58 protein-coding genes (1 of these 58 cut by a window edge) are annotated in these 55,282 nt (G+C 72.7%); 33 read left to right on the top strand and 25 right to left on the bottom strand.

What is annotated here, in order from left to right:
- Positions 1-24: the beginning of a pyridoxamine 5'-phosphate oxidase family protein gene (locus DKT68_RS08955; protein ID WP_109816949.1), read on the bottom strand. 594 nt of this gene lie to the left of the window's left edge; the window shows 24 of its 618 coding nt (coding positions 1-24); the start codon lies at positions 22-24; its stop codon lies beyond the left edge, outside the window.
- Between the two features lie 178 nt (positions 25-202).
- On the opposite strand from DKT68_RS08955, the gene DKT68_RS08950 reads away from it, so the two are divergent.
- From DKT68_RS08950 to DKT68_RS08940, 3 genes are read left to right on the top strand one after another with little or no spacing between them, the layout of a single operon-like run.
- The gene (locus DKT68_RS08950; protein WP_109816948.1) at positions 203-709 is read left to right on the top strand and encodes a DUF2231 domain-containing protein; all 507 of its coding nucleotides are present in this window, start codon (positions 203-205) and stop codon (positions 707-709) included.
- The gene (locus DKT68_RS08945) at positions 706-1,254 is read left to right on the top strand and encodes an Hsp20/alpha crystallin family protein (protein ID WP_109816947.1); all 549 of its coding nucleotides are present in this window, start codon (positions 706-708) and stop codon (positions 1,252-1,254) included. The genes DKT68_RS08950 and DKT68_RS08945 overlap by 4 nt, the downstream gene beginning before the upstream one ends.
- 8 nt (positions 1,255-1,262) lie before the next feature.
- Positions 1,263-2,384 (top strand): glycosyltransferase family 9 protein, encoded by a 1,122-nt coding sequence (locus tag DKT68_RS08940; protein ID WP_109816946.1) that lies wholly within the window; start codon positions 1,263-1,265, stop codon positions 2,382-2,384.
- 22 nt (positions 2,385-2,406) lie between these two features.
- Here the strand turns inward: DKT68_RS08940 and DKT68_RS08935 are convergent, their stop codons facing one another.
- Together DKT68_RS08935 and rfaE2 are read right to left on the bottom strand one after the other, a co-directional pair.
- Positions 2,407-3,285: a glycosyltransferase family 2 protein gene (locus DKT68_RS08935; RefSeq protein WP_109816945.1), complete on the bottom strand. Its 879-nt coding sequence runs from the start codon at positions 3,283-3,285 to the stop codon at positions 2,407-2,409.
- The gene (gene rfaE2, locus DKT68_RS08930) at positions 3,282-5,129 is read right to left on the bottom strand and encodes a D-glycero-beta-D-manno-heptose 1-phosphate adenylyltransferase (protein ID WP_109816944.1); all 1,848 of its coding nucleotides are present in this window, start codon (positions 5,127-5,129) and stop codon (positions 3,282-3,284) included. The genes DKT68_RS08935 and rfaE2 overlap by 4 nt, the downstream gene beginning before the upstream one ends.
- A gap of 147 nt (positions 5,130-5,276) precedes the next feature.
- On the opposite strand from rfaE2, the gene DKT68_RS08925 reads away from it, so the two are divergent.
- Together DKT68_RS08925 and DKT68_RS08920 are read left to right on the top strand one after the other, a co-directional pair.
- Positions 5,277-5,819 (top strand): type 1 glutamine amidotransferase domain-containing protein, encoded by a 543-nt coding sequence (locus tag DKT68_RS08925; protein ID WP_109816943.1) that lies wholly within the window; start codon positions 5,277-5,279, stop codon positions 5,817-5,819.
- A 130-nt stretch (positions 5,820-5,949) separates the two neighbouring features.
- The gene (locus DKT68_RS08920) at positions 5,950-7,626 is read left to right on the top strand and encodes an MDR family MFS transporter (RefSeq protein WP_109816942.1); all 1,677 of its coding nucleotides are present in this window, start codon (positions 5,950-5,952) and stop codon (positions 7,624-7,626) included.
- Between the two features lie 46 nt (positions 7,627-7,672).
- Here DKT68_RS08920 and DKT68_RS08915 read toward each other — a convergent pair whose 3' ends face one another.
- A complete protein-coding gene (locus DKT68_RS08915; RefSeq protein ID WP_109816941.1) occupies positions 7,673-8,305 on the bottom strand; it encodes a TetR/AcrR family transcriptional regulator in 633 nt (210 codons plus the stop codon).
- A 121-nt stretch (positions 8,306-8,426) separates the two neighbouring features.
- On the opposite strand from DKT68_RS08915, the gene DKT68_RS08910 reads away from it, so the two are divergent.
- Positions 8,427-9,458: an aldo/keto reductase gene (locus DKT68_RS08910; RefSeq protein ID WP_109816940.1), complete on the top strand. Its 1,032-nt coding sequence runs from the start codon at positions 8,427-8,429 to the stop codon at positions 9,456-9,458.
- 45 nt (positions 9,459-9,503) lie between these two features.
- Here the strand turns inward: DKT68_RS08910 and DKT68_RS08905 are convergent, their stop codons facing one another.
- Positions 9,504-9,995: an NUDIX domain-containing protein gene (locus DKT68_RS08905; protein WP_109816939.1), complete on the bottom strand. Its 492-nt coding sequence runs from the start codon at positions 9,993-9,995 to the stop codon at positions 9,504-9,506.
- Between the two features lie 56 nt (positions 9,996-10,051).
- Here DKT68_RS08905 and DKT68_RS08900 point away from each other — a divergent pair, with 56 nt between their 5' ends.
- Positions 10,052-11,701 carry a fatty acid--CoA ligase gene (locus DKT68_RS08900; protein WP_109816938.1) on the top strand — a complete coding sequence of 550 codons (1,650 nt, stop codon included), beginning with the start codon at positions 10,052-10,054 and terminating at the stop codon, positions 11,699-11,701.
- 186 nt (positions 11,702-11,887) lie between these two features.
- Here DKT68_RS08900 and DKT68_RS08895 read toward each other — a convergent pair whose 3' ends face one another.
- The 6 genes from DKT68_RS08895 to ku form a co-directional block, all read right to left on the bottom strand.
- Positions 11,888-12,901 carry an NADPH:quinone reductase gene (locus tag DKT68_RS08895; RefSeq protein ID WP_109816957.1) on the bottom strand — a complete coding sequence of 338 codons (1,014 nt, stop codon included), beginning with the start codon at positions 12,899-12,901 and terminating at the stop codon, positions 11,888-11,890.
- A gap of 164 nt (positions 12,902-13,065) precedes the next feature.
- Positions 13,066-13,758, bottom strand: a complete 693-nt coding sequence (locus DKT68_RS08890; RefSeq protein WP_201748965.1) for an HAD family hydrolase — start codon at positions 13,756-13,758, stop codon at positions 13,066-13,068.
- A complete protein-coding gene (locus tag DKT68_RS08885; RefSeq protein WP_109816956.1) occupies positions 13,755-14,579 on the bottom strand; it encodes an SCO6745 family protein in 825 nt (274 codons plus the stop codon). The genes DKT68_RS08890 and DKT68_RS08885 overlap by 4 nt, the downstream gene beginning before the upstream one ends.
- A gap of 188 nt (positions 14,580-14,767) precedes the next feature.
- Positions 14,768-15,484, bottom strand: a complete 717-nt coding sequence (locus DKT68_RS08880; RefSeq protein ID WP_109816936.1) for an FKBP-type peptidyl-prolyl cis-trans isomerase — start codon at positions 15,482-15,484, stop codon at positions 14,768-14,770.
- 110 nt (positions 15,485-15,594) lie between these two features.
- Complete coding sequence (locus DKT68_RS08875) at positions 15,595-16,233, bottom strand: DUF4241 domain-containing protein (protein ID WP_109816935.1); 639 nt, start codon at positions 16,231-16,233, stop codon at positions 15,595-15,597.
- 73 nt (positions 16,234-16,306) lie between these two features.
- Positions 16,307-17,341 (bottom strand): non-homologous end joining protein Ku, encoded by a 1,035-nt coding sequence (ku, locus tag DKT68_RS08870; RefSeq protein ID WP_109816934.1) that lies wholly within the window; start codon positions 17,339-17,341, stop codon positions 16,307-16,309.
- Positions 17,342-17,426: 85 nt separating this feature from the next.
- On the opposite strand from ku, the gene ligD (DKT68_RS08865) reads away from it, so the two are divergent.
- Both ligD (DKT68_RS08865) and ligD (DKT68_RS08860) read left to right on the top strand, forming a co-directional pair.
- Entirely contained in the window at positions 17,427-18,368 is a 942-nt protein-coding gene (gene ligD / locus DKT68_RS08865; protein ID WP_109816933.1) for a non-homologous end-joining DNA ligase, read from the top strand.
- On the top strand, positions 18,358-19,269 hold the full coding sequence (gene ligD / locus DKT68_RS08860; RefSeq protein WP_109816932.1) for a non-homologous end-joining DNA ligase: 912 nt from the start codon (positions 18,358-18,360) through the stop codon (positions 19,267-19,269). Before ligD (DKT68_RS08865) ends, ligD (DKT68_RS08860) begins: the two co-directional genes overlap by 11 nt.
- A gap of 35 nt (positions 19,270-19,304) precedes the next feature.
- Here the strand turns inward: ligD (DKT68_RS08860) and DKT68_RS08855 are convergent, their stop codons facing one another.
- Positions 19,305-20,339 (bottom strand): hypothetical protein, encoded by a 1,035-nt coding sequence (locus DKT68_RS08855; protein WP_109816931.1) that lies wholly within the window; start codon positions 20,337-20,339, stop codon positions 19,305-19,307.
- Between the two features lie 141 nt (positions 20,340-20,480).
- On the opposite strand from DKT68_RS08855, the gene DKT68_RS08850 reads away from it, so the two are divergent.
- The 3 genes from DKT68_RS08850 to DKT68_RS08840 all read left to right on the top strand — a co-directional run bounded on the left by DKT68_RS08850 (position 20,481) and on the right by DKT68_RS08840 (position 23,265).
- Complete coding sequence (locus DKT68_RS08850) at positions 20,481-21,233, top strand: TIGR03089 family protein (RefSeq protein WP_109816955.1); 753 nt, start codon at positions 20,481-20,483, stop codon at positions 21,231-21,233.
- 147 nt (positions 21,234-21,380) lie between these two features.
- Positions 21,381-22,103 carry a hypothetical protein gene (locus DKT68_RS08845; RefSeq protein ID WP_109816930.1) on the top strand — a complete coding sequence of 241 codons (723 nt, stop codon included), beginning with the start codon at positions 21,381-21,383 and terminating at the stop codon, positions 22,101-22,103.
- 202 nt (positions 22,104-22,305) lie between these two features.
- Entirely contained in the window at positions 22,306-23,265 is a 960-nt protein-coding gene (locus DKT68_RS08840; protein ID WP_109816929.1) for a zinc metalloprotease, read from the top strand.
- Positions 23,266-23,341: 76 nt separating this feature from the next.
- Here the strand turns inward: DKT68_RS08840 and DKT68_RS08835 are convergent, their stop codons facing one another.
- The gene (locus DKT68_RS08835; protein ID WP_109816928.1) at positions 23,342-23,827 is read right to left on the bottom strand and encodes a carboxymuconolactone decarboxylase family protein; all 486 of its coding nucleotides are present in this window, start codon (positions 23,825-23,827) and stop codon (positions 23,342-23,344) included.
- A 166-nt stretch (positions 23,828-23,993) separates the two neighbouring features.
- Between DKT68_RS08835 and DKT68_RS08830 the strand changes: the two genes are divergently transcribed.
- Positions 23,994-24,911, top strand: coding sequence for an RNA polymerase sigma-70 factor (locus DKT68_RS08830; RefSeq protein WP_109816927.1), 918 nt, complete (start codon positions 23,994-23,996; stop codon positions 24,909-24,911).
- 75 nt (positions 24,912-24,986) lie between these two features.
- Here DKT68_RS08830 and DKT68_RS08825 read toward each other — a convergent pair whose 3' ends face one another.
- Both DKT68_RS08825 and DKT68_RS08820 read right to left on the bottom strand, forming a co-directional pair.
- Positions 24,987-25,256, bottom strand: coding sequence for a hypothetical protein (locus DKT68_RS08825; RefSeq protein WP_109816926.1), 270 nt, complete (start codon positions 25,254-25,256; stop codon positions 24,987-24,989).
- On the bottom strand, positions 25,253-25,525 hold the full coding sequence (locus DKT68_RS08820) for a DivIVA domain-containing protein (RefSeq protein WP_407940710.1): 273 nt from the start codon (positions 25,523-25,525) through the stop codon (positions 25,253-25,255). The genes DKT68_RS08825 and DKT68_RS08820 overlap by 4 nt, the downstream gene beginning before the upstream one ends.
- A 382-nt stretch (positions 25,526-25,907) precedes the next feature.
- Between DKT68_RS08820 and DKT68_RS08815 the strand changes: the two genes are divergently transcribed.
- On the top strand, positions 25,908-26,135 hold the full coding sequence (locus DKT68_RS08815; protein WP_201748964.1) for a winged helix-turn-helix domain-containing protein: 228 nt from the start codon (positions 25,908-25,910) through the stop codon (positions 26,133-26,135).
- Positions 26,136-26,352: 217 nt separating this feature from the next.
- On the opposite strand, the gene DKT68_RS08810 is transcribed toward DKT68_RS08815, so the two are convergent.
- Positions 26,353-26,991 carry a class I SAM-dependent methyltransferase family protein gene (locus DKT68_RS08810; RefSeq protein ID WP_109816923.1) on the bottom strand — a complete coding sequence of 213 codons (639 nt, stop codon included), beginning with the start codon at positions 26,989-26,991 and terminating at the stop codon, positions 26,353-26,355.
- Positions 26,992-27,327: 336 nt separating this feature from the next.
- Positions 27,328-29,007 (bottom strand): DNA repair helicase XPB, encoded by a 1,680-nt coding sequence (locus DKT68_RS08805; RefSeq protein ID WP_109816922.1) that lies wholly within the window; start codon positions 29,005-29,007, stop codon positions 27,328-27,330.
- A 173-nt stretch (positions 29,008-29,180) separates the two neighbouring features.
- Here DKT68_RS08805 and DKT68_RS08800 point away from each other — a divergent pair, with 173 nt between their 5' ends.
- Positions 29,181-30,065 carry a L,D-transpeptidase family protein gene (locus DKT68_RS08800; protein ID WP_109816921.1) on the top strand — a complete coding sequence of 295 codons (885 nt, stop codon included), beginning with the start codon at positions 29,181-29,183 and terminating at the stop codon, positions 30,063-30,065.
- Positions 30,066-30,159: 94 nt separating this feature from the next.
- A complete protein-coding gene (locus DKT68_RS08795; protein ID WP_109816920.1) occupies positions 30,160-30,396 on the top strand; it encodes a hypothetical protein in 237 nt (78 codons plus the stop codon).
- Positions 30,397-30,432: 36 nt separating this feature from the next.
- Here DKT68_RS08795 and DKT68_RS08790 read toward each other — a convergent pair whose 3' ends face one another.
- On the bottom strand, positions 30,433-32,919 hold the full coding sequence (locus tag DKT68_RS08790) for a helicase-associated domain-containing protein (RefSeq protein ID WP_109816919.1): 2,487 nt from the start codon (positions 32,917-32,919) through the stop codon (positions 30,433-30,435).
- A gap of 84 nt (positions 32,920-33,003) precedes the next feature.
- Between DKT68_RS08790 and DKT68_RS08785 the strand changes: the two genes are divergently transcribed.
- Together DKT68_RS08785 and DKT68_RS08780 are read left to right on the top strand one after the other, a co-directional pair.
- Positions 33,004-33,627 carry an HAD family hydrolase gene (locus DKT68_RS08785; RefSeq protein ID WP_109816918.1) on the top strand — a complete coding sequence of 208 codons (624 nt, stop codon included), beginning with the start codon at positions 33,004-33,006 and terminating at the stop codon, positions 33,625-33,627.
- Positions 33,628-33,655: 28 nt separating this feature from the next.
- Positions 33,656-34,042, top strand: coding sequence for a cold-shock protein (locus DKT68_RS08780; RefSeq protein ID WP_074316242.1), 387 nt, complete (start codon positions 33,656-33,658; stop codon positions 34,040-34,042).
- Here DKT68_RS08780 and DKT68_RS08775 read toward each other — a convergent pair.
- Positions 34,003-34,851, bottom strand: a complete 849-nt coding sequence (locus DKT68_RS08775) for a 1,4-dihydroxy-6-naphthoate synthase (protein ID WP_109816954.1) — start codon at positions 34,849-34,851, stop codon at positions 34,003-34,005. The two genes, DKT68_RS08780 and DKT68_RS08775, sit on opposite strands and share 40 nt — an antisense overlap.
- 442 nt (positions 34,852-35,293) lie before the next feature.
- Between DKT68_RS08775 and DKT68_RS08770 the strand changes: the two genes are divergently transcribed.
- Both DKT68_RS08770 and DKT68_RS08760 read left to right on the top strand, forming a co-directional pair.
- On the top strand, positions 35,294-35,494 hold the full coding sequence (locus DKT68_RS08770; protein WP_109816917.1) for a hypothetical protein: 201 nt from the start codon (positions 35,294-35,296) through the stop codon (positions 35,492-35,494).
- Positions 35,495-35,810: 316 nt separating this feature from the next.
- A complete protein-coding gene (locus tag DKT68_RS08760; RefSeq protein WP_109816916.1) occupies positions 35,811-36,689 on the top strand; it encodes a helix-turn-helix domain-containing protein in 879 nt (292 codons plus the stop codon).
- Between the two features lie 10 nt (positions 36,690-36,699).
- Here the strand turns inward: DKT68_RS08760 and DKT68_RS08755 are convergent, their stop codons facing one another.
- Positions 36,700-37,350, bottom strand: a complete 651-nt coding sequence (locus tag DKT68_RS08755; RefSeq protein ID WP_109816915.1) for a futalosine hydrolase — start codon at positions 37,348-37,350, stop codon at positions 36,700-36,702.
- On the bottom strand, positions 37,347-38,963 hold the full coding sequence (locus DKT68_RS08750) for an MFS transporter (RefSeq protein ID WP_109816914.1): 1,617 nt from the start codon (positions 38,961-38,963) through the stop codon (positions 37,347-37,349). The genes DKT68_RS08755 and DKT68_RS08750 overlap by 4 nt, the downstream gene beginning before the upstream one ends.
- A gap of 87 nt (positions 38,964-39,050) precedes the next feature.
- Between DKT68_RS08750 and DKT68_RS08745 the strand changes: the two genes are divergently transcribed.
- Entirely contained in the window at positions 39,051-39,890 is an 840-nt protein-coding gene (locus DKT68_RS08745; protein WP_109816913.1) for a DUF3027 domain-containing protein, read from the top strand.
- Between the two features lie 36 nt (positions 39,891-39,926).
- On the opposite strand, the gene DKT68_RS08740 is transcribed toward DKT68_RS08745, so the two are convergent.
- Positions 39,927-40,172 (bottom strand): DUF2530 domain-containing protein, encoded by a 246-nt coding sequence (locus DKT68_RS08740; protein WP_089017994.1) that lies wholly within the window; start codon positions 40,170-40,172, stop codon positions 39,927-39,929.
- 88 nt (positions 40,173-40,260) lie between these two features.
- Between DKT68_RS08740 and DKT68_RS08735 the strand changes: the two genes are divergently transcribed.
- The 5 genes from DKT68_RS08735 (at position 40,261) to thpR (ending at position 44,908) form a co-directional block, all read left to right on the top strand.
- Entirely contained in the window at positions 40,261-41,739 is a 1,479-nt protein-coding gene (locus DKT68_RS08735) for an NCS2 family permease (protein WP_109816912.1), read from the top strand.
- Between the two features lie 115 nt (positions 41,740-41,854).
- A complete protein-coding gene (locus DKT68_RS08730; protein ID WP_201748962.1) occupies positions 41,855-42,304 on the top strand; it encodes a MarR family winged helix-turn-helix transcriptional regulator in 450 nt (149 codons plus the stop codon).
- Between the two features lie 70 nt (positions 42,305-42,374).
- On the top strand, positions 42,375-43,658 hold the full coding sequence (locus tag DKT68_RS08725) for an MFS transporter (RefSeq protein WP_109816911.1): 1,284 nt from the start codon (positions 42,375-42,377) through the stop codon (positions 43,656-43,658).
- A gap of 149 nt (positions 43,659-43,807) precedes the next feature.
- Positions 43,808-44,317 carry a hypothetical protein gene (locus DKT68_RS08720; RefSeq protein WP_109816910.1) on the top strand — a complete coding sequence of 170 codons (510 nt, stop codon included), beginning with the start codon at positions 43,808-43,810 and terminating at the stop codon, positions 44,315-44,317.
- A gap of 12 nt (positions 44,318-44,329) precedes the next feature.
- Positions 44,330-44,908, top strand: coding sequence for an RNA 2',3'-cyclic phosphodiesterase (gene thpR / locus DKT68_RS08715; RefSeq protein ID WP_109816909.1), 579 nt, complete (start codon positions 44,330-44,332; stop codon positions 44,906-44,908).
- 79 nt (positions 44,909-44,987) lie between these two features.
- On the opposite strand, the gene sepH is transcribed toward thpR, so the two are convergent.
- From sepH to DKT68_RS08700, 3 genes are all read right to left on the bottom strand, one after another.
- Positions 44,988-46,067 (bottom strand): septation protein SepH, encoded by a 1,080-nt coding sequence (gene sepH / locus DKT68_RS08710; RefSeq protein ID WP_109816908.1) that lies wholly within the window; start codon positions 46,065-46,067, stop codon positions 44,988-44,990.
- 185 nt (positions 46,068-46,252) lie between these two features.
- Positions 46,253-47,380 carry a phosphoserine transaminase gene (gene serC, locus DKT68_RS08705; protein WP_109816907.1) on the bottom strand — a complete coding sequence of 376 codons (1,128 nt, stop codon included), beginning with the start codon at positions 47,378-47,380 and terminating at the stop codon, positions 46,253-46,255.
- 271 nt (positions 47,381-47,651) lie between these two features.
- On the bottom strand, positions 47,652-48,758 hold the full coding sequence (locus DKT68_RS08700) for a citrate synthase 2 (RefSeq protein WP_109816906.1): 1,107 nt from the start codon (positions 48,756-48,758) through the stop codon (positions 47,652-47,654).
- A 279-nt stretch (positions 48,759-49,037) separates the two neighbouring features.
- Between DKT68_RS08700 and pdxH the strand changes: the two genes are divergently transcribed.
- From pdxH to DKT68_RS08665, 7 genes are all read left to right on the top strand, one after another.
- Positions 49,038-49,700, top strand: a complete 663-nt coding sequence (pdxH, locus tag DKT68_RS08695) for a pyridoxamine 5'-phosphate oxidase (RefSeq protein ID WP_109816905.1) — start codon at positions 49,038-49,040, stop codon at positions 49,698-49,700.
- The gene (locus tag DKT68_RS08690) at positions 49,697-50,995 is read left to right on the top strand and encodes an MFS transporter (protein ID WP_109816904.1); all 1,299 of its coding nucleotides are present in this window, start codon (positions 49,697-49,699) and stop codon (positions 50,993-50,995) included. The genes pdxH and DKT68_RS08690 overlap by 4 nt, the downstream gene beginning before the upstream one ends.
- A gap of 18 nt (positions 50,996-51,013) precedes the next feature.
- Positions 51,014-51,943 (top strand): aldose 1-epimerase family protein, encoded by a 930-nt coding sequence (locus tag DKT68_RS08685; protein ID WP_109816903.1) that lies wholly within the window; start codon positions 51,014-51,016, stop codon positions 51,941-51,943.
- Between the two features lie 21 nt (positions 51,944-51,964).
- Positions 51,965-52,567 carry a nitroreductase family protein gene (locus DKT68_RS08680; protein ID WP_109816902.1) on the top strand — a complete coding sequence of 201 codons (603 nt, stop codon included), beginning with the start codon at positions 51,965-51,967 and terminating at the stop codon, positions 52,565-52,567.
- A gap of 188 nt (positions 52,568-52,755) precedes the next feature.
- Positions 52,756-53,061: a type II toxin-antitoxin system VapB family antitoxin gene (locus tag DKT68_RS08675; protein WP_007454850.1), complete on the top strand. Its 306-nt coding sequence runs from the start codon at positions 52,756-52,758 to the stop codon at positions 53,059-53,061.
- Positions 53,062-53,105: 44 nt separating this feature from the next.
- Positions 53,106-54,269 carry an acyl-CoA dehydrogenase family protein gene (locus DKT68_RS08670; RefSeq protein WP_109816901.1) on the top strand — a complete coding sequence of 388 codons (1,164 nt, stop codon included), beginning with the start codon at positions 53,106-53,108 and terminating at the stop codon, positions 54,267-54,269.
- A 96-nt stretch (positions 54,270-54,365) separates the two neighbouring features.
- Positions 54,366-55,157, top strand: coding sequence for a DUF4230 domain-containing protein (locus DKT68_RS08665; RefSeq protein ID WP_407940709.1), 792 nt, complete (start codon positions 54,366-54,368; stop codon positions 55,155-55,157).
- The last annotated feature ends 125 nt before the right edge of the window (positions 55,158-55,282 follow it).

The following is a 55,282-nucleotide window of genomic DNA, read 5'->3' as shown; positions in this document are numbered from 1 at the left end:
GTGCGACGTGATCTCCACCGTCACGTGATCCTCCTCCAGCCGTTGACCCGGGTGGCGGCGCCACCGTCCGACGGCCTCGCCCGCCAGCCTAAGCCGGCGCGACCAGCGCGAGGTTTGCCCTGGGTCGCCCGGGGTACGGCCTCAACCGACGCGCCCGCCGCACGACCCGTCACGTAGGACACCGACCAGTGGAGGCCGGGTAATGGAGAGCCGACTCAAGGTACTGGGTCACCCAGTCCATCCGATACTGGTCATGTTCCCGGTCGCGCTGCTGGTCACGGCGGTGCTCTTCGACGTGGTGGACACCGTCGGCGGGCCCGACTTCCTCGGTGAGGTCGCGTACTGGAACATCACGGTCGGTCTGATCGTTGGCCTGCTCGCCGCGACGGCCGGCTCGTTCGACCTGCTGGCGATCCCGACCGGCACCCGCGCCAAGCGGGTGGGCCTGCTGCACGCCGGCGCCAACGTCGCGGTGATCCTGCTCTTCGCCGCCGTCTGGGCGGTCCGGCTGAACGCGGACTCCCGCGCCGCCGGGGGTGCGCTGATCGCCATCGAGGTGGTCGCGGTGGCCATCCTCAGCATCAGCGCCTGGCTCGGCGGCGAGCTGGTCGACCGGCTCGGCGTGGGCGTCGACCGCGAGGCCGGTCTGGACGCGCCCAGCTCCCTGCGGCCGCCCGCGGCCACCAATCGGATCGGAGAGGTGCGATGAGCGAGCAGCAGACCGGGGGCTTCGGCCGGGGGTGGCGGGGCCGGCAGCAGGGCTGGGACCCGATGGGCGAGCCCCAGTCGCTGCGCGCCGAGCTGAGCCGGCTGGTTGGCGGGCGGGCGGGCGGCTCCGACGTCGAGCTGACCGAGATCGCCGACGGTTGGGAGGTCGTCGTCCGGCTGCCCGGGGTGGCGCCGGAGGAGGTGGCGGTCGAGTTGGACGACCGGGAGCTGTGCGTACGGGCCCGCTCCGAGGCGGAGGTCAACGCCGACCAGGGCATCCCGGGCGGCTTCGAGACACGCGGCTTCGAGTACCGCGTCGACCTGCCGTCCCGGGTCGACCCGGACGGCATCGACGCGGTCATGGACCATGGCCTGCTCCGCGTCCGGCTGCCCCGCGCGGCCCGGCCCACGCCGCGCACCATCACCGTCGGCCGCACCGGGCCGCGCTCCGGCAGCCTGTCCGGTGGTACGCCGATGCCGGCCGATCCCGCGGCGGACCGGGAGCTGCACCGCCCGGACAGTCTCGGCGAGATCGACCGGCCGTAGCGGACCGAGTGGTCACCCCGTCCCTGCTCGGCCCGACGGCCGGGCTCGTGCCCGACGTGCAGCGGATCGCGGTGCTGCGCGCGAACGCGCTCGGCGACTTCATCTTCGCCCTGCCGGCGCTGGACGCGCTGCGCGCCGCGTACCCGGCGGCGGAGATCGTGCTGCTCGGCGCGCCGTGGCACGCGAAGCTCTGGCGCGACCGGCCCGGCCCGGTGGACCGGGTGCTGGTGGTGCCGCCGGCACCCGGTATCCGCACTCCGGAGGTGGGTGAGCCGGAGTCGTCGATGGACGACTTCGTGGCGGCGGCCACCGGCGAGGGTTTCGACCTGGCGGTGCAGATCCATGGGGGCGGCGCCAACTCCAACCCGCTGGTCAGCCGCCTCGGCGCCCGGGTCACCGTGGGGCTGCGTTCCGACGACGCACCTCCGCTGGACCGGTGGATCCGCTACGTCTACTACCAGCACGAGGTGATCCGCTTCCTGGAGGCGGTGGCCCTGGTGGGTGCGCCGGCGACGACGATCCTGCCCACGCTGACGGTGACCGACGCCGACCGGGCCGAGGCGGCCCAGGTGCTCGGCCCGCCGACACGTCCCCGGGTGGCGCTGCATCCGGGCGCCACCGACACCCGCCGCCGTTGGCCGGCCGAGCGCTTCGCCGAGGTGGCCCGTGAGCTGCACGGCGACGGCTACGAGGTGCTGGTCACCGGGACTCCGGCCGAGCGGGACGTGGTGGACCGGGTCGTCGCGGCGGCGGGGGTGCCCGTCCGGCCGCAGGTCGGCACGCTCAGCCTCGGCGGGCTGGTCGGCTGCTACGCCGACTGCGCGCTGGTCGTCTCCAACGACACCGGTCCGGTTCACCTGGCCGCCGCGGTGGGCACGTCGACGGTCGGCGTGTTCTGGGTCGGCAACCTGATCAACACGGCCAGCCCGCTGCGCGGGCGGCACCGGCCGATCATCTCCTGGATGGTGCACTGCCCGGTCTGCGGGGTGGACTGCACGCCCGGCATCTACCCGCACCGGCCGGGCGACGGTGAATGCCCGCACCGGGACTCGTTCGTCGCGGACGTGCCGGTGGTCGAGGTCGTGGAGGCCGCCCGGGAGCTGCTCGACCCGGAGCCCGGCGCGCCCTGACCGCGCCGACCCGCGAACCGGGTCAGGCCGGCTGCGGGCTGTCCTCGTCGGCGAGCACGACCTCCCACGCCTCGACGTCCCGCTCGGTGACGGTGGTGGGGGACTCCAGGTGGTAGGCGCCGCTGGGCAGGATGCCGGCTCCGCCGTGGCGGGCCAGCACCGAGAGTTGGGCGGCCACGTCCTCGCCCTGGTGCTTCTCCTGGAGGCGGCGCCAGAAGTCGAAGCCACCGGAGTCGAGGAGCTTGGCCCGGTCGTACAGCACACACCCACCGATCCAGGAGACCTTGTACGCGCGCCACGCCCCCGACGGCAGCGCCAACCTCCCGGTGACGTGCAGCAGGTTGGCCGCCGAGTGGATCTGCGCCCGGTTCCACTCCGGGGTGCCCGGCCGGATCCGCTCCGGTGTCGGCTGGCCCACCCACTCCTCGTAGTGCCCGTGCGTCTCCGGTCGCACGTCCTCGGCGTACGACAACCCGTGCACGCCGTTGCCGACGAAGCCGCAGCCCAGTTCCCCGAGCGCGGTGACCAGCCGGTGCAGCGCCCCCGGCTCCAGCCAGACGTCGTCGTCGAGGGTGAGCACGTACCGGGCCGCCGAGGCGGCCAGCAGGTACGCCCGGTGCTCGGCCAGCCCCCGCCGGGGCAGTCGACGGGTCAGCAGCACCGGGTGACCCCGGTGGCGCAGCGCCCGGACCATGGTGGCCGCGGCGGGGTGGGCGTACGCGGGGTCCCCGTCGGACTGGTCGCTGACCACCACCCCGAAGCCGGGCACGCCCTCCTGCGCGGCGAGCCCGGACAGGGTGACCGCCAGCTCGGCGGGCCGGTTACGCGTCGGGATCAGCACGTCGACGAGCCGCTCGGTGCGGAACGCCTCCGGGGTGTCGAGGTCGAGTGGGCGGTTCACGACGCTCGGGTGCGGGTGCTCAGCGGCTGATCCTCGCCGTGCGCGGACGCGTGGGGCTCCCGGCCCTGACCGTGCGACCGGATCCGCTCGATGATCGCCGACGTGGACCGGTCCGGCACGTACCCCAGGGTGCGCACCTGGCCGCCCAGGCGGCGCACCAGCGGCGCCTCGGGCACCAGCTCCGGAGGGTAGTCCCCGCCCTTGACGTAGACGTCGGGCCGGACCGCCTCGATCAACGCGGCGGGCGAGTCCTCCTCGAACACCACCACGTGGTCCACGCAGGACAGGGCGGCGAGCAGGGCCCCCCGGTCCTCGACCGGGTTGACCGGCCGGTCGGGCCCCTTCAGCCGGCGTACGCTGCCGTCCGAGTTGACGGCCACGATGAGCAGGTCGCCCAGGGCGCGGGCCTGCTCCAGGTAGCGCACGTGCCCGCGGTGCAGCACGTCGAAGCAGCCGTTGGTGAACACCACAGACCGCCCGGCGTCGCGATGCTCGGCGACGATCGCGTCCAGCTCGTCGGTGCCGACCAGGACCGGGTGCCCGGTCGAGCCCGGCGCCAGGTCGAGCGCGGTGAGCAGGTCCTCCCGACGGCACACGCAGGTGCCGGTGTCCGACACGGTGATGGTGGCCGCGAGCTGGGCGAGCTGGGCGGCGGTGGGCAGCGGCGCGTCGGCGGCCAGGGCCAGGGTCATCGCCGCCAGGTACGCGTCGCCGGCGCCCACGGCGTGGCTCGCCGGCACCGGGGTGCTGTGGCTGCGCCGCGGCTCCCCGTCGGCGCCGCCGACCACCGCGCCCTCGGTGTCCAGGGTCACCGCGACCACGTCGGCTCCGGTGTGCGCGCGCAGCTCGGGCAGGCGCGCCTCGGCCAGCACCGCCCGGTCGACGCCCTCGCCGGCCTCGGTGTTCACCGTCACGCCGGTGCCGGTGACGCTGAGCCCGTCGCCGGTGAGGGCAACCTGGCCCTCGCTCGGGGTCGGCTCACCGACCGGCCCGGGGCGGTCGGTGCGCGTCGGGTCCGGGGTGGCGGCCACACCGGCACCGTCGCTCCGGGCCCCGCCCGGCGCGGCGCCGACGGTCAGCTCGGACGGGCCGTCGGCCGGGTCGCTGCCGGGGTGTTCGAGGTGCAGGCCGGGGCCGGCCGTCGGTCGGGTCGCGCCGCCGGCCCGGGCCAGCAGTCGGGTCGCCTCGGCGAAGCTGGGGGTGACCACGGTCGGCGCGAGGCCCCGCCAGTCGGCCAGGTCGTGGGCGTCCAGCGCGACGGTGGCGTACCGCTCGCGCTGCTCGACCAGCCACGCGCGGACCGGCGCGGGCAGCGCGCCCAGGCCGTAGTCGCAGACCACCAGGGTCGGCGCCTCCCCGCCGGCGGCGGCACGCAGCTCCTCGGTGGCGCAGCCCAACGCGGTGAGCAGTCGGGTGACCCCGTCCGGGTCGAGCGCGTCGTCCGGGTCGCCGGAGTCCTCCCGGAGCAGGATCTGGTTGCCCGCCAGCATCCGCCGCTTCACCGGTGTGGGCCGGCCGGGCTGGTTGACCGTACGGTCCCAGACGCCGGCGCGGTCCAGACAGTCGTGCAGTTCGTCGCCCGCGACGTCGGCGCCGACCGGTGCCACCAGCACCGCCCGGCCGCCGAGGGCCGCGACGTTGACCGCGGTGTTCGCGGCGCCACCGGCGGCGGAGATCCGCCGGCGCAGGGTGAGGACCGGGGCGGGTGCCTCCCGGCAGAGTCGGTCGGAGTCGGCGAACCGCCATTCGTCCAGCATGGCGTCGCCGACGATCAGGACCGGGCGTCCGAGCCAGCTCTCCACGACGGTGGCGAGCCGGCGCTGTTCCGCTGCTGCTCCTGCCATGCCCTCCCGGGTCCCCAGCGGCCCACCTGCCAAACCTGCACGGCGGCCGATGCCGCAGTCGATGAGGCTTTCGCTCCTCGCTGGGGTGTTTCGGTCGGCAGGCGTCGGGAAGGGAATTGAGGTACCCCGGAGAGGAGATGTGCCGAGATGACAGCGACGACGCTTCAGGGCAAGCGGATCGCCTTTCTGGCCAGCGACGGCGTCGAGGAGGTCGAGTACGTCCAGCCGCGCGAGGCCGTGGAGAACGCGGGCGCGACGGTCGAGCTGGTCTCGCTCAAGCCCGGGTCCATCCAGTCCTTCAACCACCTGGACCAGTCCACGACGTACGACGTGGATGTGACCGCGGACAAGGCGGACGCCGGCAGCTACGACGCGCTGGTGCTGCCCGGTGGGGTGGCGAACCCGGACTTCCTGCGGACGGACCCGGACGCGGTGCGGTTCGTGCGGGCGTTCTTCGACGCGGGCAAGCCGGTCGGGGTGATCTGCCACGGCCCGTGGACGCTGATCGAGGCGGACGTGGTGCGCGGCCGGCGCATCACCTCCTGGCCCAGCCTGCGCACCGACCTGACGAACGCCGGCGCCACCTGGGTCGACGAGGAGTGCGTCACCGACGGCAACCTCACGAGCAGCCGCAACCCCGGTGACCTCCCCGCCTTCTGCCGCAGGATCACCGAGACCTTCGCCGCCTGACCCCGCTCCCATCCCGGGTCGATCAGGGAGTTCCGGGCACGACACGGCCGGCCGTGATCGACCCGGGGTGGGGTGGGAGGCTTTTTCCCGGTTCGGCGCATGTTCCGTGTCGGTCGGGAAAGAAGCCCCCATGACCACCGAAGCCTCCGCCGCGCCGGTGCTGAATCGCCAGCAGATCCGGCTGCTCATGATCGGCCTGATGACCGGCATGCTGCTGGCCGCTCTCGACCAGACCATCGTCGGTACGGCCCTGCCGACGATCGTGGGGGAGCTGGGCGGGATCAACCACTACTCGTGGGTTGTCACCGCGTACCTGCTCGCCTCGACCGCGTCGACGCCGCTGTACGGCAAGATGGCCGACCTGTACGGACGTCGCCCGGTCTTCCTCTTCTCGATCGGCACGTTCCTGGTCGGGTCGCTGCTGGCCGGGCTGTCGCAGAACATGACCCAGCTGATCATCACCCGGGGCATCCAGGGCATCGGCGCGGGTGGTCTGTTGACGCTGGCATTCACGATCATCTCGGACGTCGTCTCACCGCGGGAACGGGGCCGCTACCAGGGCCTCTTCGGCGCCGTCTTCGGGATCTCGTCGGTGGCCGGCCCGCTGGTCGGTGGTTACTTCGCGGAGACCGACTGGCGGTGGATCTTCTACATCAACGTGCCGCTGGCGATCCTGGCCATCGTCGTCTGCTACCACGTGATGCGGCTGATCCCGTTCGAGCGCCGGGACCACGCGATCGACTGGCTCGGCGCCGGCCTGCTGGTCGCCGGGGTGAGCTCCCTGCTGCTCGCGCTGAGCTGGGGCGGCAACGAGTACGCCTGGGGCTCCGGCGTGATCATCGGTCTCTTCGTCGCCGGCGCCGTGCTCGCGGTGCTCTTCGTGCTCCAGGAGGCGCGGGTCGCCGAACCCATCCTGCCGCTGCGGCTGTTCCGCAGCGCGACGTTCGCGCTGGCCAACTCGGCCGGTTTCGTGCTCGGTCTGGTGATGTTCGGGTCGATCATCTTCATCCCGCTGTACCTGCAGATCGTCAAGGGCGCCTCGCCGACCCGCAGCGGTCTGTTGATGCTGCCGATGATGACGGGCATCATCGTCACCTCGATCCTCACCGGGCGGGCGATGAGCCGGATCGGCCGCTACAAGTGGTTCCCGGTGGCCGGGTCGGTGACCCTGCTGGTCGGCATGTTCCTGTTCACCCAACTGTCGGTGGGCACCTCGCTCTGGATCGCCTTCGGCTTCATGGTGGTGATCGGCGTCGGCCTGGGCCTGTGCATGCAGTCGCTGGTCCTCGCGGTGCAGAACGCGGTCTCGGTACGCGACCTGGGCGCCGGCACCTCCTCGGCCACGTTCTTCCGGTCGCTGGGCGGTTCGTTCGGGGTCGCGATCCTCGGTGCGGTGCTCTCCTCCCGGCTCGCCGGAGGGCTGGGCGACCGGCTGCCCGGCGCGATCGCCCAGCTTCCGCCGCAGCAGCAGGCCGAGGTGGCGGCGAGCGGCGGCGCGAACATCTCGATCAACGATCCGGCCACGATCATGGCCCTGCCGGGGCCGGTGCGGGCCGCGATCCAGAACGCGTTCGTCGACGCGCTGGACATGGTCTTCCTGACCGCCGGTCTGATCGCGATCGTGGCGGTGCTGGTGACCGTGGCGCTGCCGAACGACCAGCTGCGCGGCGCCGGTCCGGAGGGCGCCACGGGCGGCGCCGACCCGCTCGGCGGCAAGGCCCCGGCGCCGGGCGGCAAGCCGCTGACCCGCGAGACCAAGGAGGAGGCGGCCGCCGACATGGAGGGCAAGTCCCAGACGATGATCTGACCGCGTCCACCTCGACCGCCCCGGTTCCCGCCGGGGCGGTCGGTGCTCAGGCGGGGCGGCGGTAGGCCCCGTACCACCAGGTCGCGGCCAGCTCCCCGGCGGCCGCCGCGTCGGCCTCGGGGTCGGCCGGGCCCAGGCCCACGTGGTGGGCGAGGAACCGGTCACCGCCGAGCACGATCAGCCGGGTGGCGGCCGGCACGTCCAGGCTCGCCGGTGTGCGCCCGGCCCGCTGCTCGGCGCGCAGCACCTCCTCGGTACGCGCCACGAACTGCGCGAACCCGGTCGCCCAGAACTCCCGGACCACGTCGTCGTAGGCGGCGACCTCGTTGATCGCCGCCAGCACCGGGGCGTACGTCCGGTAGATCCTGATCACGTCGCCGAAGACCTCGGTGAGTGATTCGAGCGGGTCGCCGGGCCCGGCCGGATCCCACTCGCGGATCCGGTCGAAGGAGGTCTCCCGCATCGTGCCGGCGAGGCGCATGAGCAGCTCGCTCTTGTCGCGGAAGTGGATGTAGAAGGTCGATCGGGCCACCCCCGCCTCGGCGGCGATGCGCTGGACGCCGAGGTCGGTGAAGCGGGCCCCCTGCTGGAGCAGCCGCTCGGTGGCGGCCAGCACCCGCGCTTCGACGGCGGCACGCCCGTCGGGGTTGCGCGGCCGGCGTCGGGTGATCGAGGGCATGGTCCGAATCCTAGGTGGCCAGGGGCGGGACCGGCGACGTACGCTCGGTGCCGGACACAGTGTCCGACATAGTGATCAGTCTGGTGGCCGACGCCGGCCTCCGACCGACGAGGAGTTACGCGTGAAGTACCGACTGCTGGGCAACACCGGGGTGTACGTCTCGGAGATCTCGCTCGGCGCGATGACCTTCGGTGGCAGCGGGCACCCGATCTACGGGACCCTCGGCGGGCTGGCGCTCCCCGACGTGCAGCGGATGGTGGACACCGCGCTGGACGCGGGGGTGAACTTCATCGACACCGCCGACGGCTACAGCGACGGCGAGAGCGAGGAACTGCTCGGCCAGGCGCTCGGCAAGAGGCGTCGCGACGTGGTGCTGGCCACCAAGGTGCACTCGCGGACGGGCCCCGGACCGAACGACGTCGGCACGTCCCGGCTGCACATCATGCAGGGGCTGGAGGACAGCCTGCGCCGGCTCGGCACCGATCACATCGACCTGTACCAGATCCACAACTTCGACCAGGTCACCCCGATGGAGGAGATGCTGCGCGCGCTCGACGACGCGGTCCGGCAGGGCAAGGTCCGCTACATCGGCGCCGCCAACTTCGCCGCCTGGCAGATGTCCAAGGCGCTGGGCATCTCCGCCCGCGAGAAGCTGGCCGGGTTCGTCTCGGTGCAGGAGTACTACTCCCTGGTGGGCCGGGACGTGGAGCGCGACGTGGTGCCGATGGCGCTCGACGAGGGCGTCGGGCTGACCGTCTGGAGCCCGCTCGCCGGTGGCTTCCTCTCCGGCAAGATCAGCCGCGACGGCGCCGTCGCCGACAGCGGTGCGCGCAGCGCCCAGCCCGGCTACTCCAGCTTCACGCCGATGGACCCGGAGAGCGCCTTCGCAGTGGTCGACGTGCTCAAGGGCGTCGCCGAGCGGCACGGGGTCAGCCCCGCCCGGGTGGCGGTCGCCTGGCTGCTGACCCGGCCGGCCGTGACCAGCGTGATCGTCGGCGCCCGCAAGCAGGAGCAGTTGGTGGACAACATCGCCGCCTCGGATCTCACGCTGACCGAGCAGGACCTCACCGAGCTGGACGAGATCAGCAAGCTGCCGGTCGCATACCCGAACTGGATCCAGGAGGCGTTCGCCGGATTCCGCCTGCCCCAGTGAGCCAGTCGCCCGGTCCGGTGCTCACCCGTCGGACCGGGCACGGCCCTACTTGAGGATCAGCCGGTTGGTCTGCTCGAAGACGTCGAGGTCGGCCAGGGTCTCGGCGACCGAGGCGGAGAGCGGGGCGGGGAACCGGTCCCGGGGGAAGAAGCCGGCGTCGGTGGTCTCGTCGGTGACCCGGGACAGCTGCCCGTCCCACTCCTCCACCCGGAACGCGGTGGTGAAGACCTGGTAGGTGTGCCCGTACATGTTGGTGCTGGTCCGGTCCGGGCCGGTGTAGAGGGCGAAGGCGCAGACCCGCAGCGCCCGCAGCCCGGTCTCCTCGCGGACCTCCCGCACCGCGCAGTCCGCGATCGACTCGCCCAGCTCCATCGCCCCGGCCGGCATGGCCCACTGGCCGTTGTCTGAGCGCTGGATCAGCAGGATGCGACCGGCGTTGTCCCGGACCACGGCGCGGGCGCCGACGAACATCAGCGTCCGGTCCCCGGCGAGCGCGCGCAACTGCCCTACGTACGAGTCGGCCCAGGAGATGCTCACCTGCGACAATTTACGGGGGTTCCCAAGGTGTGACCGGCGACACTAACTTGTTACCCATGCGTAGCACGATGATGGACGCCCCTCTGCAGGTCTCCCGGATCCTCGACCACGGCGCCACCGTGCACGGCACGGCCGAGGTGGTCAGCTGGACCGGCGGCGAACCCCGCCGGATGACGTACGCCGAGGTGGGGCGGATGGCCGCCCGGCTGGCACACGCGCTGCGCGACGAGTGCGGCGTGACCGGCGACGAGCGGGTCGCCACCTTCATGTGGAACAACAACGAGCACCTCGTGGCCTACTTCGCGGTGCCCAGCATGGGCGCGGTCCTGCACACCCTCAACATCCGGCTGTTTCCCGACCAGGTCGCCTACATCGCCAACCACGCCGAGGACCGGGTGGTGCTGGTCGACACCACGCTCATCCCGCTGCTGGCCCGGGTGATCGGCGAGCTGGCCACCGTGCGGCACGTGGTGGTGGTCGGCGGCGGCGACCCGGCGCCGCTGGTGGCGGCCGCCGGCGACCGGATCACCGTGCACCACTGGGACGCGCTGCTGGCAGACCGGCCGGAGGTGTTCGCCTGGCCCGAGGTGGACGAGCGCGACGCGGCGGCGCTCTGCTACACCTCCGGCACCACCGGCAACCCGAAGGGTGTGGCCTACTCGCACCGGTCGATCTACCTGCACTCGTTGCAGGTCTGCATGCCGGAGGGCTTCGGCCTCGGTCCGACCGACCGCGAGCTGGCCATCGTGCCGATGTTCCACGCCATGTCGTGGGGTCTGCCGTACGCCGCGTTCCTCTCCGGCGCGTCGCTGATCATGCCGGACCGGTTCCTCCAGGCCGCGCCGATCGCCGAGATGATCGCCGCCGAGCGGCCGACCCTGGCCGGCGCGGTGCCGACGATCTGGACCGACCTGCTGGCCCACCTGGACAGCCACGACGTGGACACCTCCTCGCTCAAGGAGGTGATCGTCGGGGGCTCGGCCTGCCCGCCGGCGCTGATGCACGCGTTCGACGAGCGGCACGGAATCGACGTCATCCACGCCTGGGGCATGACCGAGATGTCCCCGCTGGGTTCGGTCTCCCGTCCGCCGGCCGGCGCGACGGGTGAGCAGGCGTGGCGCTACCGCTACACCCAGGGCCGGGTGCCGGCCGGGGTGCAGGCGCGGATCGTCGGCGCGCTGGGCGAGCCGCTGCCCGCCGATGGCACGGCCGTGGGCGAGCTGGAGGTCCGCGGGCCGTGGGTGACCGCCCGGTACGTCGGCGACGACGCCCCCGACGAGGAGAAGTTCCGGGACGGCTGGCTGCGTACCGGGGACGTGGGCACCCTCTCTCCGGACGGCTACATCACGCTGACCGATCGCGCCAAGGACGTCATCAAGTCCGGCGGTGAGTGGATCTCGTCGGTCGAGCTGGAGAACGCGCTGATGGCCCACCCGGCGGTGCTGGAGGCGTGCGTGGTGGGTGTGCCGGACGAGCGGTGGGACGAGCGGCCGTTGGCGACCGTGGTGGTCCGGGAGGGCGCGTCGGTGACCGCCGAGGAGCTGCGCGACTTCCTGGCCGGCTCGGTGGCCCGCTGGCAACTGCCCGAGCGGTGGGCGTTCATCGACACGGTGCCGAAGACCAGCGTCGGCAAGTTCGACAAGAAGGTCGTCCGTTCGCGGTACGCCGAGGGCGAGCTGACTGTCCGCGAGCTGACGGCACCGTAACGTTTTGCCGGGCACCGTCGCCTGTTGGGGCAGGGGTACTCCTGAGCATTCCTCCCCAGGGGCGGCCCCGGCGTTCGCACCGCGCCGGGGCCGCCCGTTCCACACGGGGCTACCCGCACCGTCATTGTTGCGAAACTTCTTCGCTTCTGTCCTGATGACGGGGAAATCGGTCGGCGAGCGACCCGATCAGGCGTCGCTCGTCACGATCAGCACCTTGCCCACCGCCGCGTTCTCCACCGCCTGGTGCGCCGCCGCCGTCTCCGCCAGGGGGTGGCGGTGCAGCGGCAGGCCGGCGTCCTCGCCGACCCGGATGCCACCCTGGTCGGCCGCCGCGGCCACGTCCCGCACGGCGTGCGCCTTGGCCGCCTTCGGCTCCGTGTAGACCAGCACGAACTGCCACCGGGCGTTCCGCATCATCAACGGCCGGGTCGGGAGGCTCACCTCCGGCCCGTCGCCGTCGGCGTAGACGCAGACCGCGCCGCCGTGCCGGATCACCTGCACGTCCGTCGCGGCGTTACGGGACGGGGACACCTCGACGATCGTGTGCACCCCGTCGGGAGCTATCTTGCGGACCTCCTCGACCACGTCCTGCTCCCGATAGTTGATCACGTAGGAGGCGCCGGCGGCGGCCGCGAGCTGCGCCTTCTCCGCGCTGCTCACCGTGGCGATCACGGTGGCGTCGGCCCAACGGGCGAGCTGGACCGCCGCGTTGCCGACCGCGCCCGCCCCGCCCTGCACGAGCACGGTGTGGTCGGCCAGCGCGCCCGCGCGCAACGTGTCCGGCATGAACTCGCCGGCCGTCAGGCAGCGGTGCGCGGTGAGGAACGGGATGCCGAGGCTGGCGCCCAGGTCGAACGACGCGTCGCCGAGGCGGACCGCCTGCCGGACCGGCACCAGCGTGTACTCCGCCGAGGTGCCCCACGGCCGCTGCCAGGCCGCCTCCCAGATCCAGACCCGCTCGCCGATCCGGTCGGGGTCGACGCCGGCGCCGACCGCCTCCACCACGCCCGCGCCGTCCTGCCCCGGGATCTGCCAGCCGGCCGTCGGCGGGGACGACCGGCGGGACTTCCAGTCCGTCGGGTTCACCCCGGAGACCGCCATCCGGACCAGGACCTCGCCCGCCCCCGGCTCCGGCACCGGCCGGTCCACCAGGCGCAGCACCGAAGGGTCGCCGGTCTGCTCGTACACGATGGCCTTCATCGCCGTCTCCTCACCCGTCCGGCGTGCGGCACCCGGGTCGGGCACCGCCGGCTGCGGTACCCCGCCCACTCCCCGTCATGCCATCCGGCCCGGCTTCGCAAACCGTACAACCGGGCCATGCCCGGTAGGGACCGGGCAGCCGGTGACGCGGCACACCGGCCCGGTCAGGCGGCCAGCGCGTCGACCGTTTCCGGGGTCAGCTCACCGATCGCGCCCAGCGTCACCGCGGCCAGCCGGGCGGCGTCCGGATCCAGCGGGTACGCGCCATGCGGCACCGCCACCACCCGCATCCCCGCCGCGGCGGCCGACCGCACCCCGTTGGACGAGTCCTCCAACGCCGCGCAGCGGGCCGGGTCGACACCCAGTTGCCGCGCGACGCTCAGGTACACGTCCGGCGCCGGCTTCCCCCGCTCGGTCTCCTCGGTGGACAGGGTCGCGGCGAACGCGTCGGTCAGGCCGGTGGCGGCCAACGCCGCCGCGATCAGCCGGGTCGGCGACGAACTGGCCAACCCCAGCGGCCACCGCCCGGCCAGCCGGCGCACCACCTGGTCGGCGCCGTCGATCAGCGGTACGTGCTCCCGGTAGCGCCGTGTCATCTCCTCGACCACCTCGTCGGCGACCTGCTCGGCGGTGCGCGCCACGCCCAACTCGGCACTGAGGTAGTGGGCCCACTCGCCGGTGCTCATGCCCATCAGCCGGCGCTGGGTGTCCGGCTGCCAGACCCCGCCGTGCGTCGCCACGTACGCCCGCCGGACCTCCTCCCACACCGGTTCGGAATCCACGATCACGCCGTCCAGGTCGAAGACCACCGCATCCACCACGGCCCCATCCTGCCCGACCCGTGGGGCCCCGGTCAGCCGGGCAGCGCGGGCAACCCGATGGGGCTGCCCTCCGGGATCACCGTGTGGCAGGGCCGGGCCATCGGCTCCAGCAGTTCGCGCAGCCGGTCCGTGCCGTCCGGGCCGAGCGCCTGCCACGGGTGCTCGGCGGCCCGGTCGGTGGCGTCCTCGACCGCCTGGAAACGAGCCCGGCCGTGTTCGGTGGGCGCGCCGTCCGGGGTCAGCCAGCCACGCTGCGCCAGACGCTCGCGGGCGGCCCGCCACTGCTCCTCCGACCAGCCCCGGCCGAGGAGGTTCTGCGGTGACATGTCCACCGCCACCCGCCACGCCAGCGTCTCCACCGGGTCCAGGCCGGCGGCCACCAACGCCGCCACGTGCCCGTCCCCCCGGTGCTCGCGCAGCGTCGTGGCGGCCTGCCAGAGCCGGGCCAGCGGGTACTCCCCGATCGGCAGCGCCGCGTTGACCGCGCCGAGCACCCGGCCGGCGGTCTGCGTCGCCGACGCGGCCTGCTCCAGCAGGTCGGCGGCCTCCACCAGGTGCGTCTCGGGCAGCTGGTAGGTCAGCTCCGCGAGGGCCTGCACGGCGCCGGTCAGGCGGGCGCGCAACGCCTCCTGCGGGGTCGCCAGCCGCCAGACCGCCGGCAGCGCCCGGCTCACCATCGGCGGCGCGAAATTGAAGAAGGCGGCGATCACCGGGGCCGCCTCGGTGGCGCCCAGCGGCGCGGCTCGGCCGGCGAAGTAACCCCGCCAGTAGCCGCGCAGCCCGACCGCCTCGTACGCCGCCCGAGCCCGGGGGTGGAAGTAGGTGACCGCGTGCACCGGCTCGAAGTGCGTCCACATCAACCGGGCGGTCCGCCCGGGCTCGTCCAGCGCCGTCACGTGCACCTCCGCGTCCCGTCCCGGATGCTCACCCCGGGCGGCGAGCCGCCCGGGGTGACGCCGAACCTACTGCCGGTGGGTGACGGGCCGGAAGCCCCATGTGAACAACTCCATCGCGCCGGGGCGACAACCGGGGCGATCCGGACGGGTCACTGGGCGGCGAGCACGTCCACCACGAAGCGCAGCGGGCCGGTCGGCCGGCCACCCGCGGCGGCCTCGTCGTTGCCGTACGCCAGCTCGCCCGGGATGTCCAGCTGGACGCGGCTGCCCACGGTCACGCCGACCAGGCCCTGGTCCCAGCCGGGGATGACCTGCCCGACGCCGATCGGGAAGGTGGCCGGCTGGCCGGCCTTCCACGAGGAGTCGAACTCCTTGCCGTCCTTGTAGAACACGCCCACGTAGTTGGTGGTGATGGTCTGGCCCTGCTTCACCGCCGGGCCCGTGCCCTTGATCAGCGGGGTGACGGCGAGCTTCTTCAGCTCGCCCTTGCCCGCCGCCACCGTCGGCTTGCTGCCCAGCGCCGGGTCGGCGCCCGCCGGCAGCTGCGGCGCGGGAGGCGCGGCGGCGTCGCCCGGGACCGGGGCGGAGGCGGATGCGGACGGGGTCGCGTCGGCCTGGTTCGCGGACTTGTCGTCGCCCTGGCCGACCAGCACGAAAACGGTGATCAGCACCGCCACCACGGCGACGCCGGCGAGCCCGCCGGCCCACGCCTGACGGCGCCGCTTCGCCTCGGCGGCCTTCTGCGCCGCCAGCTGGGCGGCGAGCCGCCGCCCCGCCTTGGTTGCCGGGCTCTGGCCCTCCGACCGGTTCTGCTGCGTGCGCTCGCTCACGTCGTCGACTCCCTGCTGCGAAGGTGTGGCCGGCACCCGGTGCCGGGGGGAAAGCCGACGCACACGGTACCCGCCCGGCGGCCCACCGTGCCCACCCCGGACGGTCGGGATCAATCCGTGAGCGCTCGCCCGGAGCCGAGCGACGGTTATTCCGGGACCACCATGAAGTCCGTCACGAAGGAGGTCACACGGCCGTCGGCGGCGCGCCCGATCCAGGTGCCGTAACAGCCGTCGCCCCAGCCCGTGGCGACGGTGACGACGTTGGCGCCCGTTGCCTCGTCCAGCACCGCGGTGATCAACCCCGGAACCGGCGAGGCGGGCGGCTCGGCCGGGATGAACACCTCCTCCACCTGCTCGTGGTCCCAGGCTTCCAGGGCGGTGAGCGCCGTCGGGTCGGCGAGGGTGCCGGCGCCCGCGTCCACCCCGTACCCGAAGTAGTCGTCCGCGCCGAGGTCGGCGACGTCCTGGTCGCCGGCGACGGCCGGCTCCCAGCGGACCGTCGGCGCGGCCTCGATCACCAGCTCCAGGGCGGCCACCCGGCGGTCGACCTCGGCGTCCTCCCGCAGCACCCTGGCCACCCAGGCCCGAGCGGGATGCCGTCCGGGGGGCACCGTGACCGTGAACGGCTCGGCCTCCGGGCGGACCAGCGGGTCACACCCGACCACCTGGCCGGTCGGCAGCACGATGTCGCCCACCGGGTGCACCTCGATCAGGTACGCGCCGTGCTCGTCCGTGAAGCGCGCGCCGGGCGTCAACAACCGGTCCAGGTCAGGGGTGTACGGCATGGGGGCTCCTCCGGTGGCCAGCGGCCGGCGGAGCGTACCCGGTCCGGCAGACACCCCCGTCGCTGCCGTGCCGTCAGGCGCTCTTGCGGGGTGCCGTCTTCCGGGCGGCCGTCTTCTTCGCCGGCTCCGCCTTCTTCGCGGGGGTCTTCTTGGCGGCGGTCTTCTTCGCCGGCTCGGCCTTGGCCGCAGCGGTCTTCTTCTCGGCGGTCTTCTTCGCCGCAGTCTTCTTCGCGGGCGCCTTGGCCGCCTTCTTCTCGGCCGCCTTCTGCGCCGAGCGGGCCGACGAGATGGGCGTCGGCTCACCGCCGCCGCCGCGGGCCGGCTGCTCGCCGCGGGCCGCGCGGGCCCGGTCCACCGATGCCTTCAGCGCGGCCATCAGGTCCACCGCGGCGGCCGGCGCCGCCTCGACCTCCTCCGGCTGGACGACCTCCCGGCCCTCCACCTTGGCGTCGATGACCTCCTGCAACGCCGCACGGTAGTCGTCGGTGAAGACGTCCGGCTCGAACTCGCCGGTCATCGAGTCGATCAGGGAACTGGCCATCGCCAGCTCCGGCGGGCGCACCTTGAGGTCCTCGTCGAGGAAGCCGAAGTCCGGGTTACGGATCTCGTCCGGCCAGAGCATCGTGTTGAGCAGCAGCACGCCCTCGCGGACCCGCAGTGTGGCGAGCTGCTCCCGCTGGCGCAGCGCCACCTTGACGATGGCCACCCGCTCTGAGTCGATCAACGCGTCACGCAGCAGCACGTACGGCTTGGTCGCCGCGCCGTCCGGCTCCAGAAAATACGCCTTGTTGTAGAGGATCGGGTCGACCTGCTCGGCCGGAACGAACTCCAGCACGTCGATCGCGCGCGAGCTGGTCAGCGGCAGGTCGGCGAAGTCCTCGTCGGTGAGGATCACCATCTCGCCGCCGCCGATGTCGTAGCCCTTGGCGATGTCGTCGTAGGTGACCTCCTCGCCGCAGACCGAACAGGTGCGCTTGTAGCGGATCCGGCCACCGTCCTCGCGGTGCACCTGGTGGAACCGGATGTCCTTCTCCTCGGTCGCGGAGTAGAGCTTCACCCCGATCGAGACGAGCCCGAACGACACGGCTCCCTTCCAGATCGCCCGCATCCTGTGCTCCCTTCCCCGGTATCGACCATGCTCGCATCCCGAGGAACCGGGCGCGACATGTTCGGCCTGCTACTACAGTCGGGTCGTGCCCGGCGCGCCGCTCAAGCCGATGCTCGCGATGACCGGGCCGCTCCCGGCGGGTGACGGCTGGGCGTACGAGTTCAAGTGGGACGGGGTCCGCGCGCTGGCCGACATCTCCACCGGCGGCCAGCACCTGTACGCCCGCTCCGGCGTGGAGATCACCGCCGCGTACCCCGAACTGGCCACCCTGCCCGAGCAGGTCGACGACGCGCTGCTCGACGGCGAGGTGGTGCTGCTCGGCGAGAGCGGGCAGCCCTCGTTCACGGCGCTGGCGGAAAGGATGCACGTCCGGGACCGGAACAAGGCGGCCCGGCTGGCGGCGGTCATGCCGGTGACGTACATGATCTTCGACCTGCTCCGCCTCAACGGCGACGACCTGACCGGCTGGCCGTACGAGCGCCGCCGGGAGGCCCTGGACCAGCTCGCCCTCGGCGGCCCCCGATGGGCGGTGCCGCCGGTCTTCGCCGACGGCCCGGCCACCTACGAGGCGGCCGGCGAGCACGGCCTGGAGGGGGTGATGGCCAAGCGGTCGGGCTCCGTCTACCGCCCGGGGGTCCGCTCGCCGGACTGGGTGAAGGTCAAGCTGGAGGTGACCGGCGACTTCGTCATCGGCGGCTGGCGGCCGGGCGCGCGCCGGATCGGCGGGCTGCTGGTCGGGGTGCCGGGCCCGGACGGCCGGCTGATCTACCGGGGTCGGGTCGGCGGCGGGATCGGCGCGGCCATCGAACGGCAGCTCCTCGCCGAGCTGGAGCCGCTGCGCTCCGGCGTGTCACCGTTCGCGGCGGGCGTGCCACGCGAGGATGCCCGGGGTGCCATCTGGGTAACTCCCCGGGTGGTGGTGGAGGTGAAGTACGGCCAGCGCACCCCCGACGGCCGGCTGCGCTTCCCCCGGGTGCTGCGGCTGCGCCCGGACAAGCCACCGGAGGAGGTCGACGATGCCGGCTGACCGGTTCAGGGTGGACGTCGAGGGCCGGGCGCTGGAGTTGTCCAATGTGGACAAGGTGCTCTACCCCGCGGCCGGGTTCACCAAGGGTGAGGTCATCGACTACTACACCCGCGTCTCCCCGGTGCTGCTGCCGCACCTGCGGGACCGGGCGCTCACCCGGATCCGGTTTCCCAACGGCGTCGACGACAAGTCGTTCTTCGAGAAGAACAAGCCGGCTGCGACGCCGGACTGGGTGCGGGTGGAGACCCTGCCGGCGCCCGGGTCGACCAAGGGCCGGGAGACCATCGACTACGTGGTCGCCGACGACCTGCCGACGCTCGTCTGGCTGGCCAACCTGGCCGCGCTGGAGATGCACACGCCGCAGTGGAAGATCGGCGAGCACCCGGACATGATGGTCGTCGACCTGGACCCGGGGCCGCCGGCCGGGCTCGCCGAGTGCTGCCCGGTGGCGGTGCTGATGCGCGACCGGCTCGCCGACGACGGCATCGACAGCTATCCGAAGACCTCCGGCAAGAAGGGCATGCAGCTCTGCTGCCCGATCGCCGGCACCCAGACCGCCGACGACGTCTCCGCCTATGCCCGCCGGATCGCCCAGGAGTTGGAGAAGGCGCACCCGAAGATGATCGTGTCGAAGATGGCGAAGAACCTGCGACCGGGGAAGGTCTTCATCGACTGGAGCCAGAACAACGCGGCGAAGACCACGGTGGCGCCCTACTCGCTGCGGGCCCAGCGGACGCCGTCCGCCTCCACCCCGCTGACCTGGGACGAGGTCGAGGCCGGTGGCCGCGGGAGGCGGCCGGCCGTCCGCCAGTTCACCTCCGCGGAGGCGCTGGACCGGATCGAGGAGTACGGCGACCTGCTCGCCCCGCTGCTCGAAGGCGGCCCGGAACTGCCCCTATGAGGCGATGGTGTTCTCGTACCCCCGTGCGGGGAGCATCAGTTTGCGCGGACGTGGACAGCCGGCGAAGTCCGACGCAGCCGCCACCAGGCGCCACCGACCAGGGCCAGGGTGACCACGGTGACCGCGACGTCGCCGGCGAGGGCCGCCGACGGCGTCGCGGGGGAGTAGGGCGGCACCAGGTACGCGAACGCGGCGGCGGTGAGCAGGCTCGCCGAGCCGGCGACGAGCACGTGCCGCTGCCCCCAGCCGGCACGGGAGGACCAGTACGCGATCAGCCCTCCGGTGACGGCGGCGAGTGCCAGTGCGATGCCCACTCCCGGCCAGCCGGGTGTCAGGTCGGTGCCGAAGTGGACGAGGACGATCACCAGACCCACCCAGAGCGGGTGGGGTGCCCGGCCGACGCGTCGCGGGTGGAGGTGACGCCAGCGGGGCAGCAGGGCAGCCACGACGAGTGCGAGGACCACGGTCGCGGCGAAGATCAGTTGGAGAGGGATGGCCAGGAAGCCCTTCCGGCCACTGTCGGAGAAGACCAGCAGACTGCCGAGCAGGTAGACCACGCCGACCACGACGAGCCCGGGCCGGCCGAGCCACGGCCGCAGCCTGCGGCCCGGCCCGAGGAACGACTCGACGATCACGATCGGCGCGCAGATGGTCAGCACGATGTGGTTGCCCACGTAGTCGAAGGCCTGGCGGACGCTGAACCCGAGCCCCGGCACCAGCGTGGCCTCGGCGGCGGCGCGGGTGTCGGCGTACTCCGTGTCGTCGAGGTAGCCGGGGTTGAACAGCGACTGGTCGACGAGGCCGGCCTGCGCCACGCCGAACGCTGCGGCGAGCAGCACGATCGTCGGCCATCCCGCGCCCAGGCGGCGGGCGGTCTCCCGGATCAGGATCGCGGCGCCGCCGTACATCGGGCCGAGGAAGATCAGCACCGGGAGGAAGTCGTCGAGGGTGAAGCCGCCCCAGGAGCACTCGGCGGCCCAGGGCGCGAGCAGCAGTAACGCGACCACCGGCAGGAGCCGGCGGCGTCGCGGAAGACGGTCGACGGTGGCGGGGTGGGGCTCGGCCGGCATGGGTGCTCCTCGGCGGCGCGTCGGGGTCACCCGCAGCCTGCGCCGACCAACCGCACGGCCGCTACGGCCATCGGCCGACGACGGGCGCGACCAAAGTCGTTGAGTAGGGTGGTCGCGACGTCGTCACCGGGGAGCGTGGACATGCAGCCAACCGTCGCGGCCGACCTTGCGGCCCGTCCCGCCGCCGCCGAAAGCCCGTTGCTCAGCTACCGCGACGAGGCGACCGGCGAGCGCGTCGACCTGACCGCGCAGCAGGTCGGGTCCTGGGCGGCACGCAGCGCGAGCCTGCTGCGGAACGGCTGCGGTCTCGGCCCCGGCAGCCGCGTAGCGGTGCTGCTGCCGCCGCACTGGCGTACCGCCGCGGTGTTGTTGGGGGCCTGGGCCTCCGGCCTGGCGGTGTCGTTCCGGCCCCGTGCCACCGCGGGCCTGGCGGTGCTCGAACCGGGCGGCGACCGGCCGTTCGACGCGGTGTTCGTGACTCCCGAGCGGCAGGACGACTGGCTGGAGGACGTGCCGGACGCCCCGCACCGCTACCTTGTCGGCACCGGGCCGGGGCCGCTGGCCGACGTGCCGCTGGGTTGGCTCGACTGGTCCGCCGAGGTGCTTCGGCACCTGGACGTCACGCCCGACCACACCACCATCCACCCGTCGGACCCGGCCAGCGCGGACGGCACCACCTACGGTCAGTGGGGCGCGCTCGCCCAGGAGATCGCCACGATGCTGGACCTGCGCGCCGGTGACCGCCTGCTGGTCGATGCCGCCGAGCACGAGCAGCCGCTGAAGTGGTTGCTGGCCCCGCTCTCCGCTGGCGCGTCCGTGGTGATCAGCGCCAACCTCGACCCGGCGCGGCGGGACGCGGTGGTCGCCGCCGAGCAGGTCACCCGGGTTCTCTAGCCGCCTCCACTGCGACGGCCGGTGAGCCTGCTTCACCCTTCCGGTGGAGCCGACGCGCTTCGCCGTCGGTCAGAATCGCCTGCTCATACGCTTCGCCGAAGGCACGCGCGCTGTCGGAGCGCCGGCCTCCACACTGGCGGAGGAAACATGGCGTGGATCCGTACACGTCGGACACTGGGTTCGGCGGCAGCCGGCGGCCTGTTCGCCCTCGCGGTGATCGCACCGGGACCGGCCGCCGCCCCGGCGCTACCCCGCACGGCCCACGCCGACGACTCATCCAGCAGCGCGAGAGAGCCGCGTCCCCCGCAGCTCCCGGCGGATTTCTCCGGCACCGGCCGGTACATCGTCCGTGACCTCGGCATCGACGTGCCGTTCACCTGGCAGGGCAGGGACGGCAACAGCCAGATGATCGCCGGAGGCCCGGAGTACCCGATCTGGTTCACCAACCTCATCTACGAGAACACGCTCTACACGCTCACCTACAGATGGCCGAACATCCCACTGTTCCCGCCGCGCGCGTGCAGCAAGGTCCCCGGGTTCTTCAACCGCCAGATCTTCAACGACAAGCTGAAGACCGCACGCTTCGTGGGGCCGGAGATCCTGCAAGGGGAGAACGATCGGCACGTCGACCACTGGCGGGTCGGTGTCGTCGGGGGCTTCAGCGTGCCGGGCGAGGTGTTCCGGTTCCCGATCGCGCTGGGGGACATCTACGTCGACCAGCGGGATCCGAGCCAGTGGTGGCAGGTGTTGCAGTTCGGCCTGCAGAACCTCTTCGACCCGGAGCTGGACGAGTGGTTCACGATGACGACGTTCGACCACCGGCCAGGTCAGGTCACGCTCCCCGACCGGTGCCCACCGCCGACCTCGTGACCGCGCACCTGATCAGCGGATCGGCCGGGTGCCTGTCCAACAGCGCTTTTCCGGCCTCTGCCGTTACACCCGGATAAGCCCTGCCAGCAGGGCTTTTGTCGAGGTCAGAGACGTGGTCTCATACCGGGAAGACGGCGTCATCGGCCTGGTCCTGGCGACCCGCGTCGATACCGCACCGTCTCCTCCCCCGAAAGGTGCACCGATGCACAGGAGACCGATCTTCCGACTGGCAGTCCTCACCGCCACCGCTGCGACGCTCCTGTCGTCCGGTGGCGCCTACGCCGCCGTGGGCGCGGCACCCGCGACGGTGTCGCCGGGTGGCGCGACGTGTGAGTTGAGCGCCGGCGAGCACAGCGCGGCCCGGGTCGCCGAGGGCGCCACCGCGCAGGAGCCGGAGCTGTACTCCAAGAACGAGGCGAACGCCTACGGCGTGATCAAGGATGCGCCGCGCCTGGCCAACGGCAGCGTCACCATCCCGACGGTCTTCCACATGGTCTCCGACCACCCGCTCACCGCGGCCGAGACGGCCAGGTGGAAGACCCTCATCGCGGCGCAGATGACGGTGCTGAACGACTCGTTCGCGGGCCGCACGGCGGCGAACGCCTCCAACACGCCGTTCCGGTTTTCGCTCGTCGACACCACGTGGACGGTGAACAGCGCCTGGTACACGGTCGAGCCGGGCAAGAACGAGCGGGACATGAAGCAGGCGCTGTACACCGGCGACTCCCGCACCCTCAACGTGTACGCGGCCAACATCGGCGGCGGGCTCCTCGGCTGGGCGTACTTCCCGAAGGGTTACAACAACGGCCGCGACCACATCGACGGTGTGGTGATGCTGGACGAGTCGATGCCGGGCGGCACGGCCGGCAAGTACGCCCTCGGTGACACGCTGACGCACGAGGTCGGGCACTGGCTGATGCTGGAGCACACCTTCGCGCACGGCTGCTCCGCGGCCGGCGACTTCGTCGCCGACACTCCGCGCGAGGCGGCGCCGCAGTTCGACTGCCCGGTGGGCGCGGACACCTGCACCGCACCCGGGCTGGACCCGATCCACAACTTCATGGACTACACGCAGGACTCCTGCATGGACATGTTCACCGCAGGTCAGGCGGACCGGATGAGCGACGCCTGGGTGGCGTTCCGGGCCGGCGGCGCCGGGTAACCAGGCATTGCCGGGTGGACGGGCCGCGCTTAGCGGCCCGTCCACCCCTGGATCGGGGGCCGGGCGTCGTTCCGGTTCAGTCGAGCGCGGCGGCGAACATGCCCGGCTGGTACGAGCCGCCCCGCTGGTGCACGATCACGGCGAGCCGGTTGGCCGCGTTGATCAGGGCGACCAGGGCGACCAGTGCGGCGATCTGGTCGTCGTCGTAGTGCTTGCGCACCTGAGCCCACGTCTCGTCGGACACGCCCTGGTGGGCGTCGGCGAGCCGGGTGCCCTCCTCGGCGAGCGCCAGCGCGGCCTGCTCGGCCTCGGTGAAGACGGTCGACTCACGCCAGGCGGCCACCAGGTTGAGCCGGACCGCGCTCTCACCGGCCGCCACGGCCTCCTTGGTGTGCATGTCGATGCACCAGCCGCAGCCGTTGATCTGGCTGGCCCGCAGCGACACCAGCTCCTGCGTTGACGTCGGCAGCGACGACCGCTGGATCACCTGGCCGGCGTTCGCGAACCGCTTGGCGAACTTCATGGCAGTCTCGTTCTCGAACATGTTGAATCGGGCGTCCATGGTTCCGTCCTCCACTCGTTTTGTTCGATCGGACGACCATGAGATGCCGGCCTGCCCCGGTCTGTGACGGCGCGGCCGGGTGACGACCGCCACAGGCCGCAGGTGTCACTGAACCGCCGGGTCCGGCATCTGATGGGTGACGCAGCCGAGCGAACAGGAGCCACGCATGGTGGGCACGCCGCAGACCGTCGCCGCCGACGACCGCCCGGACCGGGCCACCGAGGCGTTCCTCGCCCACCGCAACCTGCTCTTCACCGTCGCGTACGAAATGCTCGGCTCAGCCGCCGACGCGGAGGACGTACTCCAGGAAACCTGGCTGCGGTGGGCGGGCGTCGACCTGGGCGCGGTCCACGACCAGCGCGCCTACCTGGTCCGCATCACCACCCGGCAGTCCCTCACCCGGCTGCGGACGCTCGGCCGCCGCAAGGAGTCCTACGTCGGCTCCTGGCTGCCCGAGCCGCTGCTCACCGCCCCCGACGTGGCCGAGGACATCGCACTCGCCGACAGCGTCTCGATGGCCATGCTGCTGGTGCTGGAAACCCTCGCGCCCACCGAACGCGCGGTGTTCGTGCTGCGCGAGGTGTTCGCCCTCGGGTACGACGAGATCGCCGAAGCCGTCGACAAGAGCCCCGCCGCCGTCCGCCAGATCACCCACCGCGCCCGCGCACACGTCGCCGCGCGCCGGCCCCGCCAGGTCGTGTCCGCGGCCGAGACCCGGAGCGCGCTCGACGCGTTCCAGCGGGCCGTCGAGACCGGCGACCTCCAGAGCCTGCTCGACATCCTCGCGCCGGACGTCGTCCTCCTCGGCGACGGCGGCGGCGTGAAGCAGGCCGTCCCGCGGCCCATCCTCGGCGCCGACAAGGTGGCCCGCCTGCTGGCCGGCGGGTGGGGCAAGGTCGCGGGCCACTCGTCGTGGCGGCCGGCGCAGGTCAACGGCTACCCAGCGCTGATCGTCCACCTCGACGGCGAGTTGGACACCGTCGTGGCCGTCCGTATCGACGACGGGCTGATCACCGGGCTCTACGCCGTGCGCAACCCGGAGAAGCTGTCCCACATGCAGCAGGAGAACATCCTGAGCCGCTGAGCCTCGTTATTCAGCCGCTCTGCGGGGGTGGCTGTCCCCACCTGCGGCCACTATGGAGCTGATGACGTGAACGACTCAGCGCCGCCGGGGCCACGGCGGGCGTGGCGCGCACGCCGAGGTGTGGTCGGCCGGCAGGGCACACCGCCCGCGCCCGTGCGGCAGTGGCCGGTCGCAGAAGACCCAATGTCGTACGCCCTGCTGGTCCTCGGCCGAGACGGTCACCCCGCCCGGCTCGACGTGTGCGCTGAGCCGGGCCAGCACCCGGGCGGCGGTCCGGGCGAGGATCCGGGCCCGGAGCAGGTCGGGCGCGGTGACCGGTAGGTGGATCACCCAACGCTCGGTCATCGGTAGCGGTGGTTCGCCGACTGGGCGCTCTGCCAGGCCCGCAGCGCGTTCTTGATCCGTACGTTCTCCTCCTGCACGGCGACCAGGGCGGTCTGCGCGACGGCGAGTTCGTCGGCCACCCGGTGCAGGAAGGTGCGGATCTCGACGGGGTCGAGGCCCCGCCGGCGGACGTTGAAGCACCGCTCGCGGATCTGCCACGGGCGGAGGTTGCGAGGTACATCCCTCGGTGGCTGTGTTTCCTCGTGCCGGCTCGCCAGCCGGCGGAACAGCTTGCGCACGCGGTGACCGCCCTTCGTCGGGTCGCGCCTTCGTCGGGGTGGAGGGGGCGGCCTCCGCCGGTTGCGGGCGGCGGAGACCACCCCCGCCCTGCCACCGCAGCCTCGATCGGCGGTACGGCGGCAGGGCCGCGCCGGGGGAGCGCGGAGGGTGGGGTCTCGGCGGCGATGCGAGACCGGTACGAGAGGCGCCAACCGACCGCAGCAGCACCGCATCACCGAGAGCGACGCTACCGATACCTCTCACCTCTGTCAACGCTCTCTTACCTGTCGAATCTAGCTGCCGCTCGCACCTGCTGCTCCTGAGTCAGTTATTGCCGCTCTTTCACCTGTTGCTCAATACTGGGAGAGCCAACCGACTGCAAGGGGCCTCTACGTGCCGATTCCGCCGACGATGGACGAGTTGATCAAGGATCTGCTGACGCGGATCGAGGTCGGCGAGTTCCAGCCCGGGTCAAAGATCCCCTCCACCCAGCAGCTTTCTGACCACTACGACGTGTCGGTCTCGACGATCCATCGGGCGGTGGCGACGTTGCGGCAGCAGGGTGTGCTCGTCGGCCGCCCGGGTCGCGGCGTCTTCGTCGCGGAGTCCACCCGGCGCTGACTTGGGCTCGCCGACGCACTGTTCAAACTCTCTGCACAAGAATCAAGGCGGCCCGCAACGGGCCGCACGCGCCCCCGCCTGGGGCGCGCGTCCGTCGCTCCGCTGTCGCTCCACGCCGGCCACGCAGAACGCCCCGGCGGCTGGCGCGGAAGCGAGATGCCCAAGGGGTCGCCGCAGAGGTAGTTGTTGGCAGATATCGGGCAGCGACCAGCTGGCGTCAGTCCAGGAACGCGAAGATGGTTCCCGCAGGGTCCAGGGGCTGGGGAGGATTTTCGAACCGGTGAACGCCGACAGAGAATCGCACGTCGTCCGGAGCGTGGAATGCCTGCTCTACGAAGCCGGCATCCCGAAGCCACTCCCGTACTGCTGGCGTCAGGTCCGAGTCTCGCCGTGCCCTGGTCCAGATCACGGTAGCGCCCTCGGCACACAGCCGAGGCAGGGCGGCAACGGTTCGCTCTACGTCGGCGTCCGAGATGTTGCCGAAGACCCCAACCATGAGCACCAGGTCGGCTGGAACCGCCCCCGCATACGAAGAGTGTTGGCCCGCGTCCGCCTGTCTGATCAGGATATTGGAGAGCCCAGCCTGATCGGCGGCGGCCTGAGCGGCAGCCACATTGCCCGCGTCGTACTCAAGCAGGGTCCCGTGTACACGCTGAGCATCAGTCCTTGAGGCGAGGACGCCGATGAGGTCATGACCCTGCCCCGCGCATGCGCTCACCACAGTCAGCCGCTCGTCGCAACGCTGGTCAAGCCACGAGGCAATGTGCTGCTGGACCAGCCGCAGCCGACGCGACAGCGGAGAGTTTTCATCGGCGTAGGGCTCATGCCACGCCTGCCAGTGAGTCTGGGCGGTCATCTGGGCTACCTTGCCAGGGCGAAGCTCACACCTATGCCCGCCCGGGACCCGGTCCAGGCCGTCACCGGGCCGCCTGGACCTTCAAGATCCGGAGCGCGCGGAGCTTGCGGCCCGAGCCGGCCGGACTCTTCAGCGCTAAGGGAGGCGTCGGACGGCGGGCAGCAAGAAGGCAGCGCGAACTTCGACGCGGGCCGGGCCCGACGTAAATCGACGAGGCCCGCCACCTGTTCGTCGACGCGGGCCGCCACTATCTGGCAAGAACCGACAGCTTGAATCCGCGTCCTCCCGACGGGGGCGGGCCCAGCCCGAAGTGCTTGCGGGAAGGTTGCTACAGGGTCAGTCGACGGTCGGCAGTTTCGGGCCGAGGACGTCGTCGGCGTCCACGATGGTGTACGCGTACCCCTGCTCGGCCAGGAAGCGTTGCCGGTGCGCGGCGTACTCGGTGTCGATGGTGTCCCGCGAGACGACCGTGTAGAAGTGCGCCTGCCGACCGTCGGCCTTCGGCCGCAGCACCCGGCCGAGCCGCTGCGCCTCCTCCTGCCGCGATCCGAACGTCCCCGACACCTGGATCGCCACCGCCGCCTCGGGCAGGTCGATGGAGAAGTTGCCGACCTTCGAGATGACCAGGGTGCGGATCTCCCCGGACCGGAACGCGTCGAAGAGCCGTTCTCGCTCCTTGTTGGTGGTCGAGCCCTGGATGATCGGCGCGTCCAGGTATTCGCCCAGCTGGTGCAGCTGGTCGATGTAGGCGCCGATCACCAGCACCTGGTCGTCGGGGTGCCGGTCGACCAGCGCCTTCACCACCGGCAGCTTGGTGCGCGCGGTCGCCGCCATCCGGTAACGCTCCTCGGCCTCCGCGGTCGCGTACGACATGCGCTCCGCGTCGGTCAGCGTCACCCGGACCTCGGTGCACTCGGCCGGGGCGATCCAGCCCTGCGACTCGATGTCCTTCCACGGCGCGTCGTACCGCTTCGGGCCGATCAGGCTGAACACGTCGCCCTCCCGGCCGTCCTCGCGTACCAGAGTCGCCGTGAGGCCGAGCCGGCGGCGGGCCTGGAGGTCCGCGGTGAACCGGAAGATCGGCGCGGGCAGCAGGTGCACCTCGTCGTAGACGACCAGGCCCCAGTCGCGGGCCCCGAACAGGTCGAGGTGGGTGAACGCGCCGCCGCGCCGCGAGGTGAGCACCTGGTACGTGGCGATGGTGACCGGACGGATCTCCTTGCGCTCGCCGGAGTACTCGCCGATCTCCTCCTCGGTCAGCGAGGTGCGCGCGATCAGCTCCCGCTTCCACTGGCGGCCGGCGACGGTGTTGGTGACGAGGATCAGCGTGGTGGCCTTCGCCTCGGCCATCGCCGCCGCGCCGACCAGGGTCTTGCCGGCGCCGCAGGGCAGCACCACCACGCCCGAGCCGCCGGCCCAGAACGCCTCCACGGCCTCCCGCTGGTACGACCGCAGCGTCCACGGCTTGCGCCCGTCCTTGCCGGCCTCGGCCAGCTCGATCGGGTGCGCCTCACCGTCGACGTAGCCGGCCAGGTCCTCCGCCGGCCAGCCCAGCTTCAGCAGCGCCTGCTTGAGCCGCCCGCGCTCGGACGGGTGCACCTGGATGGTGTCGTCGTCGATCTTGTTGCCGAGCATGCCGGCGAGCTTCTTGCTCTTGGCCACCTCGATCAGCACCAGCCGGTCCAGCGCCCGCAGCACCAGGCCGTTCGCCGGGTCGTTGGCGAGCTGGAGCCGGCCGTAGCGGTCCATCGTCTCGGCCACGTCCACCAGCAGCGCGTGCGGCACCGGGTAGCGCGAGTATTTGAGCAGGGAGTCCACCACGCCCTCGGCGTCGTGTCCCGCGGCCCGGGCGTTCCACAACCCGAGCGGGGTCAGCCGGTAGGTGTGCACGTGCTCGGGAGAGCGCTCCAACTCGGCGAAGGGCGCGATGGCCATCCGGCAGGCCTGCGCGTCCGGGTGGTCGATCTCCAGCAGCAGGGTCTTGTCCGACTGCACGATCAGTGGTCCACCGCTCACGCCAGGGTCCTCTCGTCAGGTTGGCCGTCGGCTCAGTGGCGCCTGCTTACCCACCGCTGGCCGACCATCCAGTGTTGCACGGCGCGGGATGTCGGAAGAAAGATGCTCACCGGGCGCAACCGAGACGGCACTCACGAACGTCTAGCAAAGGGACGACTGCCCAGGGAGGGCTCATGAAACGTGTCCGGATCACTTCCCGGCTTGTCGCCCTGATGGTGGTCACGCTGGTCGGCGCCGGTGCGTGCGCGCTCGATCCGCAGGCCGGCGGGGGTGGCGGCGGGGGAGCCGCCCCGGCAGGTGCGGCGGAACAGCCAACGGGGGCGAGCGGCACGTCCGGGCCGGACCAGCGCGGCCGACCCACGACGACCGCGCCGACGCCGAAGGCGACCAGCGCCACGCCGAAGCCCAGACCGAAGCCGACCCGCACCACGCCGGCGCCGACCACCAGCACCGCCGCCCCGGCCGCGGGGTGCCCGCAGGGCGAGCACCAGCGCGGGGTGGAGACCTACCTCGCGCGGTTGGGTGGGTTCGGGCCGGTGACCGTGGACGGCCGTCAGTCCGCCGCCGACTGCGCCGCGATCAAGAAGTTCCAGCGGCGGTACGGCATCAGCCCCGTCGAGGGTCGCGCCGGGCCGACCACGCACGACGTGGCCCAGCGCCTCGCCACCACCGATCCGAAACGTTGTAAGGCCGGCACGGGCACCACCTTCTGCGTGGACCTGACCCGGCAGACCGTCTGGGCGGTCCGGGACGGCAAGGTGATCATGGCGCCGACGGTGACCAGGACGGGAATGTCCGGCTACCGCACCCCCGCCGGCACGTACAGGGTCAACTACCGCAACCCGAAGGAGTGGTCCAACCCGTACGAGGTGTGGCTGCCGTACTGGCAGCACTTCACCCAGGGAATGGGCTTCCACGAGACCACCACGTACCTGCACAACAAGTCGATCGGCTCGCACGGCTGCGTCAACCTGCTGCACGCCGACGCCGTCCGTATGTGGGAGCTGGGGAAGGTAGGCACCCGGGTGGTGCTGATCGGCCGCCGCCCCGGCACCTGAGCGACCCGGCCGGCTCGGGGTTTTATCCCCTGTCACACCCGTCCCCGGAGTGACACCCTGGGAGTCCAGGCCGGACCGGGCGGGGAGGCTGGGTATGACGGTCGACCGTGACGTCTTCGAAGCGCACGACCAGGCTCCACCCGACGAGGTGTCCCGCGCGACCGTGGTCGCGTACGCCGTCGCGGCGGCGCTCCTCGTCGGGTGGTTCCTCTTCGGCTGGCTGGTGCTGCGGCAGGGCTTCGTCAACTCGATCGGGGAGTCCGCCGGCGCCGGCTTCGCGCTGCTGCTGATCATCTCGGTCGTCGGCACGGTACGACGCAGCCGACGCTGACCGGCGCGCACGGCGACCGGTGTCGGCCGTGCCGCCTCAGTCCGCCAGCACCGCCGCGGTGATGCGGTGCAGCGCGAACGTGTGCAGCATCTCGGTCCGCTCGTCCTCGGCGCGCAGGTAGCCGGCGCCGATCGAGACCGGCTTGACCAGCCGGGACGCCGTCGCCCCGTGGGCGTCGACGTACCCCACCCAGACCAGCGCCCGGTCGCGGACCGCCTGCTGGAGCACGGCCAGCGCCTCGCTGTGGGTGTGCGCCGGCACCGGACCGCCGCCCAGCCCCGCCGCCCCTCCGCGCACCACGGCCGGCGCCCGTCGGGCCGCCCGCGCCGCCGTGTCACCCCGCCGCATGTGCTCCACGACGCCGAGCAGCCGCGGCATGGGCAGCTTCGGGGCGGCGAGCGGGTCCACCGTCCGGGTGGTCACCGGAACCCGTGCCGGGGCCCGCCGGACCCGCGGCCGGGCCAGCACGGTGCCACCGCTGCCGTCCTCCTGCGCCGGGGCGTACCCGGCGTCGCGGAGCGCGCCCAGCAGCCGGCCGACCTGGTACGGGGTGATCAGCACCGTCGGCGCGAGCCGACGCAGTGTCAGCGACTCCAGGCGCCGGTCGGCCAGCACCTCGCTCAGCAGCGTCTCGTCGTCGCTGCGCAGGTACGCCCCGGCCAGACCGACCCGCAGCCCGCCGTGCTTGCGGGCCACGTCGTCCACCAGGTAGCTGAGCCCCTGCGGCACCGGCGTACGGGACCTCCGCCGGAACACGTCGTGCAGGTCGTCGGCCGAGTAACCGGCGTCCAGCGCCCGCCGCACGCTCGCCGTGGTGACCCGGTGCACGCTGGCCCCGCCGGCCGACTCGAGTTCGGTCATCGCCTCCAGTTCGACGGCGAGCGCCGGCTCGGGCGGCCCGGGCACCACGACCGTCAGGTCGGCCTGCACCAGGAAGTGGTCGACCGGCGCGGGCAGCAGCGCGTCCAGCGCCCGTGCGGCGCCCGACGGGTCGCCGCTCTCGGCGTCCGCGTGCAGCCCCAGCGGGTCCTCGCCGCCCGGCTCGTCGGCCGACAGCAGGTCGGCGAGCAGCAGCCGGCCGTACGAGGTGAGCGCCCCCAGGCCGGTGACGCCGAGCTGCGCCGCCTCGGCCAGCACCTCCCGGTGGGCGGCTTCCCGGCCCCGGCTGCGTCGCGGCGCCCGCCAGTCCAGCAGGTCCTGCACCTCCTCCGGTGTGGGCGAGGTCGCCGGCTCCAGGTCGGCGAGCACGCTGAGCACCGCACGCCGCGTGGCCGGCGCACCGGCCCGCTCGGCCTCGGCGGAGAGCGCGGTGATCGGCCGGTCCCGGTCGTCGCGCCGCCCCACCAGACCGACCTGACGGGTCATGGTCAGCCACGCGCGAGCCAGCTGCTCCCACCGCTGCGCCAGCGAGGCGGCGCGCCACACCTCGTACCCTCCGGTCGGCATCACCTGCTGGTCCGCGCCGTACCGGGTGGTGGTCGCGCCGGGCAGCTCCAGCTCACCGGCGAGGCCCGCCGCGTACGCCACCTCCAGCAGCAGCGCGGTGGTCGACTCGTCCAGACCCGCGGTACGGGCCAGCCGGCGCAGGTCCCGGACACCGATGCCGCCGGAGCGCAGCACCGGCGCCGGTTCGGCGGCGAGCTGTTCCAGCAGGCCCTCGGTGTTCCGGACCACCTCCATGGTCTGCCCGGCCCCGGCCGAGTCGACCGCCTTCGCCTCGCGGGGCGCGGCAGCGACCGGTGGCGGGCTGGTGCGCAGCGGCCCGAGCGGGCCACTGTCGCGGCGCAGCAGCAGGCCCACCTCGCGGGGCAGCTCGACGGTGCCGGTGGTCGTCGACGAGCCTGCCGAGACGGGGACCAGCAGCCGGTTGTCGACCAGCCAGCGGACCGGGGAACCGGTCGGTGCGCCGCCGTTGGTCGGGTCCGAGAGCAGGGCGTCCTCCGCGCCGATCGGCGGCGCCTGCAACGCGCCCGGGGGCACGCTGCCCACCGGAGGGCCGGCCGCCAGCCGGTCCAGGATCGCCCGCGCCGAGGGGGGTGCGGCGAGCAGCGTCCGGCGCAGCTTCGCCGGGTCCGCGCAGAGCGCGGCCGTGCGCGGGTCCAGGTCCGCGGCTGGCCGGCCGAGCCCGGCGGGGTACGGGGAGACCTCGTCGACGGCGGGCGTCACCTGGAGCGCGTGCTCCGGGCCGTACAGCAGGAAGAGCGCGCGCAGCCGGCCGACGGCGGCCCGGACGGCCGTCGGCGCCGGCGGGTGGGGCCCCGTGGTCGCCATGGCGAGCACGGCCTCGGTGGCCGTGGTGCCCTCGGCCGGGTCGCGGGTCAGCCGGGCGGCGTCGAGGATCTGGAGGGTGAACTGGTCCAGCCCGTCCAGCGCGCGGGCCACCGAGACCCGGGACTGGGCCCGGATGGCCAGGGCGGAGATGTCGGCCGGCACGGGCACGACGAGGTCCGGCCGCAGCTGGAGGAGCGCGGCCAGCGACTCGTCGGGCAGCGACCGCAGGTGGTCGGCGAGTGAGGTGGTCATCGTCTTTCCACGCTAGCCCGGCACCGGGCCGTCGCGCCCCTCGGACGTCCGCCCGGCCAGGAGACAGCCTGTACGTTTCTCGGCATGCCCGCACTGACCGTCGGATTCGATCTCGACATGACGCTCGTGGACTCCCGCCCCGGCATCGCCGCGGCCTTCCGGGCGTTGACCGCCAGGACCGGCGTGCCGGTGGACGCCGACCTCGCGGTGTCCCGGCTCGGTCCGCCGCTGCGCACCGAGATCGGGCACTGGTTCCCGCCGGAGCAGGTCGAGTCGGCCGTGCGGATGTACCGCGAGCTGTACCCGGCGTACGCGATCACCCCGACACTCCCGATGCCGGGCGCGCGGGAGGCGGTCGAAGCGATCCACGCACGGGGTGGTCGTGTGCTGGTCGTCACTGCCAAGATGGGCCGGCTGGCCCGCCTGCACCTGGAGCACCTCGGTCTCGCGGTCGACGAGCTGGCCGGCGACCTGTTCGCCGAGGAGAAGGCCACCGCCCTGCGGGAGCACGACGCGACCCACTACGTCGGGGACCACGTGGCGGACATGGCCGCGGCGAGGGTGGCCGGGGTGCCCGGAATCGCCGTAGCGACGGGGCCGTGCTCCCCGGACGAGCTGCGCGCCGCCGGGGCGGAAGTGGTGCTGGAAGACCTCACCGGATTCCCAGCGGCGCTCGACGGGATGATCCAGCTAGCCTTGGAGCAGTAGACGGCTCAAGTGAAGCAGGGGATCTCAGGTGCCAACGGGTCGAGTGAAGTGGTACGACACGGCCAAGGGATACGGCTTCGTCACCAGTGACGAGGGCGGCGACGTGTTCCTGCCCAAGGGCGCGCTGCCCGCGGGTGTCACCGACCTCAAGGGTGGTCAGCGGGTCGACTTCAGCGTGGTGGACAGCCGGCGGGGTGCCCAGGCCATGGGGGTCAAGCTGCTGGACGCGCCGCCGTCCATGGCGGAGTTGCGCCGCCGGCCGGCCGAGGAACTGCACGGCCTCGTCGAGGACATGATCAAGGTGCTGGAGGCGAAGGTCCAGCCGGATCTGCGCCGGGGTCGATACCCGGACAAGAAGGCCGCGCAGAAGATCGCTCAGCTGGTCCACGCGGTCGCGCGCGAGCTGGAGGTCTGAGGCACCAGCCCGGCGTCGGCGGCCCGGTCGAGCAGCGCCGTGACGGCGGCGAAACCGGCCTCGCCCAGGTCGGCCGTGAACTCGTTGACGTAGAGGCCGATGTGCCGGTCCACCACGTCGAGTTCCATCTCCTGGGCGTGCGCGAGCACGTACTCCCGGCTGGCCGCCGGGTCCGCCCAGGCCTGCCGGACCGACTCGCGGACCCAGCCGGCGGCGGCCTCCGGGTCCACCGCACCGCGCCGGGCCAGGATCGCGCCGAGCGGGATGGGTAGGCCGGTGTCGGCCTCCCACCACTCGCCGAGGTCGACCAGCGCGGTCAGGCCGTGCCGGTGATAGGTGAACCGGGCCTCGTGGATGACCAGCCCGGCGTCGTAGCGGCCGGCCGCGACGCCCGGCATGATCTCGTGGAACGGGACCACCTCGATCCGGGCCGGCGGCCGCCCCGCCGACCAGAGCCGGAACAACAGGTACGCCGTGGTCCGGTCGCCCGGCACCGCCACCGTCGCGCCGGTCAGGTCGGTGCGGTCCGGCCCACCGGCGCGGTCACCCCGGGTCAGCACCAGCGGCCCGCACCCGCGACCGAGGGCGCCGCCGCACGGCAGCAGGTGGTAGTCGTCGAGCAGCCACGGCAGGGCCGCGAAGCTCACCTTCACCAGGTCGAAGGCGCCCCGCTCGGCCGCCGTGTTGGTGACGTCCACGTCGGCGTACGTCACCTCGACCGGCGGCGCGCCGGGCACCCGGCCGTGCACCAGGGCGTGAAAGACGAACGTGTCGTTGGGGCAGGGCGAGATCGCCAGGGAGAGCGCCACGTCCCCACGGTAGCCCCGCGCCCGCGCCGCCATCCGCGCCGACCCCGTGCACTGTGATCCGCGACCGGTCACGACGGGTACGCCGACCCGACACCGCCCGGGTGACTCTTCGACAGGGAGGACCACCACCTCGGACTCCCTTTGGAGCTGATGTCGCCAACGATTCAGGCGCACGGGGCCGTGGGAAAGTCAGACCGGATCCGGCCCGCAGACCGCGACCATGCCTCCGACTCCCTATGGAGCTGATGTCGCAAGCGATTCAGGCGTAGGGGGCGGCAGAAATGTCCCAGAGGCTCCGGTCAGCGGGACCATGGCCACGCCTTCAACTCCCTTTGGAGCTGATGTCGCAAGCGATTCAGGCGCGGAAAGCCGCAGGGATGTCCCACAGGAGCGCGCGAGCCGATCGTGACAATGCCGCTCAGGATTCGGCGAGGACCCGGCGGTGTCGCGGCGGTTCGTGCGGCGGGCCTTGGCGGTGTCGCGGCGGTTCGTGCGGCGGGCCTTGGCGGTGTCGCGGCGGTTCGTGCGGCGGGCCTTGGCGGTGTCGCGGCGGTTCGTGCGGCGGGCCTTGGCGGTGTCGCGACGGTTCGTGCGGCAGGCCTTGGCGGTGTCGCACGGCATTCAGGCAGCGGACGACGGTTGATGTCGTAGACGATTCAGCTCCAAAGGCACCGCGAACCCCTTCGTCCACCGGCCCCGGCGGGTTTTCCACAGCGTTATCCACAGCTTCGGCGGGGGTGTTGATGGCCAGCCGGGCCGCCCGGGAGCATCTGTCTGTGGCCGAGGCGACCGACGCGACGGAACCAAGCGGGGCCCGCGAGACGGGTGGCGCGGCGGACTGCGCCGCCAGCGGCCCTACCGACTGCGAAGCCGGCGGCCCTACCGACTGCGAAGCCGGCGGCCCTACCGACTGCGAAGCCGGCGGCCCCACGGAGGCTGGCGGGGCCGATCTCGGCACGGTGCTCCGCGCGCTCCGTCGCCGGGCTGACCTGAGTCAGCGGGAACTGGCCGCGAGATCCGGAGTGCCGCAGGCGACGCTGGCCCGGATCGAGTCGGGGCGCGCGACCGACCCCCGGTTCCGGACGGTGGAGCGGCTGGTCCGGGCGGCGGGCGGGGAGGTGGCGATGGGCCTCGCGCTGCCCGCCTCTGCTCCCGCCGCGCCGGTGCCGCAGGTCCCGGCCGCGCCGGTCCCCGCCGCGCCGGTGCCGTCGGTCCCCGCCGCGCCGGTGTCGCCGGTCCCGCATGACGACATGCGCGACCAGGCAGGGCGGCGATACCCGGCGCATCTGGACGTCTGGCCGGTCTACGAGCCGCGGGACTGGCCCGGCGCCTGGTGGGCGGAGTGGTATCGGCTGCCGCCCGAACGGTATCCGCTTCCGTTGCCACCGGCCGCGTACGAGCTGAACCGGCGTTACCGGGACAACCGGCGCTGGTGCGACGAGGTGCGCCGGACGGCGCGGGTACGGCGAGTCATGGGCGCCGACCTGCCGGCCACCTGCTGGCGGTTCGTGGCGGAGTTGCCCGACGGTGAGCTGGTCGGTGAGCTGCGGGCCCACGAGCGCAGCCCGCACCTCGACTACGGGGAGCGGTACCCGGGTCAGCCGGAGCGGGAGATGGTCCTCGACGGAGTGCTCGTCGCCGCCCGGTACCGGCGGTTGGGGCTCGGGCGCCGGCTGGTGACGGCGCTGGTCACCGAGATGCGCCAGGCGGGGATCGATGGGGCGGCCGCACTCGCCGAGAACTTCGGCATCGAGCTGCTGCTGGCCTGCGGTTTCGAGATCGAGGCCCGCCGGCCCGCCGCACTTCGGCTGAGTCCGGGCCAGCGGCCCTTTCGATGACCTCCGACGGTCAGCGCAGCGCCGGGGCTGCCGTGGCCAGGGCGCTGAGGGCCTCGCGCAGCCGCCAGGCGTCCCGGTCGCGAGGGCCGATCGGGTTGGAGATGGTGCGCAGCTCGGCGAAGGGCACCCCGGCCTGGGCTGCGGCGACCGCCACCCCGTACCCCTCCATGGCCTCGGCGACCGCCCCCGGGTGCCGCCGGCGCAGCTCCTCCGTGCTGGCGGCGGTGCCGGTGACCGTGCTGACGGTGAGCACCGGGCCGGTCGTGGCGGTCGGCAGGGCGGCCCGCAGGGCTGCCAGCAGCCGTGGGTCGGCCGGCACCACGCTGCCGCCGCCGAGCAGCGCGGGCGGCATGCCCAGCTCGTCGACGGGGATGAAGCCCTCCGGTGACTCGGCGCCCAGGTCGGCGGCGATGCTGGCGCTGGCGAGCACGATGTCGCCGACCGCGACCCGCCCGACGAAGCCGCCGGCCACGCCAGCGCTGACGACCGCGCGGAACGGGCGGCCGGCCGCCTCGGCAAGCGCCAGCAGCCGGGCGGTGGCGGCGCCTGCCACGGCCGGGCCCACCCCGACCGGGGCCACGGTGACGGTGGTGTCGGTCAGCCCCGCGCGGACCGCGTCCGCCTCGGCGGGCACGGCGGTCACCACCAGCAGGCCGGTCACGGAAGCGGCCCGGGGGACTCCCGGCGGGTCTCGTCGTCCGCGCCGCCACCCGGTCCGCCGACCGACGAGGACGGTCGGTAGATGTGGTAGCCCGGCGGGGCGAGGCCCGGCTCGTCGTAGGGCGGCGAGCCGGTCTGGGTCGGCGCCGGCGAGGTGGGCGCCGGGTCGTCGGCGTCCGCCGGGTCGTCGGCCTCCGCCGGGTCGTCGTCGGCCAGCTCGTCGTCGCCCAGCGGCCGGCCGGCCAGCTTCTCACCGCGCAACCGGGCGGCGACCAGCACACCCCGGATGGCCGCCAGGACGGCCACCCCCGCGGCGACGGCGATGCCGGTACGACCGTCGAACGGGACCAGCCCGAGCCCGCCGCCGGCGACGAAGGCGAGCATCAGAACCGTTTCCGAGTGGGCGAAGGAGCTGGCCCGCAGCCGCTCCGGGATGCGCTCCTGGATCGAGGCGTCCACGGCCAGCTTGGCGATCCCGCTGACCAGCGCGGTGACCAGGCAAAGCAGGGCGACCATGGGCAGCGAGAAGCGGATGACGGTGAGCACGGCCACCCCCGCCACGATGATCATGCCGCTGGACTGGATGGCGGCCGGACGGTGGATGCGCAACCGGGTGCCGACCGCGGTCGCCAGGAAAGTGCCGACCGCCAGCGCGCCGCCGACCAGACCCAGCGCCCACTCGGCGCCCAGGTCCCGACCGAACACCACCGTGGTCAGGTCGCCTTTCTTGATCGCGAAGGCGAGGAACAGCAGCAGGAAGCCGTAGACCGCGCGCAGGGTCGCAGACCCGATCAGGGTGGCGATCACCAGCCGGCCGGCCGGTCGGCCCCGCCCCAGCGGCCGGTCACCCCGGCGGCGGCCCAGCGCGCGCAGCGCCCGGGGGACCCGTTCCGGTGGCTCGGAATCCGCCTTCGGTGGCAGGCGCAGGGAGATCACCATGCCGATCAGGAAGATCACCGACGCGACCCGCAACGGCCACTGCGGCCCGAACCAGAACGCGGCCAGCCCGATCGGCGCCACCAGCGCGCCCGCCACCGTGCCGTAGACGCTCGCCCGGGCGCCCACCTGGGACAGACCGAGCCCCTCGGGCAACAGCCGGGGCACTGCCGCCGACCGGGCTACGCCGTACGCGCGGGACAGCGCGAGCACCCCGAACGCCGCCGGATAGAGCCCGAAACCGTGGATGTAGTCGGAGATCAACCAGGCCAGGAACGCGCGGCCGAGCATGGTGGCGGCCAGGGCGTACCGCCGGCCGTGCCGGAAGTGGTCCAGCAGCGGGCCCACCACGGGGGCGAGCATCGCGAACGGCACCATGGTCACCAGCAGGTAGAGCGCGACCTTGCTGCGGGCCTCGCCCAGCGGCACGTTGAAGAAGATCGTCCCGGCCAGGCCGATGGCGATCAGAGTGTCGCCGGCGCAGGAGACGGCGTGCAGGTCGAACAGGCGGACCATGCCGACCTCGCCGCCGGCGCCCCGGGCCCGCGCGTGGCCGGCCTGGCGGGTCACCCAGCGCCCGCTGCCCACCGAACCACGCAGGAGCAGCCGGATGGTACGGATGCCGGTGCCGACGGTCCGACCGAGAATGGAACGCTCGGAGCGGGAGTACGGCGGCATGTGCACCATCCTCGCCCATCTGATCCAGGTACGCCGCACCACTGGGCGAAAGGTTCCCCGGGAGTCCCTGTCACCCCCGCCGGACCGATGGGGAACAATGGTGAGGTGACCAGGCCCGCCTCCACCCGCGCCTCCCGTCTCGACCAGGTCTGTGCCGCCGCCGTCGAGGTGGCCCGCGCCGGCATCACCGAGGTGGACGCCGACGATGTCGGCGACCACCTGCAGGTCGTGGCCGAGGGCGACCGGCTGGTTACCCACTACTTTGAATGCCGCCTCGCGGGCTACCGCGGCTGGCGCTGGGCGGTCACCGTCACCCGGGTGCCGCGCAGCCGCACGGTGACCATCTGCGAGACGGTGCTGCTGCCCGGCCCCGACGCGCTGCTCGCCCCGGGCTGGCTGCCCTGGCAGGAGCGGCTGAAGCCCGGCGACCTTGGCCCGGGTGACCTGCTGCCGACCCCGCCGGACGACGAGCGGCTGGCTCCGGCCTACCTGCTCTCCGACGACCCGGCGGTCGAGGAGACGGCCTGGGAGCTGGGCCTCGGCCGGGCCCGGGTGCTCTCCCGGGAGGGTCGTGCCGACGCGGCGCAGCGCTGGTACGACGGCGACCACGGCCCGACCGCGGCGATCTCCGCCGCCGCGCCCGCGGCCGCTCGCTGCGGGACCTGTGGCTTCTACCTGCCGCTGGCCGGCGCGATGAGGCAGGCCTTCGGCGCGTGTGGCAACTTCTACGCCCCGGACGACGGCCGGGTGGTGAGCGCCGACCACGGCTGCGGCGCCCACTCCGAGACGCTGATCGAGGCCGCCGAGACCGCGGTGGAGGAACTGCCGACGATCTACGACGACAGCGCGGTCGAGGCCATGTCGGTCAGCCGTGCCCCGGGTTCGGTGGAAGCCGCCGAGCCGGCGGAGCCGTACGGGCACCCCTGACCGTCCGCGCCGGGCGTACCGGCGCTCTCGGCAGGGTCAGCTCGCGCGGCGGCGGCGGCGGTTGGCGTCGTGCCGCATCATGACGGCGAGGCCGGGGAAGCCCCACAGGAAACCGGCGAGGCAGGTCCAGAGCCAGTTCTCGTGATCGTGCTCGGTCAGCCAGCCGCGAAAGAAGATCAACAGGACCAGCCCGGCCACGGCCCAGCCGATCAGCCCGGCGACGGCGAACGGCACCATCGGCGGGTCCAGCGGCGCGGGCCGCGGCGGCTGCTCGTTCGGCATCCGGCAAGCGTACGCGATCCACTTTCCCTGCCGGCCGCTGATCTGGGACGATGCGCGCGACAACCGGAAGATCACCTGCGAGGACCTGATGGCAGTAACGCCGCCCGAGAACGGCACACCACCCGACCCCGCGCATCCGCGTAACGGCTTCGACCGGTTCTTCGAGATCTCCGCCCGCGGCTCGACGCTGAGCCGCGAGGTACGCGGTGGTCTCGCGACCTTCTTCACGATGGCGTACATCGTGGTGCTCAACCCGCTGATCCTGGGCGGTGCCGTCGACGGTGACGGCAAGACGCTCCCGATCCCCGCGCTGGCCGCGGCGACCGCGCTCGTCGCCGGCCTGATGACCATCCTGATGGGTGTGGTCGGCCGGTTCCCGTTGGCGCTGGCCGCCGGTCTGGGCGTCAACGCGCTGGTGGCGTACGAGATCGCTCCGGAGATGACCTGGGCCGACGCGATGGGCCTGGTGGTGATCGAGGGTGTGATCATCGCGGTGCTGGTGCTCACCGGTCTGCGGACCGCGGTGTTCCGCTCGGTGCCCACCCAGATGAAGACCGCGATCGGGGTCGGCATCGGTCTCTTCCTGACCATCATCGGTCTGGTGGACGCCGGCTTCGTCCGACGGATCCCGGACGCCGCCAACACCACCGTCCCGGTCGGCCTGGGCATCGGCGGCAAGCTGGTGAGCTGGCCGATGCTGGTCTTCGTGGTGGGTCTGCTGCTCACCCTGGTGCTGGTGGTCCGGCGGGTGAAGGGCGCGATCCTGATCGGCATCCTCGCCTCGACCGTGCTCGCGGTGATCGTGGAGGCGGTCGGCAACATCGGCCCGTCCTTCGTCAACGGTCAGCCGAACCCCAAGGGCTGGTCGCTGAACGTGCCGGAGCTGCCGAAGACGGTGGTGGACCTGCCGGACCTGTCGCTGCTCGGCAAGTTCAACGTGCTCGACTCGTGGGGTCGGGCCGGTTGGCTGGTCGTGCTGATGTTCGTCTTCACCCTGCTGATCACGGACTTCTTCGACACCATGGGCACGATGGTGGCGGTCGGCCAGGAGGGTGGCCTGCTCGACGAGCGGGGCACCCCGCCGAAGGCCAAGGAGATCCTGCTGGTCGACTCGATCGCCGCCGCGGCCGGCGGCGCGGCCAGCACCTCCAGCAACACGTCGTACATCGAGAGCGCCGCCGGTGTCGCGGAGGGTGCCCGGACCGGGGTGGCCAACCTGGTCACCGGCGTCCTCTTCCTGCTGGCGATGTTCCTGGCGCCGCTGGTGGTGGTCGTGCCGTTCGAGGCGGCGTCGACGGCCCTCGTGGTGGTCGGCTTCCTGATGATGACCGCGGTGCGGACGATCGACTGGTCCGACTACGAGATCGCCATCCCGGCGTTCCTCACCATCGTGCTGATGCCGTTCACCTACTCGATCTCCAACGGGATCGGCGCCGGTCTGATCACCTTCGTGGTGGTCAAACTGGCCCGGGGCAAGGCCCGGGAGATCCACCCGCTGCTGTACGGGGTCGCCGCGCTGTTCGTGCTGTACTTCCTGCGCGGGCCGATCGAGTCCCTGGTGCTCTGACGTACGTCCGGGCGGGGAATCGACTGGGACTCCCCGCCCGGAACAGCACAGACGTCCTCGTGAGCCTGGTCATAACGGATGTCGTTAGCCAGGCTCATTAGTTAAGCTAACTATCGTGACGGAGCGGACGGTGACGGCGGAACGCGTGCCACCGGCGCAACTGGCTCCCCAGTTGCGTGATGCGATCACCCGACTCAACCGGCGGGTCCGCCAGGCCCGACCGGTCGGCGACCTCACGGTCACCCAGGTCTCCGCGCTCACCAGCCTGCGGCTGGCGGGCGCGATGACGCCCCGGGAACTGGCCGACGTGGAGCGGGTGCAGCCGCCGACGATGACCAAGATCGTCGGGAAGTTGGAGGACCGCGGCCTCGTGCAGCGGACCCCCCATCCGACCGACGGCCGGCAGGTCATCCTCGCGGCGACCGAAGGAGGGCAGGCCGTGCTCGACCAGTTCGAGCGGGCCCGCGACGAGTGGTTGGCCCACCGGCTGGCCGCGCTCGACGAGGACGAACGGGAGACCCTGCAGAGGGCCGCCGAGATCCTTCAGCAGCTCGCTCGCGCCTGAGTCACGCCCGCGCCACCGGGCCGTGCCGTCACCTGTCGATGACGCGTACGTCCGAGGAGGCGCACCAAGAGTGCAGGCCAAGCTGAGCACGATGTTCCAGTCCCTACAGGTCCGCAACTACCGGCTCTTCGCATCCGGGCAGCTGATCAAACTGATCGGCGTCTGGATGATGTTCATCGCCCAGGACTGGCTCGTCCTCGAGCTCTCCGACAACTCGGCCACCGCGCTCGGCGTGGTCACCGCGCTCCAGTTCACCCCGGTGCTGCTGCTCACCCTGCTCTCCGGCCGGCTCGCCGACCGGTACGACAAGCGGGTGCTGCTCTTCGCCGCCAACGCCTTCTGGACCGTGCTGGCGCTCGGCATGTCCCTGCTGGTCCTCACCGACCTGGTGCAGCTCTGGCACGTGTTCGCCTTCGCCGCGCTGCTCGGCACGGCCAACGCCGTGGAGACGCCGGTCCGCCAGGCGTTCGTCTCCGAGCTGGTCGGCACGCCGCTGCTGCCCAACGCGCTGTCGCTGAACGCCGCCGTGTTCAACTCCGCCCGGATCGTCGGCCCGGCCGTCGCCGGCCTGGCGATCGCCGCCTTCGACGTGGGGCCGGTCTTCCTCTTCACCGCGCTCAGCTCGATCGCGCCGCTGGTCAACGTGGTGCGGATGCGCACGGCCGAGCTGCACCGCGACGCCCTGCTGCCGCGCGACGAGCGGGCCTCCGCCCGGGTGGTCGACGGGCTGCGGTACGTGTGGCGCCGCCCGGACCTGCTGCTGCCGATGGCGGTGATGTCGGTGATCGGTATGTCGCTGTTCAACTTCCAGCTCACCCTGGCCGCGCTGGCCAAGACGGTCTTCCACACCGGTGCCGCCTCCTTCGGCCTGTTCAGCACCGCGCTGGCGGTCGGCGCGCTGGGTGGCGCGCTCAGCGGCACCGGCCGGCGCAGCCGACCGTCGGTCTGGCTGGTGCTCGGTGCCGCGATCGCCTGCGCCAGTTTCGGCACCCTGGTCGGCTTCGCGTCGACCTACTGGCTCGTCGTGACCCTGCTGGTGCCCACCGGCTTCTTCATGGTCTTCTTCGCCCAGGCCGCCAACCAGCGGGTCCAACTGGGCGTGGACGCGGCCTTCCGGGGTCGCGTGATGGCGCTGTGGGTCCTGGTGTTCCTGGGTACCAACCCGGTCGGCGCGCCGCTGATCGGCTGGGTGGCGGAGCACTTCGGCGCCGGCGCCAGCATCTGGATGGGCGGCTTGATCTCGCTGGCCGCAGCGCTGATCGCGCTCACGTGGCAGCTGCGCCGCTCGGGTGCCCGGGTGCGCTTCCGGGTGCTGCCGATGCCCCGCTTCTACGTCACCTCCACCGACTGCTGAAACGCGCGGAAGGGCCCCTTGTCATCGGATTCCGCATGACAAGGGGCCCTTCCGCACTGGTGTCGGGCCCCAACGCGTCGCGTTGAGCGGATGGCGCGGATGCGGCTATTTCGGTGGCGGGGCGGCACGACGGGGCTTAGCGTCGATACGTGGGAGTCGGACGCGCGCTGATGCTGGCCCTGGCGATCCTCGCCGTGGCCAGCCTGCCGGCGGCGTTCGCCCTGCTCTTCTGCGCCGACGAGATCCTGGACCGGGTGGTCTGCGGCTGGTCGGAGTGGCGTGAGCGTCGACGGGAACGACGCACCATCGCCCGCCTGGACCGCGCCATCGAGGCCGACGCGCTGACACGGGACATCGACCTCAGCGAGTTCGACCGGACCGACCGGCGGCCCCTGGAACAGCTCGCCGCCGACCTGCGCCGCCTCGGCGGCCAGCGGCTCGGCGGCACCGGCCGGTCGATGGTCTGGCACGGCGCGGTGGTCCAGGCGTACGACGACCGGCTCCGACTGGCCTGCAGCGCCCTCGGCATCACCGAACACCTCGCCGAGCTGAGCGGCGTGGACCAGGAGATCGAGCGGGTCCGGGTGGAGGGCGTGCTGCACGCCGCCGGGCTGACCCTGCCGGCGGCCCGAGCCGGGCACCGGCAGCGGCACCGCTGAGCGGGCCGACGGTTGCGGCTCTTCGTCGCGGTCTACCCGCCCATCGACGCGGTCACCCATCTTGGCGCGCAGGTCGCCCGGCTGCGGGTCGGCGCGGCGGCCGCCGCCGGCACCAACGTCCGGCTCGCCGACCCGGCCCACCTGCACCTCACCCTGGCCTTCCTCGGTGAGGTCGAGGCGGCCCGGCTGGTCGAGGTGGAGAGCGCGCTCGGGCTGGCCGCCGAGTGGTTCCGCGACGGCCGCGACGCCGCACCCCGGCTCAGCCTCGGTGGGGGTGGCCGGTTCGGGAAGGGATCCTTCACCGTGCTCTGGGTGGACCTACGGGGTGACGTCGAGGCGCTGCGCGTGCTGGCCCGGTTGATCCGGTCCCGGCTGCGGCACGCCCGGCTGCCGCACGACGACAAGCCGTTCCGGCCGCACCTGACCGTCGCCCGGCCCGGTGACCGGGTGGGCCCGGCCGACATCGAGGCCGACCAGGCCACCCTGGACGGCTATCAGGGTCCATCGTGGCCGGCCGCCGAGCTGCAGTTGGTGCGCAGCCACCTCGGCCCGCGGCCACGCTACGAGCGCCTCGCCGCCTGGCCGCTCTGACCCAGCCCGCCCTGCCACGGGAGCGCTTCGCGTGCCTCGCGCCGACGGGTGGCGAACCGCCACCCGTCAACGCGAAGCGTCAGGAGGACTCGCGCGCGGCCGGACCGCTGCCGAAGAGCACGTCGTCCCAGCTCGGCAGCCGCTTGCGCGGCTTGCCGTTGGCATCGGTGGACTCGCCGCCGGCGGCCGCCGCGGCGCCCGTCCGGCGGGGCCGCAGCACCGCCAGCGACGGCACGGCCGGCACCTCCTTGGGCGCGTCCGAGTCGTCGTCGAAGGCCGACCCCTGGCCGCCGCCGAGCAACGCCGCGGCGCCCCCGCCGACCGGCCGCTGCCGGGGCGCGTCCGACCCGGCCATGGCAGCCGGGGTACGCGGCTCCAGCCCGCGACCCGACGACCCGCCGAGCGGGCGGTCCAGCGAGGCGAGCAGCGCGTCCCGTCCGGCCCGGATCGGGTCCCGGCCGGGGCGCGGGTGCTCGGACGCCGCGGGCAGCCCGTGCCCACCGCGACTCGGCTCGCCGCGCGACGGACCGGGCAGGGCGTGCCCGCCCCGCTCCGGCGCCGGCTCCTGGCCGAGGATGGGCGTGGGCCGTTCGGCGCACAGGTACTGCGCCATGTCGTCGTGCGGGGTGACCGCCTGCCGGGTCTTGTCGAGATCCCAGATGGCCTGCGCGGTGGCCTTGCCCGACGGCCAGGTGGCGATGATCCGCCAGGTGCCGTCGTCGCGCCGGTACGCGTCCCACGAGATCTTCTCGGTGTCGATGCCGTGCTGGCTCAGCCGACCGTTGACCACCTCGGCCAGCGGGGTGGGCTTCTCCGCGCCCTTGAGCCGGGTGCGGCGGGCGTGCTGGGCGAGCATCGCCCGCTCCTGGAGCACCGGCCCGGCGTACCGCAGGACCCGGTCGACCGGCACACCGGCGATCCGTGCGACGTCCTCGGCGGACTCACCGGAACGGATGCGGGCCTGGATGTCCCGGGGGGACAGTGAGGGGATCGGGTCGGCACCGGTCGGTGCCGCAGCGAGCGGCGGGGCACCCGGCTCGGGGTGCATCAAGCCAGCGATCCGCTCGTCGATCGGCAGGGCGAGCAGCCGCCCGACCTCGTCGGCGAGAACCAGGGCATGGCCGTCCTCGGAGAGGGCGACGAAGCGTACTGGGCGCATTGCGTTGCCTCCGTCCCGCTTCGCTGGCCGCACGCCACGAGTCGGCCACCCAGGCGTCTCGGACCACCGTACGCGCATCTGCCTCGGGGTGGGGGAAGCGACACCCCGCATGTCGCGACTGAGCTGCAACGATGATCACGGTCGGTGTCCGTCGGGGCCCCGACGGACACCGACCGTGACGATGCTCAGAGGCGCTCGACCACGTAGTCGATGGACGCGGTCAGCGCCTCGACGTCGGCCGGCTCGACGGCCGGGAACAGCGCCACCCGCAACTGGTTGCGGCCGAGCTTGCGGTAGGGCTCGGTGTCCACGATGCCGTTGGCGCGCAGCGCCTTGGAGATGGCGGTGGCGTCCACCCCGTCGGCGAAGTCGATCGTGGCGACCACGTTGGACCGCAGCGCCGGGTCGGTGACGAACGGGGTGGCCACGGTGGACCGCTCCGCCCAGCCGTACACCGTCGCGGCGCTCTCCGCGGTGCGCTTGGCGGCCCAGGACAGCCCGCCCTGCGCGTTCATCCAGTCGGTCTGCTCGGCGGCCAGGAAGATGGTGGCCAGGGCCGGGGTGTTGTACGTCTGCTCCAGCCGCGAGTTGTCGATCGCGGTGACCAGGTCGAGGAAGGCCGGGATGTACCGCCCGGACGCCTTGATCTCGGCGGCCCGGTCCAGCGCGGCCGGCGACATCAGGGCGAGCCAGAGGCCGCCGTCCGAGCCGAAGCACTTCTGCGGCGCGAAGTAGTAGACGTCGGTCTCGCCGACGTTGACCTCCAGGCCACCGGCGGCGGAGGTGGCGTCGACCAGCAGGAGCGAGCCCGAGTCCGCCCCGGCGACCCGGCTGATCGGCACGGCCACGCCGGTCGAGGTCTCGTTCTGCGGCGTCGCGTAGACGTCCACGCCGGCCTCGGCGACGAGGGCCGGCGCGCTGCCGGCGTCGGCCTTGCGGACGGTCGGCTCACCCAGGAACGGGGCGTCCTTGACCGACTTGGCGAACTTGGCGCCGAACTCGCCGAAGCTGGCGAACTGGGCCCGGTCGCGGATGAGCCCGAAGGTGGCGACCTCCCAGAACGCGGTGGTGCCGCCGTTGCCGATTACGACCTCGTAGCCCTCGGGCAGCGAGAAGAACTCGGCGATGCCGGAGCGCAGCCGGGCGACCTGGTCGCGGACCGTCTTCTGGCGGTGCGAGGTGCCCAGGTAGCTGGTCGCCACCTCGGCGAGAGCGGACACGGCCGCCGGACGGACCTTGGACGGGCCGCAGCCGAAGCGTCCGTCGGCGGGCTTGATCTCGTCGGGAATCCGGATGGTCGGTGCGTCAGCCACGGTCTTGAAGGTCCTTCCGCATGGGCGAGGGCGGGGCCCGGTCAGGGGGCCGGTGCGGACCGTCGGCGGGCGCGCACGCGGGCCGGGATCCGTACCGGTGATCCGGCGACACTGCCGACCCTCATCCTCGCACCCTGGCCCGGCGGTGGAACTGGGGGTCCCGCGGGCCGGCCTGAGTCGTTCGCCACACCCGGGCGTCGATCGCCCGTCCGCCGTACAGGAAGGGCCCCTCCTGTGCCGCGGACGGTGAGGAGGGGCCCTTCCCTGGAGCTCAGACGCCGTGCGGGATGGCGCTCCAGCCCTCGACGTCGCTGGGCTTGCGGCTGTTCGGGCCGACGTAGCGGGCGGACGGGCGGACCAGCCGCTGCAGGCGCTTCTGCTCCAGGATGTGCGCGCTCCAGCCGCCCATCCGGGCGCAGGTGAACATCGAGGTGAACATGTGCGCCGGCACCTCGGCGAAGTCCAGCACCACGGCCGACCAGAACTCGACGTTGGTCGCGAGCACCCGGTCCGGGCGGCGGGCCTGCAACTCGGCCAGCGCCGCCTTCTCCAGCGCCTCGGCGATCTCGAAGCGCGGCGCGCCCAGCTCCTTGGCGGTGCGCCGGAGCACACGGGCGCGCGGGTCCTCGGCCCGGTAGACCCGGTGGCCGAAGCCCATCAGCCGCTCGCCGCGGTCCAGTACGCCCTTGACGTAGCCCTCCGCGTCACCGCTGCGCTCGACCGCCTCCAGCATGCTGAGCACGCGGGACGGCGCGCCGCCGTGCAGCGGGCCGGAGAGGGCGCCGATGCCGGACGAGATGCAGGCCGCCGCGTCCGCGCCGGTGGAGGCGACGATGCGGGCGGTGAAGGTGGAGGCGTTCAGGCCGTGCTCGGCGGCCGAGATGAAGTACGCGTCGACGGCCTTGACGTGCCGCGGGTCGGGCTCGCCCCGCCAGCGCTTCATGAAGCGCTCGACGATGGTCTGCGCCTTGTCGATCTCCTTCTGCGGCACCGCCGGCAGACCGAGACCCCGCGCGGACTGGGCGACGAAGGAGAGAGCGGTCACCGACACCCGGGCGAGGTCCTCGCGGGCCTGCTCGTCGGAGATGTCCAGCAGCTGGCTCAGACCCCAGTACGGGGCGAGCATCGCGACGGCGGACTGCACGTCCACCCGGATGTCGCCGGAGTGCACGGGCACCGGGAACGGCTCCGCCGGTGGCAGGCCCGGACCGAACCGACCGTCGACCAGCAGTGCCCAGACGTTGCCGAACGAGACCTGGCCGATCAGATCCTCGATGTCGACCCCGCGATAGCGCAGCGCGCCACCCTCACGGTCCGGTTCGGCGATCTCGGTCTCGAAGGCGACGACGCCCTCCAGCCCGGGTTTGAAATCGGCCATGTCGCTCTCCTGGATCTGGTCGGTGCGCCCGATCAGCTCATCCGGCCGGTCGGCCGAGCGCCTTAGGCGACCCTCAGGGATGTGTTCGGAACATCTTGCCTGCTGAGTAACCGGATACGCGACCCACTGCGACTGTGCTGCACACGACATCCCCGGACGCGCATTCTCCGCGTCGCTCGGTGAGACTGGGCGGTGCGTGCTGGCCTGCGCGGGAGGGCGCCGGCGGGGCCGCCGAGAAGGAGTGGGAACGTGACGGGCGACACACCCGCCCCGGCTGCGATGCGTAACGAGTACGCCGCGGACCTGGGCCTGACCGAGGCCGACCTGGCCGCCGACTGGCACGCCCAGTTCGACCGCTGGTTCGCCGACGCGGTGGCCTTCGGGCTACCCGAACCGAACGCGATGGTCGTCGGCACCGCCGACGCCGCCGGCCGGCCGAGCGGGCGGACGGTGCTGTTGAAGGGGTACGACCCGGACGGCTTCGTCTTCTTCACCAACCACCTCTCCCGCAAGGGCGTCGAGGCGTCCGCCAACCCGTACGCCAGCCTGGTCTTCCCCTGGTTCCCGATGCAGCGGCAGGTGGTGGTCACCGGGCGGGTCGCGCCGGTCGACCGGGCGGTTTCCGACTCGTACTTCGCCAGCCGCCCGCGTGCCTCCCAGCTGGGCGCCTGGGCCAGCCCGCAGTCGCAGGTCGTGCCGGACCGGGCCGCGCTGGAGGAGAGCTACCGGGCGGCGGCCGAGCGGTTCGCCGGTGAGACGGTCATCCCCACCCCGCCGCACTGGGGTGGGCTGCGGGTCCGGCCCGAGTCGGTGGAGTTCTGGCAGGGACGGGCCGGCCGGTTGCACGACCGGCTCCGCTTCCGCAGGACCGACGACGGCCCGCCCGGTGACGGCCCGGGCGCCGAGGGCGAGAGCTGGACCGTCGAGCGGTTGGCGCCGTGACGGGCGTGCAGGAGGCCCGGCCGCGCGGAGCGCGCCGCTGGGCGATCGACGTGCGTCCGCTTCGCGTGCCGGCGTACCGGCGGCTGTGGCTCGGCAACACCGTGGCGATGTTCGGCTTCCAGTTCACCGCCGTCGCGGTGCCGGTGGAGATGTACGCCCTGACCAGGGACTCGTTCTGGGTCGGCCTGCTGGGCGTGGCGGCGTTCGTGCCACTGCTGGTCTTCGGGCTGTGGGGTGGCGCGGTCGCCGACGCCCGCGACCGCCGCGTGGTGCTGCTCGGCGGGTCGCTGCTGCTCTGGGCGTCCACGCTCGGGCTGCTGGTCCAGGCGTTGCTGGACGTGGGCAGCCCGGTGTTGCTGCTGGCGCTGATGGCGGTGCAGTCGGTGGCGTTCGCGATCAGTTCGCCGGCCCGCAGCGCGATGCTGCCCCGGCTGGTGCCGGACGATCTGGTGCCGGCCGCCAGCACCCTGAACTACACGACCTTCACCGCCGCCTCGGTGGCCGGTCCGCTGGCCGCCGGCCTGATCCTCGCGTCATCGCCGAACGTCGCGGTGGTCCTGCCGATCGCGTACGGGCTGGACGCGGTGCTGTTCACCGCGATGCTCTGGGCTGCGCTGCGCCTGCCCGCGCTGCCCCCCGAGCCGACCGCCGACGGCGAGCCCCGCCGCGCCGGCCTGGCCAGCGTGATCGACGGGTTCCGCTACCTGGCGACCACCCCGGTGCTGCTGCTCTCGTTCGGGGTGGACCTGATCGCCATGATCCTCGCGATGCCGCGGGCGCTCTTCCCGGAGATCGCCCACGAGCGGTTCGGCGGCGGCGGCGCGGTCGGCCTGCTCTACGCCGCCATCGCGATCGGGTCGATGATCGGCGGGCTTACGTCCGGCTGGATCGGTCGACTCCGCCGGCAGGGGCTCGGCCTCGTGGTCGCGGTGGTCGCCTGGGGGATCGCGATCGCCGCGGCCGGACTGGCCCACCAGCTCTGGCTGATGGTCCTGCTCCTCGCCGTGGCCGGCGCCGCCGACCTGGTCAGCGCCGTACTCCGCCAGTCCATGCTGCTGGTGTACGCGCCGGACCGGATGCGTGGCCGACTCCAGGGCGTCAACACGGTGGTGGTGGCCGGCGGTCCGCGCCTGGGCGACCTGCGGGCCGGCACCATGGCCGCCGGGTTCGGCGGCGGGGTGGCCTGGGTGGCCGGCGGGCTCGCCTCGGCGGTGCTCGTGGTGGTGCTCGCGGCCGCCTTCCCGGCGCTGCTGCGCTACCGGGCGGCAGCCGCGTCGAGCGGCGACCGGACCTGACCGGTTAGGGTCGCCCGCATGGAAAGCCCCGACCAGCGCCCGTTCTCCGGCGCCCAGTGGACCATCTCCGCCGCCGGCCACGAGGCCGTCATCGTGGAGGTGGGCGGTGGGCCGCGGACGTACCGGCACGACGGTGTCGACCTGCTCGACGGGTACCGGGCCGACGAGGTCTGCCCGGGCTGCGCCGGACAGGTGCTGGCGCCCTGGCCGAACCGGATCCGGGATGGCCGCTACTCGTTCGGGGACCGGACGCACCAGCTTCCGCTGACCGAGCCGGAACGGCACGTGGCCATCCACGGGCTGGTCAACTGGGTGCCGTGGCGGCTGCTGGAGCAGTCGGCGGACGCGGTGACGGTCGGCTACGACCTGCCGCCGCAGCCCGGCTACCCGTGGCCGCTGCGGCTGCGCAGCCGGTGGAGCGTCGGCCCGGACGGTCTGCGGGCCGAGCACGAGGTGACCAACACCGGTGGCGAGCTGGCGCCGTTCGGCTTCTCCGTGCACCCGTACCTGCAACTGCCGGGCGTCGCGGTGGACGACCTGGTCATGCGGCTGCCGACGCGTACCCGGCTGCTGGTGGACGGGCGGCTGCTGCCGATCGGCGTGACCCCGGTGGCCGGGACCGAGTACGACTGGACCAGCCCGCGCCGGATCGGCGGTGCCCAGCTGGACCTCTGCTTCGGCGGGGTGATCGCCGACGCCGACGGCGGCTCGTCGGTGAGCCTGGCCGCGCCGGACGGATCGTCCGGGGTGAGCATCTGGGCGGACCAGGAGTTCGGCTGGTGGCAGGTGTTCACCGGTGACGCGCTCACCGGGGAACGGCACCGGCGCTCGGTGGCGATCGAGCCGATGACCTGCCCACCGGACGCATTCCGCTCCGGCAGGGACCTGCTCACGCTGAAGCCCGGTGCGACGTGGCAGGGCGCCTGGGGCGTCCGGCCCGGGGCCTGACGGGGCGGCGGGGAGGTCAGGATGGAGTTCGCCGAGGTCGTCCGGCGCAGGCGGATGGTGCGCAACTACGACCCGGACCGCCCGGTCCCGCCCGACGTGGTGGACCGGCTGCTCGACCACGCCGTACGCGCTCCGTCGGCCGGATTCGCGCAGGGCTGGGGCTTCCTGGTGCTGGAGGAGGCTGCCGACCGGGAACGGTTCTGGGCCGCCACCACGCCGGACGGCGGCGGGCGCGAGCGTTGGCTGGCCGGGATGCGCCGGGCGCCACTGATCGTGGTCCCGCACGCCAACGAGTCGGCCTACCTCGAGCGGTACGCGGAGCCGGACAAGGGCTGGACGGACCGGTCCACCGACCGCTGGCCGGTGCCGTACTGGCACATCGACACCGGCTTCGCCGCGTTGCTGATGTTGCTCACGGCGGTGGACGAGGGACTGGGGGCGTGTTTCTTCGGCATTCCGCCGCAGCGACTGGCCACCTACCGGGACGCGTTCGGCGTGCCGGAGGACTACCGACCCATCGGTGCCGTCACAATCGGTTACCGCGCGCCCGACCATCGGTCACCGTCGCTGCGCCGAGGACGTCGTCCGGTGGACGAGGTGGTGCGGCGAGGCCGGTGGAGTTGAACGGGGCGTCCTGTTCGTCCGGTTGAGGATCGGACGAGCGGTAGTGAAACTGACATCAGGGAGCAGAACGCGGTGTGCGCTGGGCGGCTAGGCTGGCACGGGTCATCGGTGCCGCGCCGCGCGGTGCCCGCCGCGACCCGGCTCGGCGCCGTCGGTCGGCCCGGCCACGGGGAGGGGAGCGTGCCGTCGTGATCTTCAGAGCGGTCCGGGACGGGCGTCCCTATCCGGAGCACAACCTGACGCTCAAGCAGTGGGCGGAGATCCCTCCGCGGCCACTGCGTCTGGACCAGTTGATCACCACCAAGCGTGAGCTGGCGCTCGACAAGCTCCTCGCCGAGGACTCCACCTTCTACGGCGACCTCTTCCCGCACGTCGTGCAGTGGAACGGCGGGCTCTACCTGGAGGACGGCCTGCACCGGGCCCTGCGCGCCGCCCTGCAGCAGCGCAACCAGATCCACGCCCGGGTGCTGGTGCTCTCCGAACCGATCGAATGACGCGTCCGCGCCCACCGGCCTGAGTCTTCGTTAAGGTGACGTCCATGACCGCTCCGCTGGACCTGCTCGACCTGGACCCGTCGCTCACCGAGGAGGAGCGGCAGATCCGCGACGTCGTACGCCAGCTCGTCGACGACCGGGTGCGCCCGCACGTCGCCGACTGGTACGAGGAGGGCCGGGTGCCGGCCCGGGAGCTGGCCCGCGAGTTCGGCAAGCTCGGGCTGCTCGGCATGCACCTGAGCGGGTACGGGTGCGCTGGCGCCTCCGCCGTGGCGTACGGGCTGGCCTGCCAGGAGCTGGAGGCCGCCGACTCCGGTGTCCGCTCCCTGGTCTCCGTGCAGGGCTCGCTGGCCATGTACGCCATCTGGCGCTACGGCAGCGAGGAGCAGAAGCAGCGCTGGCTCCCGTCGATGGCGACCGGGGAGGCCATCGGCTGCTTCGGCCTGACCGAGCCGGACCACGGCTCCGACCCGGCGTCCATGGCCACCCGGGCCCGCCGCGACGGCGACGACTGGGTGCTCACCGGCGGCAAAATGTGGATCACCAACGCGCCGATCGCCGACGTCGCGGTGATCTGGGCGCGCACCGACGACGGCGTGCGGGGCTTCGCCGTACCCATGGACACGCACGGCGTCACGGCCCGCGAGATCCGCCGGAAGATGTCGCTGCGCGCGTCGGTGACCGGCGAGATCGTGCTCGACGACGTCCGGCTCCCGGCGGACGCCCAGCTGCCCGAGGCGGTCGGGCTCAAGGCCCCGCTGAGCTGCCTCACGGAGGCCCGGTACGGGATCGTCTGGGGTGCCGTCGGCGCCGCGCGGGACTGCCTGGAGACCGCCCTGACGTACGCCACCACCCGCACCCAGTTCGGTCGCCCGCTGGCCGGTTTCCAGCTCACCCAGGCCAAGCTCGCCGACATGGCCGTCGAGCTGGTGAAGGGCCAACTGCTCGCGCTGCACCTGGGCCGCCTCGCCGACGCCGGCCGGTTGCGACCCGAGCAGGTCAGCGTGGGCAAGTTGAACAACGTGCGGGAGGCGCTGGCCATCGCCCGGCAGTGCCGCACCATCCTCGGCGCCAACGGCGTCTCCGGGGAGTACCCGGTGATGCGGCACGCCAACAACCTGGAGAGCGTGCTGACCTACGAGGGCACCTCCGAGATCCACCAACTGGTCGTCGGGCAACGGCTCACCGGGCTCTCCGCATTCGCCTGACCTGCGGGTTCACGCAATCCGGACGCTCGGCGCGCGGGTGTCGTACCGGGGCCGTACCGTCAATCACAGACGACGTGTCTGACGAGGACGGTGAGCGTGATGGCCCGCGACGCTGGCATCAACGAGCCCACGAGGGAGTTCCCCGGTTATCCGACCGGCGACGATCTCAAGGAGCGGTCGACCGCGACACCCGAGTCGACCACGGACACACCGGGCGGCGCCGGCGGGCCGACGACCGGGGGCGCCGGTGGGCCGGTTCGCGGCCTGCTCGTGCTGCTCGGGGCCGCCGCGCTGGCCGTGGTGGTGCTGCTCGGCGTGCAGGCGACCGGCATCCTGCCGGACTTCCGCAACCCCTTCGCCAAGGAGCAGACCGACCGCAGCCAGCCGCCGCTGCTCAAGTCGATCCAGGACCTGAGCCGCTACGTGGCCGCCGAGGGCAACTTCCAGGTCGTGGTCGACACCCAGAACGACCGGCGTAACGTTCCGGACTTCCTGCTCAACGAGCGCACCCTGTTCGTCGGGGCGGGCAGCGTCGAGGCGTACGTGGACTTCGGCAAGATCGGTGAGGGCGCCGTGGTCGAGTCCGCCGACGGCACCTCGGTCGAGATCAAGCTGCCCGCGCCACAGCTCGGCCAGACCAACCTCGACCTGGAGAAGAGCTACGTCTTCGCCGAGCAACGCGGACTGCTCAACCGGCTCGGCGACCTGGTCGGCAACGACCCCAACCGGCAGCAGCAGGTCTACCAGCTCGCCGAGGAACGGATCACCGCCGCCGCCCGGGACAGCGGGCTCTCCGCCCGCGCGGAGGAGAACACCCGCAAGATGCTGGAGGGGCTGCTCCGCTCCCTCGGCTACCAGCAGGTGACCGTCACGTACACCGCCCCCTGACCCGCGTACCCCGCACGGAAGCGCCCGCCCCGACGACAGTCAGGGCGGGCGCTCTCGTTTCTAGAGTCCCCGCGCCTCCGCCGCGCCCGCGGGCGCCTGACGCCGCGCCGCGCCTGACGCCGCGC

This window comes from Micromonospora acroterricola, from assembly GCF_003172955.1.
Taxonomy (GTDB): Bacteria; Actinomycetota; Actinomycetes; order Mycobacteriales; family Micromonosporaceae; genus Micromonospora; species Micromonospora acroterricola.
This window is presented reverse-complemented; position numbering and strand designations above follow the sequence as displayed.

Excerpts from the sequence above, each read along its gene's own strand:
- DKT68_RS08845 (WP_109816930.1), top strand. The coding sequence starts at position 21,381 with ATGGCGTGGATCCGTACACGTCGGACACTGGGTTCGGCGGCAGCCGGC.
- DKT68_RS08875 (WP_109816935.1), bottom strand. The coding sequence starts at position 16,233 with ATGCCGTACACCCCTGACCTGGACCGGTTGTTGACGCCCGGCGCGCGC.
- DKT68_RS08895 (WP_109816957.1), bottom strand. The coding sequence starts at position 12,901 with ATGAAGGCCATCGTGTACGAGCAGACCGGCGACCCTTCGGTGCTGCGC.
- DKT68_RS08825 (WP_109816926.1), bottom strand. The coding sequence starts at position 25,256 with ATGACCGAGCGTTGGGTGATCCACCTACCGGTCACCGCGCCCGACCTG.
- pdxH (WP_109816905.1), top strand. The coding sequence starts at position 49,038 with ATGCGTAACGAGTACGCCGCGGACCTGGGCCTGACCGAGGCCGACCTG.
- DKT68_RS08785 (WP_109816918.1), top strand. The coding sequence starts at position 33,004 with ATGCCCGCACTGACCGTCGGATTCGATCTCGACATGACGCTCGTGGAC.
- DKT68_RS08790 (WP_109816919.1), bottom strand. The coding sequence starts at position 32,919 with ATGACCACCTCACTCGCCGACCACCTGCGGTCGCTGCCCGACGAGTCG.
- DKT68_RS08680 (WP_109816902.1), top strand. The coding sequence starts at position 51,965 with ATGGAGTTCGCCGAGGTCGTCCGGCGCAGGCGGATGGTGCGCAACTAC.
- DKT68_RS08945 (WP_109816947.1), top strand. The coding sequence starts at position 706 with ATGAGCGAGCAGCAGACCGGGGGCTTCGGCCGGGGGTGGCGGGGCCGG.
- DKT68_RS08670 (WP_109816901.1), top strand. The coding sequence starts at position 53,106 with ATGACCGCTCCGCTGGACCTGCTCGACCTGGACCCGTCGCTCACCGAG.
- DKT68_RS08700 (WP_109816906.1), bottom strand. The coding sequence starts at position 48,758 with ATGGCCGATTTCAAACCCGGGCTGGAGGGCGTCGTCGCCTTCGAGACC.
- DKT68_RS08835 (WP_109816928.1), bottom strand. The coding sequence starts at position 23,827 with ATGGACGCCCGATTCAACATGTTCGAGAACGAGACTGCCATGAAGTTC.
- DKT68_RS08950 (WP_109816948.1), top strand. The coding sequence starts at position 203 with ATGGAGAGCCGACTCAAGGTACTGGGTCACCCAGTCCATCCGATACTG.
- DKT68_RS08735 (WP_109816912.1), top strand. The coding sequence starts at position 40,261 with ATGGCAGTAACGCCGCCCGAGAACGGCACACCACCCGACCCCGCGCAT.
- sepH (WP_109816908.1), bottom strand. The coding sequence starts at position 46,067 with ATGCGCCCAGTACGCTTCGTCGCCCTCTCCGAGGACGGCCATGCCCTG.
- DKT68_RS08795 (WP_109816920.1), top strand. The coding sequence starts at position 30,160 with ATGACGGTCGACCGTGACGTCTTCGAAGCGCACGACCAGGCTCCACCC.
- DKT68_RS08920 (WP_109816942.1), top strand. The coding sequence starts at position 5,950 with ATGACCACCGAAGCCTCCGCCGCGCCGGTGCTGAATCGCCAGCAGATC.
- ku (WP_109816934.1), bottom strand. The coding sequence starts at position 17,341 with ATGCGGGCGATCTGGAAGGGAGCCGTGTCGTTCGGGCTCGTCTCGATC.
- DKT68_RS08925 (WP_109816943.1), top strand. The coding sequence starts at position 5,277 with ATGACAGCGACGACGCTTCAGGGCAAGCGGATCGCCTTTCTGGCCAGC.
- DKT68_RS08750 (WP_109816914.1), bottom strand. The coding sequence starts at position 38,963 with ATGCCGCCGTACTCCCGCTCCGAGCGTTCCATTCTCGGTCGGACCGTC.
- DKT68_RS08855 (WP_109816931.1), bottom strand. The coding sequence starts at position 20,339 with ATGCCGGCCGAGCCCCACCCCGCCACCGTCGACCGTCTTCCGCGACGC.
- DKT68_RS08900 (WP_109816938.1), top strand. The coding sequence starts at position 10,052 with ATGCGTAGCACGATGATGGACGCCCCTCTGCAGGTCTCCCGGATCCTC.
- DKT68_RS08800 (WP_109816921.1), top strand. The coding sequence starts at position 29,181 with ATGAAACGTGTCCGGATCACTTCCCGGCTTGTCGCCCTGATGGTGGTC.
- DKT68_RS08745 (WP_109816913.1), top strand. The coding sequence starts at position 39,051 with ATGGGGAACAATGGTGAGGTGACCAGGCCCGCCTCCACCCGCGCCTCC.
- DKT68_RS08850 (WP_109816955.1), top strand. The coding sequence starts at position 20,481 with ATGCAGCCAACCGTCGCGGCCGACCTTGCGGCCCGTCCCGCCGCCGCC.
- ligD (WP_109816932.1), top strand. The coding sequence starts at position 18,358 with ATGCCGGCTGACCGGTTCAGGGTGGACGTCGAGGGCCGGGCGCTGGAG.
- DKT68_RS08740 (WP_089017994.1), bottom strand. The coding sequence starts at position 40,172 with ATGCCGAACGAGCAGCCGCCGCGGCCCGCGCCGCTGGACCCGCCGATG.
- rfaE2 (WP_109816944.1), bottom strand. The coding sequence starts at position 5,129 with ATGGCAGGAGCAGCAGCGGAACAGCGCCGGCTCGCCACCGTCGTGGAG.
- DKT68_RS08885 (WP_109816956.1), bottom strand. The coding sequence starts at position 14,579 with ATGTGGACGCACTTCGAGCCGGTGCACGCGGTCACCTACTTCCACCCC.
- DKT68_RS08915 (WP_109816941.1), bottom strand. The coding sequence starts at position 8,305 with ATGCCCTCGATCACCCGACGCCGGCCGCGCAACCCCGACGGGCGTGCC.
- DKT68_RS08685 (WP_109816903.1), top strand. The coding sequence starts at position 51,014 with ATGGAAAGCCCCGACCAGCGCCCGTTCTCCGGCGCCCAGTGGACCATC.
- DKT68_RS08830 (WP_109816927.1), top strand. The coding sequence starts at position 23,994 with ATGGTGGGCACGCCGCAGACCGTCGCCGCCGACGACCGCCCGGACCGG.
- DKT68_RS08810 (WP_109816923.1), bottom strand. The coding sequence starts at position 26,991 with ATGACCGCCCAGACTCACTGGCAGGCGTGGCATGAGCCCTACGCCGAT.
- DKT68_RS08840 (WP_109816929.1), top strand. The coding sequence starts at position 22,306 with ATGCACAGGAGACCGATCTTCCGACTGGCAGTCCTCACCGCCACCGCT.